Origin of the sequence: Riemerella columbipharyngis (assembly GCF_900101995.1) — a bacterium.
GTDB classification, from domain to species: Bacteria; Bacteroidota; Bacteroidia; order Flavobacteriales; family Weeksellaceae; genus Riemerella; species Riemerella columbipharyngis.
Window position 1 is genome coordinate 57,212 of record NZ_FNAS01000006.1, and the last position, 50,834, is coordinate 108,045.

A 50,834-nucleotide genomic window follows, 5' to 3' on the forward strand; every position below is an offset into this window, starting at 1 on the left:
TTTGATTATACTTTTATTCATATGATATGATTTATACTGACAAATTTAATAATTTTAATTTTTAATACTAAGATTCCTGCCAAATTTTACCAAGCCCCCTATCCTCATCTTTATGCCATTATCATATTATTTCCAAATGTACTTTATTATTTTTAGACATTTTGTCTTATTTTCAACTTTGGCAAAATCTTTGAGAAAAAAGACCATATAAAATATGATATTATGATTGAGAACAATAACAATGATAAGGATTTAGAAAAAGACACACTAAATGAAACCTCTACTCCGGAAGAAACTCAAAGACAAGCCGAAGAGGAAAATTTGGCAGAAGAAAAGCCAAGTTTAGAGGAGCTTTTGGCAGAGGAAAAGGATAGATACATCAGACTTTATGCAGAGTTTGAAAACTACAAAAAAAGAACTGCCAAGGAACGAAACGAATTCTTTCTCTATGCCAACCAAGATATGATGATTTCTATGCTGGGGGTATTAGACGACTTTGAAAGAGCTCTGAAAGAACTCTCTAAAAACGGGAACGAAAACGATCTAAAAGGTGTAGAACTAATCTATCAAAAACTTAAAAATAAACTTACCGAAAAAGGGTTAAAACCTATTGAAGTAAATCCGGGCGACAGCTTTGATGTGGACTTGCACGAAGCTATTACCCAGATCCCTGCACCGTCAGATGACCTAAAAAATAAAATTGTGGACATTATAGAAAAAGGCTATATGCTGCACGATAAAGTCATAAGATTTACCAAAGTAGTTATAGGGCAATAATACAAATTGCAAAAAACAACCATAATTTTACAAAATGTCAAAAAGAGATTATTACGAAGTATTAGGCGTTGAAAAGACCGCAAGTACAGAAGCCATAAAAAAAGCCTACCGAAAAAAAGCGATACAGTATCACCCAGACAAAAACCCTGGAGACAAAGAAGCCGAAGAGAAATTCAAAGAAGCTGCCGAAGCCTATGAGGTACTAAGCGACGAACAGAAAAGAGCGAGATATGACCGCTACGGACATGCAGCTTCAGGTACCGGAAGCGGATTTGGCGGATTTGGTGGCGGAATGAATATGGAGGATATTTTCAGCCAATTTGGAGATATCTTCGGCGGACATTTTGGCGGATTCGGCGGCAGTGGCAGAGCCACCCAAAACAATAAAGGAACAAACCTCCGTGTTCGTATAAAGCTTAATTTAGAAGAGATGGTCAATGGCACACAGAAAACCATCAAAATTAAAAAAATGAAAGTGGCGGAAGGGGCCACTTCCAAAACATGCCCCTCTTGTAATGGACAAGGCTATCGTATTCAATCTATGAATACAATGTTTGGACAAATGCAAACCCAGTCTACCTGCGGACAATGCAATGGTACAGGGAAAATAGCGGCTCATATACCTAATGGAGCCAACTCCCAGGGACTTATAAAAACAGACGAAGAAATCAGCATAAAAATACCGGCTGGTGCCAGAGACGGATTACAACTGAATATCCGCGGAAGAGGTAACGATGCTCCTTTCGGGAATGGCACACCTGGAGATTTATTTGTGGTAATAGAAGAGGAAGCAGATGCTAATATCAAACGAGAAGGCGACAATCTGCACCAAGAACTCTACATTTCCTTTGCAGAAGCGGCTCTCGGATGCTCCAAAGAAATTCCCGTAGTAGGCGGAAAAGTCAAGATAAAAGTAGAAGCCGGCACACAATCCGGAAAAATTCTGAGATTGGCAGGAAAAGGACTTCCGAGCGTAGAGCACTATGGCAAGGGGGATATGTTTATCCATATCAATGTATGGACGCCACAAAAACTAACCAAAGAACAAAAAGAGTTTTTTGAGCAGCAAATAAAAAATGGCGAAATGAAAGCAGAGCCTTCCGGAAAAGAGAAAACATTCTTTGATAAAGTAAGAGATTTATTCTCCTGAATATTCGAGAAATTCAGATTTAATTAACTTACCCCATAAAAAGCGAATACCTTAAATGATATTCGCTTTTTCTATTTGAAACTATATATATCTTTTCTAAATTTGTCTTTAAACTCCTTTATTCGATACCTTTGTATGCTTTTGTCTCCAAAAGACCGAGCAGTAATTTTTTCAGCTCTGCATCATTGCGGATGAAATCGTAAAAAGGAAAACCATATATCAATGTATATCCATCTTTTGCTATTCTATCTGAATCCAAATTATCAAGCCATAAGGATATCATCATACTTTGCTATGGTATCCTTCATTTGGCAGATACTTTATTTGAACTGTTGAAATAATGGGAAAAATCACCAATAATAGTAATGAGAGATTCTAGTTTTTTTCTATTTCTTTATCTAGTATTTTCAAATCATTAGCTACTTGTTGAACATAAACCTCTTTTCTGTAAACACTTACATTTTCCTTTATAATACACAAATCATATAGTTTCATATTTATTCATTGTCTTCTATATATTTTTTCCATTTTTCTTGAAATTCTTTTTCTTCCTTTTCGGTTGCAGGCCTTAAATCATCTTTTGCAATGCCTAAAACACGAGCACCATCATTATCTTTAAACATCCATATTTCAACGAGATAATAGATTCCACAATCCTCTAAAATAATAGCAAATGCACCTATTATATCCTCGTAAAAATCATTTTTTTCTATAACACACAAATCATATAGTTTCATAAAGGCTTACTTATTAGCTAAGGGCGTTGATAATAATAATTCTTGAGGATTTTTGAGTTTTATTATCCAGCCCGCATATATTTTCTTAACCCCCTGAGCAGGTGTTTCTAATATTGTTTCTATTCGATATACTTTATTGCCGAAGGTATCTATTTCTTTAAAAATAACTTTTCCATTTTTTATTGCTTCTATCGCTTGTTTTTTTATATGTTTCTAATAGTGTTTGAGCGTCTTCTAATTTATACCCCCAGCTATCAACAAATAATCCTTTTTTAGAGGGATTAGTTAAAGCATATTCTGAAAATTTCCTAATATCTCCTGTAACGGAATTGATTACATTATCTCCTATTTTTCCAATTTCATCAAGTACTTTTAATGTATTCTTAACCTTAACGCCAGCTAAATATTCTAAGTCTTTTACCGTTTTTTCCGGTATGGCTATATTCTTTTGGTTGGCTCTCTCTGTGGCTTTCTTTGCCAGTGTCTTTATCTGGTAAGAACTATATATATCCGCTGATAGAGAGGCTACATTCAGTGCAAATGAACTTTGTAGTCCTAACAAAAATGTTAGAATCAAAAGAAATATATGTTTAAGAAATTTCATTTTTAACTATACAGGCTTATTTTTAACTTCTAAAATTAAATAGCTCAACCCATACGCAACCTTACCTACAATATCAGTTCTATAATTCAAAACGTATATTTTCCCCTCAAAATCTATTTTTATATATCGTGATGAATTCTTACTTCTGGCTTTTTTGGTTGGGCATCCAAGGAGATTTTCTTGTTAATTTGCTATCGCTTATAATCGCTTTAAAATACTCTATTTCTTCTATTGCATCAAACACTTTTTTCACAAATAAATCATCGGCAACAGTACTTTTGTTTACGCCTTTTAGGTATATTTGCTTCAAGTGTGTATAATCCTTGTAAATCATACTAAAGGGCGATATGTTTTTGATTTTTTGAGCTTACTAAAGCCTCAAAGGCTCTTCCTTTTTTAATAAACAGGATTTTCGTTATTTGTCGCCCTCCTCTGCGTACTTGCTAAACCTTTTTATCCAGCCGTTTTCGATAATGGGTTCTGCTTTTAGCATTTCGCTGATTTTGACTAAATCAACCTGTTTACCGTCCTCTTCGTAAATTAATCTAAACCTTTCATCTTCTTCAAAAATTCTTAAAATATTGAATAAAACTCCCCCAATACTCTCTTCAAGGTATTTTTGAAGTATAACAAAATCTTCACTATCTATTTTTTTAAATAAATTTACATAGTCTTCAAAAATTATTGGAGGATTATCTTTTATCCTTAAGCTTAATAAATTACCAATTGCAGGATCAAAAGAAAATTCAATTAACTTTTTACCATACTCATTTAAAATTTCATCATTAGATTTCATATTACTTTTATTTTAAATTTTAATTTACTCCATTCCAAGGGATATTTGTTATACTTTTCACTCCTTTTTCTTGTAAATCTTCCAAGGCTTTAACTACCCAACCAGTGGCAATATCTTCGGGTATTTTTTTGTAGATGTTTTTTACTTCCTCTATTTGGGATTCGGATAGGTGTACCCCTGACGTCGGAATTAAGTTTAGCTTAATCGCCTTAGGCGAGATATGAACCAAATTAAACGCTCCTGCTACTTGGTATTTTCCCCTTTGCTTAATCACCGCCTGTACTTCTTCTGTGGCATCGCTGTATAAGCCTTTTAGGGTTAATTCATAGTCGTTTCCTACTTTCCTTGATTCGATAGCCCTGCCCTTTGTGGTCTTGAAGATTAAACTATCCACAGATATACTATTATCTGTAAGCTCTACACTGGCAATAAAGGGTTCCGTCTTTTTGTTTTCTACGGCTTTGAATGGAGTTATTTTTCCGTTAAGCTCCTTATAATCTCTGTTTAATGCTTTTGTAGGCTCATCAAATGCGTATTGGGAGTTATTGCTGTTTTTAAAGGTTACTCTAATCCCCTCAGAGGTAATCGATGTGGCATATTGTAAATCTTGAGCAACAACCTCCTGAGCATAACTAAAAGTTATACTGAATATTAAAAATAATATATATAGGAGGTTTTTCAAACTTTATTATTTATTTCAAAATTATCAATCTATTTTATCCTCTTGTCTTAACTCCTCTTCACACCTTGCTAAACCAAATCCCAGTTTAAATATGTGAGACTCATCTGCTGTCGTTTTTATCTTGCAAAATTCTGCTTCTATTTCTTCTGCTATTTCTATAATTTCAAAATTTGTATTATTAAATTCATTATATCTCTCTATCTCTTTTCTTAATAAATCAGAGTCTGTAACCATAACTTCAAAAATTATTTCTTTATTTTTATTTTATTTTGTGCCATTTATAAATATTAGTTTTATATTAGGGAACATTTCGTTAAACTGCTCTACAAGATGCACAATAAGGACTTTTAGTTTCTGACATATATTTAGGATTCCCAATATTTTTTAATAAATTCCAAAATCTTTGATTTTATATCTTGTAGGTCAGTATATCTTTCTGACCAATTATGGTTCTTCATAGATTCATCATTTTTTGAAATATAATCAAAGTATAAATAATTATCTTTATATATTAAAATTATTCCTAAGTTATTTATATCCTCTACTTCTATTTTTAAAACACTTGCATCCGCAAAAGGCATTTCTTCTCTATATATTTCTTCTCTAAAAAAAATTTGAGCTTCTTTCATTTCATTTAATGATTTAAACCATCCTTTTAAATTTAATAATAATTCGTTAAAGTCCATTTCTATCTATTATTTTAATGTTTGGATACTTTTAGTTGTGATACATCTAGTCCTTTTTTATTATAGAATTTCCAACGAGGAGAACCTTTTTCATAAAAAATTCCCCAGCCTTTGCCACTTCCTCGAGTAATAGTTGTATTCTTAGGAATATCAAACTCTACATACATTTTTTCAGCAATATCTCTATAATGTTCTTTTCCTTCTAAAAGAATATGAGTTATCCCTCCACTTCTTTTCTGTAGTTGAGAAGTTTTACCATTTTTTGATATTCTGCTTTACTCATCCAAGAACCAACTCTACTTCTCTTAATAGTTGTTATAATATTTTCTCCTTTTCCCCAAGCTAACCTTGCTGATTTTAATAATGATACCTTCTCAAATATCCTCTTAGCATCGCCTTTTTTTATTTTTTTAACTTGTCGAATTTCCTCAATAGCGCTTTTGGGGAGCTTCTATCCCTTTGTGTTATTCTCCGAACAAATTGAATTTACAATATCCTCTACATTTTTTAATACTTTAATAAATTCCTCATAAATATTATCATTTAAATCGTTTAGCAATCCTGTTTCGTATAATATTCTACTGAAATTATTAATCTTATTAGCTATAGAACAATACTGTTTTTTATTTTTTTGATTTAAAATCTTTATGGAATTATCAATATCTTCATATCTATACTTTGAATTAAATTCATTGTATAATATTTCTTGTAACTTAATTAGCTCTAACTTTAAAAGTTCATCTTTCATAATCAATTATTTAGTTCGCCCTAATCAAATTAGGAAATAAAGTTTTAAACTCCTCCAAAGAATAAGTTTTTTTTGTCTTCAAATCTTTAATGCTTTTTATCCATTTTTCAGGATATTTTCTAGGTAAGAGAACTTGATCTGCTCCCCCAGAGTATTTTCCATATGGTGCAACCTTTCCTAAATTTAATTTAGCACCTTTTTCAATAACTATTTCTGCTTCAAATTGCATCGTATTCCATTTAGTTAATATTGCTAATTCCTCTCTACTCAATAATGCCTCTGTAGAAGTATAATTTCCAAAAAGTTTTGCTTGATTCTTTCCTTGTTCTCCAAATCTCCTAAAGACTTTTATATTTTCTAATGTCTCAGCTGTATAATAATAATTATCCATAAAAGATTCTACAACACTTCTTGGTAAACTTTTATCTTTTCCAATAACTTTAACTTTATCAAAAATTGAAACTCTATATTTTTTCAATACATGGCTTATTCCTTGAACTTTCTCAAAAATCCTCTTAGCATCTCCTCTTTTAGGTTTCTTAATCTTTCTAATTTCAGTAATGGCATTTTTAGGTAATTTCCCTATTTTACCGAATAATTGAGCGATTGTTTTCTCTCCTTTTAGTAAAGATTTTATCTCACCTACACCAACCGCTTTTAATGCTCTTAGGCTAAAACGGTCAATCCTTTTTTGGTAATCAGTACGATGTAATGGAACGCATCTATTACTATTTCATTTTTAGATTTTTAGTAACCGCAAGTTAGGATATATAGAGAGCTCTCCGGCTGCTTTTGTAAAGCTTAAGCACTTTGATGCCGTATAGAATACCTTTAATCTAAAATCTGCCATCTCTATATTATTCGATTAAATTCTAAATTTAGCAATTCAGATTTTCTTTCCAATCCCCCTGCATAACCTGTCAATTTACCATTATGCCCTATCACTCTATGGCACGGTACTATTATAGCCAGCGGATTCCGGCTATTGGCATTTGCCACTGCCCTTACTGCTTTAGGAGAATTTATGGCAAGTGCTTGTTGTTTATAAGAAATCGTTTGCCCATAGGGAATACGCGTCAAAGACTGCCATACTTGTTTTTGAAAATCAGTGCCTGTATAGGAATAAGGTACCGTAAAGGTTTTCTGCTTTCCTTCAAAATAATTATTAAGTTCTACTTCCAAAAGAGAAAATAACGGATGCTCCCCCGCTACCAAATTTCCGCCAATGCATTTCAATAGTTTTTGGATCTGAGATTCTATCCACCTGCTATCTGAAAACAATAAAAAACAAAGCCGATTTTCAGAAACTCCTGCAAGCATTTCACCAAGAGGCGTCGCTATGCACTTTTTTATAATCAATTTAGAAATTTATCTATGGTAATGGTATTCTGCTCTCCTGTCTTTAAATTCTTAATTGTAATAGTTTTATCACAAATCTCTTGCTCTCCTACAAAAACCAAAAATGGAATATTCTTTTTTTCGGCATAGGCAAACTGCTTTTTGAGTTTAGATGCCTCCGGGTAAATTTCTGCGGAAATTCCTTTAGTTCTCAATTTTGAAATTATTTTCAAGGCTTCCAAGGCTTCTCTTTCTCCATAGTTTGCAAAAAGATATTTCACCTGAATTTCGTCTTTATGATTAAAAAGCCCCAATTCCTCCATCACGAGATAAATTCTATCCAATCCAAACGAAATCCCTATCCCCGGGATATTTTTTACTCCAAAAACCTCCGTGAGATTATCATATCTGCCTCCTCCACCTATAGAGCCTATTTGGACATCTTTTGCTTTTACTTCAAAAATAGCTCCGGTATAATAATCCAATCCACGAGCCAAAGTAATATCAAACACCAAATCGGTCTCGGAAATTCCCAATGAGAACGCTTGTTCCAAAACGAACTCCAACTCGGAAATACCTTGCAATCCTATCTCTGTATGTTCAAATTTTTGTTTCAATATTGCCAATTGCTCCAATGCCGGCTTCTGTACATCAAAGAGAAAATCTAATTTCTCCAAAGCTTTAGCAGAGATAGATTTGGATTTCATTTCAGAGAGTACCCCTTCCTTTCCTATCTTATCCAGTTTGTCCAGTGCCACGGTAAAATCTATCAATTGTGCGGATATTCCGGCATATTCTGCTAAGCCTGTCAAAATTTTTCTATTGTTAATGTGTATGCTTACCGGTATTTTCATATCCGAAAAGGATTTATGATAAAGCTGTACCAGTTCCACCTCTTGCCAAAGACTCTCCGAGCCTACCACATCGGCATCACACTGATAAAACTCCCTAAAACGCCCTTTCTGTGGTCTATCTGCTCTCCATACAGGCTGTATCTGATAGCGTTTGAACGGGAAAGTCATCTGCCCATAATTCATTGCAACAAATCTCGCAAAAGGCACTGTAAGATCGTATCTAAGAGCCTTATCAGAAAGCTGGGAAGTAAGCTTTTTATAATCTCTTTTTACCAATTCTTCATCTGAAATTTTATCGGCATAGGCTCCCGAATTTAGAATTTTGAATATCAAACGATCTCCCTCTTCACCGTATTTTCCGGTAAGTGTAGAAAGATTTTCAAAACTTGGAGTTTCCAACGACTGAAAACCAAAAACCTCAAAATTATTTTGAAGAATATTGATAATAAATCTCCTTCTCGCGACCTCTTGTGCCGAAAAATCTCGTGTTCCTTTTGCTAAACTTGGTTTCATCTATATTATGTAATAACTTTTGATTATAAAGAATAACTGCAAATGTAAACAAATTTGTCTTAAAAATTAGAGCCACATTTAAGATAAGTTTAGGCTAAATAAAAAAAACCGTCTGCAAACGAGACGGTTTCTATATTGATAACAAAAAAATTATACATTATTTTTTTACTTGATCCACAACTGCTTTGAACGCTTCAGGGTGATTCATCGCAAGGTCTGCAAGAACTTTTCTGTTGAGCTCAATGTTATGTTTTTTAAGTGCTCCCATAAACTGAGAGTAAGACATTCCATGCTCTCTGCATCCCGCATTGATACGCGTAATCCAAAGACTTCTGAAATTTCTTTTCTTTTCTTTTCTACCGCGGTAAGCATATTGCATTGCTTTTTCTACGGCATTTTTAGCAACAGTCCAAACATTTTTTCTTCTACCGAAAAAACCTTTAGCTTGTTTCATCACTTTTTTTCTGCGCGCACGAGACGCTACAGCGTTTACTGATCTTGGCATAATTTAAATTTTGTTTTTTTGAAAAGGGCGAAGTTTCTATTTCAAAACTTACTTTATTGGCTCCGTTTCAGGGTTAAACTTTTTAATGAATTTTGTTGTTAATTCTTATAAACCGATAATGATTTATAAAAACTACTTGATTGCTAATTGCTTAAGAACGCTCTTTTCGTCCACTCCGGCAACATAAGAAGTTTGCGTAAGATTTCTCTTTTGCTTAGTTTCTTTTTTAGTCAAGATGTGGCTTTTATAAGCATTCTTTCTTTTAATCTTACCAGTTCCGGTAAGAGCAAAACGCTTCTTAGCACCTGATTTCGTTTTTAATTTTGGCATTTTTTTGCTTTTTATATTTTGTTATCAATAGTTCTATTTTATTTCGTTTTTTTAGGGCTCATCATCATAATCATTCTTTTCCCTTCAAGTTTCGGTAGCTGATCCACTTTCCCTACATGCTCTAAATCTTGAGCCAATTTTAGCAAAAGTATCTCTCCTTGATCCTTGAATACGATAGAACGCCCTTTGAAGAACACATAAGTCTTGAGCTTAGAACCTTCTTCTAAAAACTTCTCTGCGTGTTTTTTCTTAAATTCGTAATCGTGCTCATCGGTCTGAGGTCCAAAACGAATTTCCTTTACTACTACTTTTACTTGCTTAGCTTTCAGTTCCTTTTGTTTCTTTTTTTGCTCATATAAAAACTTTTTGTAGTCCAGTATACGAGCGATATAAGGTTCTGCTTTATCCGAAATTACTACCAAATCTAACTCTTGCTCAGCGGCAAGCTCTTTAGCTTTGGCTAAAGGGTAAACGCCCTGCTCTACATTATCCCCTACTAAGCGAAGTTCTTTCGCACGGATTTTATCATTAATCATATGCGCATCCTCTTGCTGACGATGCGGTACAGTCCTGGTATTTTTTTTTCTAATAGCTATGGCTTTATATTTTTATAGTTAATATCTTTTTTAATGTTGAGCTTCTTTTTGAAAAAGGTTGATAAAATCCTCCACACTCATCACACCTAAATCTCCCTCCCCTCTCTTCCTCACAGAAACCGTTCCATTTGTTTTTTCATTTTCGCCTATCACCAGCATAAACGGTATTTTGTTTAATTCTGCATCTCGGATTTTTTTTCCGGTTTTCTCATTCCGCTCATCTATCAGACCGCAAATATCGTGATTTTCTAACAATTGTGAAACTTTTTTTGCATAATCTGTATATTTTTCACTAATCGGAAGGATAATATACTGCTCGGGACTAAGCCAAAGAGGGAAGTTTCCTGCTGTATTCTCTATTAAAATCGCAATAAAACGCTCCATAGAGCCAAATGGTGCACGGTGAATCATTATAGGTCTGTGCTTTTCATTATCTGATCCTACATAAGTTAAATCAAACCGCTCCGGCAAATTGTAATCTACCTGAATAGTCCCCAGCTGCCAACTTCTGCCTAAGGCATCTTTAACCATAAAATCCAATTTAGGTCCGTAGAATGCGGCTTCTCCATACTCCAGTATTGTATTTAGTCCTTTATTTTTGGCTGCCGTAATGATGGCATTTTCTGCTTTCTCCCAATTTTCCTCACTGCCTATATACTTCGCTCTATTTTCTTTATCCCTCAATGAAACCTGTGCTACAAAATCTTCAAAACCTAAAGATTTGAAAACATAAAGAACCAAGTCTATAACTTTTTCAAACTCTGCAAGCAATTGGTCCGGTGTACAAAATAAGTGGGCATCATCTTGAGTAAATCCTCTCACACGGGTAAGCCCATGCAACTCTCCACTCTGTTCGTATCTATAAACCGTTCCAAACTCCGCGTATCTTTTGGGCAAATCTTTATAAGACCATTGATGTGCTTTATACACTTCGCAATGGTGAGGGCAGTTCATCGGTTTAAGTAAAAACTCTTCGCCTTCGTGAGGTGTTTTTATCGGCTGAAAACTATCCGCTCCGTATTTTTCGTAGTGTCCGGAAGTTTTGTATAGCTCTATATTTCCTATATGCGGTGTCATTACAAACTCATAGCCACCTTTCTTTTGTGCATCAGAAAGGAAGTTTTCCAATTTCTTCCTAAGGGTGGTACCCTTAGGCAACCAAAGTGGCAAACCGGCACCTACCTTCTCTGAAAAAGTAAACAATCCTAATTCTTTTCCTAATTTTCTATGGTCTCTTCGTTTTGCTTCTTCCAAACGCTCTAAATATTCAGTCAAATCCTTTTGTTTAGGGAAAGAAATACCATATACTCTGGTAAGCTGTGCGTTGTTTTCATCTCCTCTCCAGTAAGCTCCTGCGGCGTTGAGTATCTTCACTGCTTTCACGATACCCGTAGATGGGATATGCCCTCCTCTACAGAGGTCTGTAAAATCGTCGTGAGTACAGAAAGTAATGGAACCGTCTTCTAAATTTTCTATCAATTCCGTTTTGTACGGGTTGTCCGCATATATTTTCAGTGCTTCCGACTTTGAAACGGAATAGAGACTAAATGTAGAATTTTTCTTAGCATTTTCTAACATTTTTTTCTCTATTTTCTCAAAATCTTTTTCGGAAAGAGACTCATCACCGAAATCTACATCATAATAAAACCCATGCTCTATCGGCGGACCAATAGTCAATTTTGCATGAGGGTAATACGCCAAAATGGCTTGAGCCAACAAGTGTGCCGAAGAATGCCAAAAGGCTTTCTTACCCAAATCATCATTCCATGTAAGCAGCTGCAGCGTGGAATCCGTGACGATAGGGGTAGATACCTCTACCTGTTTATCGTTTACTACGGCAGAAATCGTGTTTCTTGCCAAACCATCGCTGATAGACTTTGCTACCTCTAAAGGAGTTATCCCCCCCTCAAATTCTCGGATACTTCCGTCCGGAAGAGTGATTTTGATCATACAAAAGTTTTAGGTTCGCAAAATTACAAATTATATTCAAATTTGAAAATACAAAAATGCGAAAAAGGCTACTGCTTTTTCGCATTTTTTTTAGACTTTTTAATAACCTATCTTATAACTAAATCCTATATGGAACCACCTCCCCGGCATCGGTACGAGACTGCTCTCTGTATATTTGGTATTTGTAAGGTTATTTACTAAGACATAAATACTTAAGTCTCCTTTAGTGAATGAAAGCCTGTCGTCCAGCAAGTTATAACTTCCCAAATTAACTCTTTCATTATACTTATAAACCAATTCGTTGCTAAAATAGTTCAAAAATTTATTTTCTAATCTTGCTACAAACTGGTGTTTTAGGTTTTCTAAGGCATACTTAGACATTAAGTTTTGAGGATTATGATAAGACTTATCCAAATATGTGTAGCCTAAGGAATAGCTAATCCATTCTGCCGGTTTCTGGGAAACTTCTACTTCTACACCTCTGGATTTAATCTGCCCGATGTTCATTACCCTCCACGGATCTGTGGCATTAGCTTTTACCCAGTCGATAGCATCTTGGGAATCTCTCATAAAACCGCTCAGTTTAGCAGAAAATTTAGACGATTGATAGCGGTATCCCAATTCCGAAGATACGGCACTTTCTGGTTTTAATGCAGAATTTCCCACCTCCGTTTTGCTGATATAGTAGAGATCTGTAAAGGTTGGCACCCTATGTACTTTGGAAATATTACCATAGATTTTATTATGGCTGTCAAAATCAAATCCTACATCCAATCCCGGATAGAAGAAATTACCCTCATCGCCATAGCTTGCCCAAGAAACACCTGGTGAAACTTGCAGCTTATCATTAATCAAAGAAAAATGATGCTCAAAGAACAACTGAGTCACAAACCGTTCACGGCTTCCCATACTGATGGCAGGGTTATTATTATGACTTACAAAAAATTCTTTTCTTAGTTCTAATCCCAATCCTGTAGTTCCCAAAGAGGATTTGTAGCTTACATTAAGCTCGCCGCCTACATTATTACCGATATGCAAGTTTCTATAAGCCTGAGGTTTATTCCTTACAAAAAGATACATATCCTGCCCTCTACGCCAATAAGCATTAGCATTAAGCCCCAAATTCCCAAACTGCTGTTGGTACGCCACACTTACCACCGAAGCCTGAGTTTCCTCATACTGATCTTTGTACAGCGGCGACGCATAGAATCCATTAGCCCCGAATTTCTTTTCCGTAAATCCGGCTTGCATTTTTATGCTGCCATCTTTTATCTTAATATTATTTTGGTAGAATACATTTCTGATTTTGTAATCTGTATTGTAACGATAGCCCTCAGAAGCTGCCGTATTAGCCTGAAATAATTGGGTAAAGTTTTCATTGCCTCCTGTAGCAGAAAGTCCAAGGGCATAAGTGGAAAAATCACCTCCCGATGCAGATACTTTAACGGTTTTGTCAGCAGCAGTTTTTGTAATAATATTGATGACTCCTGCGTAAGCATTCTGCCCGAATCTCCTTGATGCCGGACCTTTGATCACTTCTATTCTATCCACATTAGACAAATCCACAGGGATATTCATATTATTGTGCCCTGTCTGGGAATCATTCATACGGATGCCGTTTATCAATACCAAAACTTGGTCGAACGAGCCGCCTCTTATAGAAACATCACTCTGAACACCATTAGCCCCTCTTCTACGGATATCCATACCGGTAAACTGCTGCAAAACTTCATCTATACTCTTCGCAGGGGCATTTTCAATCTCCTTTTTTGTAATCACTATCACATTCTCATTGACTTTCTTGTAGGGTAAATTGAGAAATTTTCCGTGAAGTGTTACCTCTTCAATACTTTGGCTTCTTTCTTGTGCCAAAAGCCCAAACGACGATGCTCCCAAAAGCATAACGCATAACAACTGTTTCTTCATATAATCATTTTTTATAAAAGCGGTGCAAGTTATGCATTTGCGTAGATTCCACAAAACAAAACATAAAATTATGATGTTAAAAATCCTACAGCGTAATCTTCTGAATACCCTTAGTTTTAGTTTTTATTTTTTTATCATTAATGAATAATTTCCTTATTCCAAACGCTTTAAGGTCATCAAAATTAATTTCTAACGCTTTCACTCTTGAAGTCTGTATTGAAAGGGTATGACGCTCTATTTGCGCTTGAATTTTCGCATAATGTTTCCGCTCATTTCTTTTGAAAACATCGTAATAGAACCCTTTATTGAAAACACCTGAAAGAGTCTGCGTTTTACCGTCACGAAGTACAGTGAGACTGGCAGCATCTCCGGCTTTCTTAGAAGCAGCATAAATATATGGAGTATAAGGAGAAGTAATACTGTCTTTGCCCATCATTACAATGATATCTCCTGGTTTTACACCCATTTTTTTTGCTGTCGCAGAATCATTCTTAAAGCCTTTTACTTTAAGACCGTCATTCCCCTGATAGCTGTAATCGTAGCTAACCCCGAAATCTGCTTTGTCATTAAAGACTTTCAGATGATAAGGTTTTTGCCAGTTTTTAGGCATTTGCAATGTATCTATCTCGTTTATCCTTATTCCTTGTACAAAATCCTGTTGAGGTACGGCAGTCTCCCAACTCCAAGAAAGAGTAGGTGTAAGGCTGTTTTGATTAACAAAGCTGGTAAGCACTGGAATTTCAGCGTCTATATAGCTCATCTCATGGTTGCCTTTCGGCTCTGAATAAACCACATTGCGGTCAATGGATTTTAGATAATCTATCGTAGGTCTAATCTGTGTAATAGGATAAAGCATATCCCCGTCAGTATTGATAATATAAAGAGGTTTATTGTTTATATTCTCAGAGAATACAGCAGACTCTCCGGCTTTATTAGCCACGCTAAGACTTCCATTCATAGCAATAAAACCGGCGAATGGGAAAGGATTGTTCATCGCCATATACATTACCCCTGAACCTCCGTCTGAAAAACCACTTAGAAAAATTTTATCAGTATTGACCTTGAACTGTTTTACAACATTATTCATCTCGCCGAGTACCATCTGAGTTCCCACCTTATCAAACCATGTAGCTCCTTTTTGCCCATAGCTGAACATTAAATAAAATTTACCTTCGTCTGCCCATTTCAATAGAGGCGAACGCTTCATATAATCCAAAGGATTTTTCTTAATAACAGGAGCAGAAATCGAGCCGTGAAGATAAATTACCAATGGATAAGATTTTGCCTTATCTATCCCCTTCGGAGTATAGAGGATATAAGGGCGAGATACATTGTCTGCACAAGAGTAGCTAAGCTCTGTAAATGTTCCTGTCTGTGCTTTAATAAAAACAGATATACATAATAGAATAGAAATAATAGATTTCATATTTTTAAGTATTATAATTATATTTTTAAAGTTTTATATCTAAATCAAAGAGCAAAATCTGGGTAACTTCATCGTTGCTAAAATTATTATCCGAAATCAAAAGCACCGACTGATGTCCGTTCGGAAGCTTAGGTCCGAAGCATATCCCCTCCAAATTGTCTATATGAATTCCCAAATTTGATAAATCTAAAAGCAATTTTTTAGTGGCAGGTCTTTTCAATGGATAATCTTTTAGAGAAGCTATATTGTTTATATTTTCGGCATTAGAGAAATCCGCCAAATAAATTCTTACTGCCAAATCCGAATGCCCCGCGGCATACGAACGTTCCAAAACCAGCATTTTATCGTTGCCCAAGACGTAGTTCTCGGAGATCCCATTCATTGCTTCTGCATTGGCAGGGATAGGCGTCTGAATGACTTTGTCCAGCGGATAAGCGTATTGTGCTAAAATCTTACCCGAAGGATAGCTATACTTGATAATTCTACTCCAATATTTTCCCGGTATCGTCTTTGCCGCTTCACTATCTTGATAAAGAGGCTCCTCGGTGCTTACCCATAGATGTTTGTAATCATTAGAAAAACTCATCCCCTCAAAAACACCGTTCCTACGAGGACCAAAGTTCTTTTTGTCCATCACAAATTGAGAAGGCAACGGCAATTGGCTTATCGTTTTACCACTCATTATTGCGACATAAATTGATGGATTTTCTATGACATCTCCTTTCCGCTCTCCTTCGCTCGACCAAACAATAATATTCTCTTTAGGATTGTACCTAATACTTTCAGGGTCCGGTACTTGATTTTCTTTTCCTTTTATACCGTATGCCGGGAACAGCTGCCCGTTTTCCATTTTAAGGCTGTCAACAGCCACTACACTGAAATTTTTAATTTTATTATCCGAAATATCAAACTTCAGGGTGTAATACCGAGGAACTCCCCTGCTCCCTCTATCATCGGAAATAGAATAATACTGCTGATGCTCTTTGTCATAATCAATCCCCGAAAGCCCGCCGATAAGCGTCCCTTGGAAATGAGCATCATTAGGGATAATATATTCATCTAAAAGTTTAAGAGTGCTTTTGGACGATACCTGTGTATTAAATAATGTTTGGCAAGACTGAAGCCCTATGATAGAAGCTAAGAGCGGCAACCATCTATATAATTTCATTTTTCTCATTTTAGAGCAAATATTTTTAATAAAAATATTTTTTAAGCTGTACCGATGCTCCTTTCATTTCGCCTTTCATAGGTGGGTTGCATTTCGTTATTTTTACGCTGATACTTTCTATGTATTCAAAAGCGTTATGCAGCTTATTGATGATCCGCCCGGCTACCCTCTCCAAAAGTTTTGATGGTATCGCCATTTCCCTATGAATAATGTCATTCACCTCCGCATAAGAAATCGTTTCTTCTATTTCGTCTGTTCTGGTCGCACGCCATATATCCGCTTCTATTTCTACCGTTACCAAATAATAAGTACCCATCTTACGCTCTTCCTCCAAAACACCGTGATAAGCATAAATCTTGACATCTTCCAGAATAATCTTGGCGGTATTCATTTCTTCGTGAATATCATCTATCTCCGGAAACTCATACTTCATTGTGTAATAAATTTCTTTTAGAGGTTTATCTGCATCTTCCAATGGTATCTCTGGGACAAAAACATTTTTATCTTCATATTCATCTTTAATCACCTCTGCCTGAATATTTTCTCCGCAGTATAGAATATTTGGAGATTTTATCTCCGCTACTCTATCTACTAATTCACCATCTACATAGTCGGCCACATTTAGTACTTCCTCCGGCAAAAAGCTCTCTGCCAAAATAGTAAAACCTTTCTCTTTTTTTAATTCTTGGATAAGCTTGGGTAAGTCTTTATAATCCGGCTCCTTAAATTCGTCTATAATTCCAAAGTCCGGTACCGGCAGGTTCTTTTTATTGCTCATTGTTCTAAAAATTTTATTATTAAGGTCTTAATTTCTTTTTGGGCATCGGTAAGCTGGTCATTGACAACGACCTTATCAAAATATTTTTGATATTTAAGTTCTTCCTCCGCTTTTTGTACGCGTACTTTTATCGTGTCCTCGTCATCTGTGGCTCTCCCTTTCAGGCGTTTTTCCAGTTCTTCCACGCTTGGTGGTGCTATAAATACAGACAACGCTTCATCCTGAAAATACTTTTTAAGGTTTACCCCGCCCACTACATCTACATCAAAAATCACCACGCCTCCGCTATCCCAGATACGCTGTACTTCGGATTTCAGAGTGCCGTAGAATTTATCGGGATAGACTTCTTCGTACTCTACAAAATCATCGCTTGCAATGCGTATTCTAAACTCATCAGGGGTAAGAAAATAGTAGTCTTGTCCGTTTTTTTCATTTCCTCTTGGGGCTCTTGTAGTTGCTGACACAGAAAAACTAAGGTTTGGAATTTGTTCCAAGCAATGCTTTACCAGAGTAGTTTTCCCACTTCCGGACGGTGCTGAAAATATGATAACTTTATTATTCAAAATTTATACTTTTTGTTCAACAAATTATTATTTGTCAAATTTAAGTATAAAAATGAAAAAATAAACTATTTAGACAGATTATATTTAACAACAAAGTCATCTAAGCTTTTTAACGGCAACCATTTTCTTACTTGATAAACCATATCTTTCGTATTTTTAATGGCTAAAAGTAAACAACGAGATTATTTCTTATTTTATTATATATTTGCGAATATATAAATATTCACTAAAATAAAAAATAATATACTATGAAACATTTGATAAAAACAGATATTTTACTTATAGAAACACTTTTTCTTACAGGGGGTAATAACCATAGAAAAACCGACTGAGAAAAAAACAGACTAAAATGCAAAGTAAAAAACTATACTCAATTCTGTTATAGGGCGGTGGAGCACTTCGGAAAGATTGAAAAAGGCATTTTTTTCGATAATGATATCTATATCTATGACAACAAGGGGAATAAAATAGATTATACAAGTTACAATGCCGATGGTAGTTTAACAAAAAAAGAAACTTATCAATACTACAACAAAGGTAATTTAGTAGAATATAACATGTATAACACCAACAGTAGTTTATTTAGTAAATATATCTTTAAGTACTACGATAATTGGACTCAAGCACCGCAAGGGAAATTAAATAGAGACAATTTCTTACAATCCCAACAGTAGTTTATATGAAAAAAAACACTTATCAATACGAGTATGACAACCACGGAAACTGGACAAAACAAATTGAGTTTAATAATAATAAGCCATATAATACTATCGCAGAGCATATTTATGAATACTACTAAAGATACTTATATAGCATTGTATTAACCTAATACTATAATTTTTAGCAGTAACCACTCCCTATTATTTCACCATAAAAAACAGCCCTATACTCTAAGGCTGTTTTCATTTAAGTTAATTCAAAGATATTCTTTAATTCAATCCAAATTGGTATGCGAATAAATCCGGATAAACCCCCAACGCAATAAGCAACAATATAACGAATACAGCAACTATTTTGTAAGTTATAGAAGCACTCTCACTTGTTTTGAATGTGGTTTCTTTGTAGAAAAACATTGCTATAATCAGTCTTAGGTAGTACGCTATACTTAGTGCAGAACCAACAATAGCCACAATAACTACAAGCAAAGCACCTCCGCTTATTGCCTGACTGAATATATTAAACTTACCTATAAACCCTGCCGTAAGAGGAATCCCCGCCATAGACAATAACGAAACTGCCGATACCAAAGCAAGAAGCGGCTCCGTTTTTGCCAATCCGCAAAAAGCATCGAAAGAGGTTTCTTTCTTAATCTTTTCTACCCATATCAAATTCATAAACACTCCTATTGTTGCTAATGAATAAGCAAAAAGATAAAATGCCATATAATAGTAAGATGCTACATTGTACCCAAAAAATATCAAAGCGATATATCCCGCGTGAGAAACACTGGAGTATGCCAGCATTCTTTTGGCGTTAGTTTGGGCCAAGCCCATAAGATTCGACAAAATGAGTGTTATTACTACTAAAGCGGCAATTATATCTATCCACCCGGAAAAACTTCCGCCAAAACCCATCGTCATCATTTTGAAAAAAGCCGCAAAACCTGCTATCTTTACCACAGAAGCCATAAAAGAAGTAATAAGAGAAGGCGCCCCCTGATAAACATCTGGACTCCACATATGAAACGGTGCTAACGAAACCTTGAACGCCATAGCCACCAACATCAAAATAACTCCTAATAAGAAAACAGTATCTTTACCGTTGGTAATACTGAAATTGTGTATCGCTCCCAAATCAAAACTGCCTGCCCCCCCATAAACAAGGGCTATCCCAAACAATAAAAACCCTGTGGCAAATGCCCCCATCAGAAAATATTTCATAGAAGCCTCTACGGAACGAATATTGGTTTTGGTACTTCCTGCTATTACATAGAGTGGTATAGAGAGGATTTCTATCCCCAAAAATAAGGTTACCAAATTTTGAAATCCGAATAATATAATTCCTCCGCAAAGAGAGAACAATATCAGTGCATATAATTCGGACTGATGGCTCCTATGGTTGCTAAATGCAAAACTTCCCAAGAAAAATATCAATAGGGTAATGGCTAAAACCATTTTGGTATAAAGTGCCGCTACACCATTGAAATAAAACATTGGTTTATATTTTGCAAAAAAATCACAATCCGAACCATAGCTTACGGCTAATGCTATGCCTAACCCTAAAATCCCTACATATCTCGCAAACTTACCTTGATTGAATACCCCTGTAAACAATACCGATACCGCAGTGAGAAATACAATAATTAAAACACTCATCTTTCTTTTATACAAATATTTTTAACTTATCACCGATAAGTAGATAAACTTCAATGAACTATGCACCAAATCAATTATGATGCTCGGATAAACACCAAGCGTAATCACAAAGAATGCTAAAACAGCCAACACGATAAACTCCGATGTAGAGAGGTCTTTCACACCAGACAAAACAGCTTCATCACCTTCTCCGAACATAGCTTTAGCATAAAGCCTAAGTAGATAAACAGCTGCAAAAATCACGGTAAGACCGGCTATAATCATAGTCAGAGTATTATAATCAAATAACGATTTCAGCAATATAAACTCTCCCACAAAACCATTGGTCAAAGGAACAGCCATAGAACCGAAAAGAATAATCATAAATAATACTGCAAACTTCGGTGCTACTTTCGCTAAACCGCCCATCTCTCTAATGTCACGCGTTTTGAATCTCTTGATTAAAATATCTGAGCAATAGAAAAGCCCTACAACATTGATACCGTGGGCAAATGCCTGAACCAAAGCCCCTTCGGCTCCTTCTATTGTGAAATTACCTCTAAGCGTAACTACTGCCGATGCAAAAATACCTGCTACCATAAGCCCAACGTGAGATAAAGATGAATAGGCTATAATTCTCTTAACATCTGTTTTTACAATAGCTATCAATGCACCATAAAGAATACCGCAAACGGAGAGTACAATTACAATCTCTCCGGAGCAGCCTGCTATAGCATCCGGAGTTATTGGAATTAAATATCTCAAAACACCGAATATTGCCATTTTCAGCATTATCCCCGACAAAAGCATAGAGCCTTGAGATGGTGCATAAGTATAAGTATCTGCCTGCCACGTATGAAATGGAAAAACCGGCAACTTAACTGCAAATGCCATAAATATCATCCAGAATACAAAAACTTGTTGGTTAGGATTTAGGTCGGTATTATACAAATCTATTAACGAAAAAGAATCGGCGTATTGGTATAAATAAATAAGCCCCACCAGCATAAATAAAGAACCAAAGAATGTATATACAAAAAACTTTGTAGTTACTCTCAAACGTTGATCCTCTTGCCCCCATAGTCCGCTGATGAACCATATCGGAATAAGCGTAACTTCCCAAAAAACATAGAACAAAAGTCCGTCTAATGATGAAAATACACCTAAAAGCCCAAACTGCATCAGCAAGATAAGTGCATAGAATGTATTGCGGTAAGATTTTTCCTCATTGAAAGAAGAAAGAATAATGAGCGGCACAAGAATATTCGTAAGCAATACGAAAAGCAACCCCATACCATCTACCCCCAGATCAATACTACTCCGCATAAGCCAAGACCACTGGTAGTGGATGCTATACTGAAGATGACTGTCTACACTATCCGAGTAATTAAAACTACACAACATAAGGGCTGCAACCACCAATTCTGCAACTGCCACACCCAATGCCAAATATTTGCTAATGGAACCTTTCCACGCAAAAACTAATCCCGACCCTAATAAAGGTAATAGTAATAGTGCTAATAACATTTACTATTGTAATATAAAGTTAATAATTAATATAATTCCCACTGCTAAAGACATAATGAAAATATATATCTCTACATTTCCATTTTGTAACTTCTTGAAAGATCTTCCGGATGCTATCGCTCCAATACCAATACCGTTTACCAATCCATCCAAAATCTTTTTATCAAATACAGAATACACTCTGCCCAATACCTCTATGGGTTTTACAAAGAGAATATTGTACACCTCGTCTATATAGAGCCTTTTAGCCGAAAGTTTTTCCCAGCCTTTGTATTCGTCCTCCGGAAGAGCCACTTTATTTTTACCGACATACATCGTTCTCACCCAAATCCAAATACAGAAAAACATAAATATCGTAGCACCTAATAATATCATCTCTGTACCAAAAGGAACTTCGGCGTGTTCTATAGGATAAACAAATATCGGATGCAGCCAATGTGCTAAACTCTGATATTTACCTTCTCCGATAAAATGCGGCAAATTAAAGAAGCCTCCTACTAAGGATAAAAATGCCAATACCATAAGCGGCAAAGTCATATTTAGAGGACTCTCGTGCAGATGATGCTTTTGCTCGTCAGTCCCTCTGAATGTCCCGTGAAATGTAAGGTAATACAAACGGAACATATAGGTAGCCGTCATTCCCGCTATTACAAATAACAAGAACCAGCAAACAGGCGAATGTGCGAAATTAGCCGTCAATATCTCATCTTTGGAAATCATTCCCGAGAATAGAGGCATTCCGGAAATCGCCAATGTTCCTATTAAAAATGTAATGTGTGTAATAGGAATGTATTTTCTCAAACCTCCCATATAACGCATATCCTGCTCGCCGCTCATCGCATGAATTACAGAACCGGAACCAAGAAATAATAAGGCTTTGAAAAAGGCGTGTGTCATCAAATGAAACATTGCAGTAGTATAAGCACCTACCCCCAACGCCGCAAACATATACCCCAACTGAGAAACGGTAGAATACGCCAATACTTTTTTAATATCATTTTGCCTCAATGCCATAAATGCCGCCACTCCTGCCGTAGCGATAGCAATCACTAAAATCACGCCCTGAGTGGTAGGAGCAAGAGAGTAAAGGTAATTAGACCTTACGATGAGATAGATCCCTGCCGTTACCATCGTAGCGGCGTGGATAAGTGCCGATACCGGCGTAGGACCAGCCATCGCATCGGGCAACCATGTAAACAGTGGAATTTGCGCAGATTTTCCCACAGCACCCACAAATAAGCTCAATGTAATGAATATGATAATGGCACCATCTTTCTGAAAATGTGCAGAGTTTTGGGATACGCTAAGATAATCTACAACATTTGTTTGGTAGGCTATCATAAAAATCCCTACCAATAGCCCCAAATCTCCGATACGGTTCATTATAAAGGCTTTCCTTGATGCTTTCCCGTACTCCACATTTTTGTACCAAAAACCTATCAAAAGGTACGAACACACGCCTACGCCTTCCCAGCCTATGAATAAAATGAGATAATTACTTCCCATTACCAACAACAACATCGAAAAGACAAAGAGATTGAGATAAGTAAAGAATTTGTAAAACCCTTCGTCGTGGCTCATATAGCCGATAGAATAGAGGTGAATCAAAGAACCTATTCCGGTAATGATCATCATCATCATCAATGACAATTGATCCACCTGAAATCCAAAATTCACTTGTATTCCATTAACTCTAAACCATTGAAAAGCCTTGACTACAATAGGCTGCCCCTCTGCATTAAAGTTTATAAAAAGGAACAAGGATAATAGGAACGAACAAAAAACCACCGCAGTAGCCAATCCGCCCACCAATAATTTTGGTAATTTCTTTCCTAATAATCCGTTAACTAAAAACCCTAACAAAGGAAAAAGAACAATTGTATATATCATATTTTCCATATTTCTTTAACCTTTTAATTTGCTTAATATACTAATATCCACCGACTTGGTATTTCTATACATCATTGTAATAATGGCAAGCCCTACGGCTACCTCAGCTGCAGCTACCACCATTATGAAAAACACTAATATCTGCCCGTTTCCGTCTCCTTTGTATGTAGAAAATGCTACCAAAAGTAGATTTACAGAATTGAGCATCAGCTCTACGCATCCCAATATGAGAATGGCGTTTTTTCTGAGCAAAACTCCCAAAACTCCCAAACAAAACAAAAATGTAGAGAGAATCACAAAATAATTCAATGGGATATGCTGAATAAATGTATTCGTTTCCATAATTATAAATCTTTTTTACCGATAAGCACCGCCCCTACAATACCCGCCAATATAAGTACTGAAGCTAATTCAAATGGCAGTACATACTCGTTAAACAATAGTTTCCCTAAATTCTTCGTAAGCCCTATTTCCTGATTTACCAATAGATTGGTAGGAATCTGCTGTGTCATATAGCCTTTCAAGGCCCCTAAAAGCCCCACCAAAATTAAGCCTGCAGAAAAAACGCCTGCTATTTTCATTACATTGTGTTTTTTCCCTTCGTCTTTAGCTTTCAGATTAAGCATCATCAATACATAAAGGAACAATACCATAATGGCACCGGCATAGACAATCACTTGTACGATACCTAAAAACTGCGCATTGAGCAAAATATACAGCCCCGCGATAGAGAAAAAAGTAACAATCAATGAAAGAATACTATACAGCGGATTTTTGGAAGCTACAAAGTAAATGGCACTTACCACTGCTAATCCCGAAATAATATAAAAGATAATCTGTTCCATTATTTATAAGATTTCTTTTGGCGTTCACTAACGTCTATTCTATTATCCATATCCTCCACTAATTTGTCCTTACCATAGACAAAAGAAGTTCTATTCTGTTCTGCATCTACGAGTCTATCCGTAAGGTAGATGGCAGACTTAGGACAAGCATCTTCGCACATTCCGCAGAAAATACATCTCAGCATATTGATTTGATAGGTAGAAGCATATTTCTCTTCTCTATAAAGGTGTTTTTGCTCCTTAGTTCTTTCTGCAGCCGTCATCGTGATAGCCTCTGCCGGACACGCCACTGCACAAAGCCCACAGGCCGTACATCTTTCTCTCCCCTCTTCATCTCTTTTCAGTACATGTCTTCCACGCCATACTTTAGCCCTCGGCTTTACTTCCTTGGGATATTGTATTGTACTGTCTTTTTTAAAAAAATGTTTTAGCGTAATTCCCATTCCCTTTGCTATTGCAGGAAGGTAAACCTTTTCTGCTAAGGTCATTTTTTTATTCGAGACTACTTTTGATCTGTTTGTCAGTTTCATTTATTACTAAAATTTATTTTAGTCAGATATCTCTGAATTTCTATTTTAATTAAATGCCAATATTATAGCTCCTGTAATTAATAAATTGATGAGTGCCACCGGAATCAGTGTTTTCCATCCAAGATGCATTAGCTGATCGTAGCGGAAACGTGGCAATGTCCATCTCACCCACATAAATACGAATATTCCAAAGAATACTTTTAGCAAAAATGCTGCAATACTAAGTACCCCCGCTATATTCTCTCCATAATTGTGTGTTACCCAATCTATTCCCGGATAATTGTACCCTCCAAAGAACAATACGGTAATCAAGGCATTAGATATAAACATATTCACATACTCCCCGAACATATAAAGCCCCAATTTCATCGCTGAATATTCTGTCATAAATCCTGCCACAAGCTCTGTCTCACACTCCGGCAAATCAAAAGGATGGCGATTACACTCCGCTAAAGCCGCCACAAAAAAGATGAGAAATGCCAAAGGCTGATAGAATACATTCCAATTCATTCCGGATACAGTAGGGATAAAATGCCATATTTTACCATGAGACTGAGCTTCCGTAATGGCACCAAGATCCAGAGACCCACACATCATTATTATTGACAATAATGCCAATCCCATCGCCAGCTCGTAGGAAATCATCTGCGATGATGCTCTGATGGCACCTATCAAAGAGTATTTATTATTAGACGCCCAGCCACCTATCATAATACCGTAAACGCCTATGGATACCATACCCATAAGGTACAGCACACCCACATCTATATTAGCAACTTGTAAGCTGAATGAATACCCTCCTATATTAAGGCTTCTTCCCCAAGGAATAACAGCACCTGTAATTAAGGAAATAAACATTACCAATGCCGGTCCCAATATAAATAGAAACTTCTCGGCATTCTGTGGAATAAAATCTTCTTTGAAGAAAAACTTCCCCCCATCTGCCAAAGGCTGCAAAAGTCCCAAAGGTCCTGTTCTATTTGGTCCCAATCTATCTTGCATCAATGCCGCTACTTTCCTCTCTGCCCAAGTGGAATAAGCCGCCACCGTAAGCGAAAGAATGAAAAGTGCCACCACCAAAATTATTTTAAAAGTCAATAAATCCATAGTCTATTGTTCTTCAGCGTTTAGTTCATCTTTTAGACTAATTTCTTTAGCCCCCTCGTACTCTATCTTTTCGTAAGCATCAGTAGTTTTTTCGTAATGATTAGCAGAAATCACGGAATGCCTGCTAATGTGTCTCGGTCCTTCAATATTCCAATATTTAAGATCTTTCTTATGGAAACGACAATCATTACATATAAACTCTTCTACTTCTCCATACTTATCCTTTCTTGCTGTTACTCTGATGACCTCATCCCCTTTCATCCAAAGTACAGCCTTACCACTGCATTTATCGCACTTGCAAGTCACATCAAGAGGCTTGGTAAACCACACTCTGCTCGCGAAGCGGGAAGTTCTGTCCGTAAGTGCCCCTACAGGACAAACATCTATCACATTTCCTATAAAATCGTTATCCAAAGCTTTGTTGAGGTAAGTAGAAATCTCTGCGTGGTCTCCACGGAAAAGAATACCGTGCTCCCTTTTCTCCGTCAATTGATTAGCCGCCAAAACACATCTTGCACAGAGGATACAGCGGTTCATATTTAGTTTGATATAAGGACCTATGTCTTCCGGCTCGTAAGTTCTCCTCTCAAACTCTGTACGGGTAATTTCGTTTCCGTGCATATAGCCTAAGTCCTGCAAGTGGCACTCTCCTGCCTGATCACAAATAGGACAATCCAAAGGGTGATTAACCAATAAAAATTCCGTAACAGCTTTTCTTGCCTCCTGCGTTCTCTCGGAAGTCAAATTTTTCACTTCCATACCGTCCATTACTGTCGTCCTACAGCTTGCCACAAGTTTCGGCATTGGACGCGGGTCTTTTTCAGAACCTTTGGATACCTCTACCAGACAAGTACGACAGCGTCCTCCACTTTTTTCTAATTTACTATAAAAGCACATTGCCGGCGGAACAGACCCCCCCCCAATCTGCCTTGCAGCCTCCAAAATGGTAGTCCCCGGTGCTACTTCGGTGGTATGTCCGTCTATGGTGACTTTAAATTTTATTACTTCCTCGCTCATATCTATTTGCAATTAGCATTAAGTAAAATCCCTAAAGCTCTTTGTTAATTATTTTTTTTAGTTCTAAATGTATAGCCTATCCCAAAATTAAGCTCTCCAAAGGCAAAATCTTGCCAAGCCTTATCAGGGTTGTTATTTAGTGTCGTTTTGATATCCCACATATTGACATATCCGTACTTCGCTTCTACTCTTGCCACAAAGTGCTTCCAAAAGACAAAGTTAAGATTAGTTCTTACATCTGCACCAAAACCTGCTACATGAAAGCGGTCACTCCTTTCGTTACCAAAAAGTTTCACATTACTCTTCGGAAACATTACACCGCCTCCGGCACCATAGCCCCACACTAAATCAAAGTTTCTATGATTGACTAAAGTTTTGTATTTCTCAGCACCTATGTTGATATAATTAAGTCCATCGGTATGCTCAAAGGTCAAGAATTGCTCATCCGACAAATCTACTTTTCCGTCTTTAACATAAGCGGCATATTTAGGGTCTGAAATATATCCGTGGAAATTGACTGTTTGATTTTGGTCCATCACATATTTCATATGGTCTAATCCTAAAACGATAGCGACATTATCTTTAATGAAATAAGCTATTCTTGCATTAGTCTGAGGTAATGTCACCTTAGTAGGGCCGAAATAAATCCCTAAATCAAACTTTGTAGGTCTGTCATATGCCGCTACATTATCCAATTGAAATTTGTATCCCTCACCGCTGAAACCTATATCAGAATTACTGAACCAGCCTCTATTCCATCCCCAAAATAATAACACAGAGCCTTTTTCGAAAGGTTTTCTTGTCTGGGCACTCATTCCTATCCCGAAAAAAATAAGCATTATGTAAATTATTCTGTTTCTCATCTCTATATCCTTATTTTAATTATCATTTTCTTCTACTTTCAGTGGAATTGGATCTGCATAATGTGTAATTCCATATGGCTGAGTTTGGGCAAGTTCAGGATTCTTGACATACCATTCAAATTCATCACGGAAGTGGCGTATCGCAGCCGCTACCGGCCATGCTGCAGCATCTCCCAGAGGACAGATGGTATTTCCTTCTATCTTTCTTTGGATATCCCAGAGCAAATCAATATCTTTCATTTCGCCCTTGCCTTCCACTATTTTTTTCAGTATTTTGTACATCCAGCCTGTTCCTTCTCTGCACGGAGTACACTGTCCGCAACTCTCATGGTTGTAAAATCTTGCAAGCGTCATCGTATGTTTTACGATACTTTGGTCTTCATCTAAAACAATAAAGCCTCCGGAACCCATCATCGTACCTGTGGCAAAACCGCCTTCCGAAAGAGACTCATAGTTCATATATCTCGGCTTGCCGTCTATGGTTCTTAATAAAAGATTCGCAGGAACGATAGGCACCGAACTTCCTCCCGGGATACACGCTTTCAGTCTTTTGCCGTTAGGGATACCACCGCAATATTCATCAGAATAAATAAATTCTTCCACCGTGATGGTCATATCTATTTCATAAACACCGGGTTTATTGATATTACCACAAGCGGAAATCAATTTTGTCCCTGTAGAGCGTCCTACGCCTATTTTGGCATATTCTTCTCCTCCCATCTGAATAATAGGAACTACCGCCGCTATGGACTCCACATTATTTACCACTGTTGGGCGTTCCCAAAGCCCTTTCACCGCCGGAAATGGTGGTTTCAATCTTGGGTTTCCTCTTCTACCTTCTAAGGACTCCAATAGTGCGGTTTCTTCTCCACAGATATATGCTCCCCCTCCTCTCTGCACATAGATTTCCAAATCAAAACCGGAACCTTGAATATTTTTCCCCAAAAAGCCGGCTCTTTTAGCCTCTTCTATAGCCTCTTCCAAAATATCGGGAATCCAAGAATATTCTCCACGAATATAAATATAGGAAGTATTAGAACCAAGGCAATAGGATGCAATCAAAATTCCCTCTATAAGAATATGAGGAATAAACTCCATCAAATAACGGTCTTTGAATGTTCCCGGCTCGGACTCGTCTGCATTTACCACAAGGTGTCTTGGTATGCCTTCCGGTTTGGCAAGGAAACTCCATTTCAGTCCGGTAGGGAACCCCGCTCCACCACGACCTCTAAGCCCGGAAGTTTTCACCTCTTCCAAAATTTGCTCAGGTGTCATCTTCAGCGCTTTCTCTGCTGACTGATAGCCTCCTTGTCTGCGGTACACATCAAAATGACGAATACCCTCTATATGTGCGTCTTTAAGTAAAAGTTTTTTACTCATTGGTTTTTAATAAAATTAGTCTAAAGCAATCGCTCCCTGTCTGCAAAGCTCAAGGATTTCATCTACTTTTTCTTTGGTTAAATGTTCGTGATAAAACTTACCCAGCTGCATCATCGGTGCATAGCCACACGCCCCAAGACATTCCGCAGGTTTCAGAGTGAACAATCCGTCTTCCGTAGTTTCTCCATCTTTTATATTGAGAGTCTTGCGGATATGGTCCAAAATATCATCACTCCCATTGAGCATACAAGGTCCCGTTCTACATACTTCCAGCACATATTTCCCTACGGGCTTCATATTGAACATCGTATAGAAAGTAGCTACCTCATAAACTTCTATGGGAGTAATTTCCAAAACCTCTGCTACATAATCCATTACAGGGACACTTAGCCACCCTCCAAATTCTTTTTGCGCTATATGCAAAACTGGTATGAGAGCAGATTTCTGTTTTCCCTCCGGATATCTTGCGATAATTTTTTTAACCTTTTCTAAAATTTCAGGTTTAAAAGCAATCGTTTCGCTCATTATTGTTAATTTTTAATTTTGGGCTAAGCTCTTTTTCAGCCCTAAAACACTTTAACTAAAGTATTTATTTTCACTACCGAAGAAAGAAATTAAGCGTTCTTCGATTTTTTATTTCTAAGCATCTAATTCCCCTGCTATCACATTCATACTACTCATTGTAATGATGGCATCGGATATCATAGAACCCTTAATCATCTCAGGATAAGCCTGATAATAGATAAAACACGGGCGTCTGAAATGCAATCTGTATGGTGTCCGCCCACCATCGCTAATCAAATAAAAACCTAACTCTCCATTTCCGCCTTCTACACAGTGATAAACCTCTCCCTTAGGGATATCTTGTTCTCCCATAATGATTTTGAAGTGATAAATCAGTGCTTCCATTTTGGTATAAACATCCGGTTTAGCAGGAAGATAAAAATCAGGTACATCTGCGTGATAGTCTCCCTCCGGAAGGTTTTCGTAAGCATTTTTTACCAATTTATAGCTCTCCCATATTTCCTGCTGGCGAACCATAAAACGGTCATAGGTATCCCCTGCCGTTCCTATCGGAATAATGAAATCAAAGTCATCATAAGAACAATAAGGCTGTGCCACCCGCACATCATAATCCACCCCCGCAGCACGAAGATTTGGCCCCGTAAAGCTATAATTAAGCGCTCTTTTCGCAGAGATAGGTCCAGCCCCGATGGTTCTGTCCATAAATATACGGTTACGCTCCATCAAATCGCAAAACTCCTGAAATCTTTTGGGGAAGTTATTAATAAAATCTTTTATTAATTCGTGGAACTTAGGACTAAAATCCCTTTCAAAACCTCCTATTCTACCGATATTGGTAGTCATCCTGGCTCCACAAACTTGCTCGTACATTTCATATATTCTCTCCCGGTCTTGGAACACATAAGTAAACCCTGTAAGTGCCCCTGTATCTACCCCGATAACGCCGTTGCAAACCAAATGATCGGCTATCCTTGCAAGCTCCATCATAATGATACGCATATAGTCCACGCGTTTAGGAACTTTGCAGCCTATCAGCTTCTCCACCGTCATATGCCAGCCCAAGTTGTTAATAGGTGCAGAGCAATAATTAAGACGGTCTGTAAGTGTGGTGATCTGAGCATAAGGTCTACGCTCGGAAATTTTCTCAAAAGCACGATGGATATAGCCTACTGTCTGCTCGGAATGAAGAATACGCTCTCCATCCATTGTCAGGATATTTTGGAAAATACCATGGGTAGCAGGGTGTGTAGGTCCCAAATTGAGCGTATAGAGTTGTCCGTCTATTTGCTCATTGCTTTCGCGGTGGTTGAGTATATTTGATAATTCGTTATCTTTCATAATATTTTTGCTTGATGCAAATTATACTGTTCTAAAAACTGTTCAGTATTCTATCTACCGAACATTTTATCGTCTTTATCTTCCCTTGTACCATCTTCCAATCTGTACTCTTTCAGCATAGGATGGTAGCCCAGTTCGGGATCATTCAGTATCGCTCTCAAATCCGGATGCCCTCTAAATTTTATTCCATAGAAATCAAAGGTTTCACGCTCCATCCAATTGGCTCCCGAATAAATCTCCGTCATAGAATCCACCTCTGCATTTTCTTTTGGCATAAAGACTTTAAGGCGTATTCTAAAATTCTCTCTCATATTATGCAGATGGTAGATGACTCCCAATTCCTTTTCTTTGTCTTGAGGATAATGAATTCCACAAATATCTGTAAGAAAATCTATCTGCAAAGAAGACTCTTTGAGGTGGTGAATCACTTTTTTGATATCCTCTTTTTTTATTACTAAAGTCAGCAAACCATAAGGTTCAGAGCTTTCCAAAATACTTCCCGGAAATTCTAAATCAATGGCTTGTAAAACATATTCATTTGTCATTATTCGGCTATTTTTGTTCTAAGCTATTTGATATCATAGCTTTCTAATAGTGCTTTATATTCCGGCAAATCCCTTCTTCTTAGGCTTTCGCTTTGTGCCAATGCCTGAACCTGCATAAAACCTTCCAATATTTGCTCCGGTCTTGGCGGACAGCCCGGCACATAGACATCTACAGGAATTATTCTATCTATCCCCTGCAATACGGAGTAAGTATCGAATATCCCACCGCTACTTGCACAAGCACCCACTGCTATCACCCACTTCGGTTCTGCCATCTGGGTATAAATCTGTTTCAGCACCGGTGCTAATTTTTTAGAAATCGTGCCACATACTAATAGACAGTCTGCCTGTCTTGGAGAAAAAGACATCCGCTCCGCTCCAAATCTTGCCAAGTCAAAGGTAGGCATCATCATCGCCATAAATTCAATACCGCAACAAGAAGTAGCAAACGGCAAAGGCCACAGCGAATAAGAACGAGCCATACCTATAAGGCTGCTCAATTTAGTCGCAAAAAAACCTTCTCCGGAAACGCCCGGTGGCGCTGGTGCATCTGTTTTTATTACTGGTTTCGTATCAGACATAATTTTTCTTAAAATTTATTAAACAACCCTTCTATTTATCCCAATCCAATGCTCCTCGTTTCAGCACATATAAAAACCCGATGAAGAACACCGCCACGAAGGTGACTACTGCTAAAAAGCCTTCTATCCCAAACTCTCTAAAATTGATAGCATAAGGATAAAAGAAGATAATATCAATATCAAACAGCACAAATAATATCGCAGTAAGGAAATACTTTACAGAGAAAGGAGTTCTCGCATCTCCGTCTTTCTCGATACCACACTCAAAAGCATCATTCTTCACGCTCCCGTTAAGCCTCGGACCCAAAAAGTGCGATGCCACCAAAGACACAATCACAAACCCCAAACCTACAAGGGCCTGAATCAATATCGGTATATAATTAGCAGGGATACTCATCATTATCATTCTTTATTTTCTTTGACTTGCAAAAATACAAAATTCGGAGCAAAAGTAGAAAAATAAGAATGTGCTCAGATCATATTTAAGGTGATATTTCTATAATTTAGAAGTATTATAAATAAAATTCTACCTTATTTTTTCAGTTTTCTGAGGATAACATAAGCTATGTAAGCGATATAAAGAAACAGAAAACTCCCAAAAAGAATATTGATAGCTGTACTAATTTTATAATCTTTCACTTGGAAAAATAAGTTGTATGCAAAGAATGCTAAAATCAAAATTGCGTAAACGATGAGCTGCTTTTTCATCACCAATAAATATCATTTATAAATAAACATCCAGCCCGTAAGTCCTTCTCCTTTTATGATTCACGGGGTGATAATCCTGCCAAAGAAGTTGGATATTTTTATTTTCTTCAAGCTCCGGATTCGTCTCTAAGAAACGGACACCTTTCCGCTTAAAAGTTTTATAAATTTCATTGAATATAATGGAAGTAACTCCCCTACGCTGATAGCCCGGATGAATTCCGATAAGATAAAAATTAGCCCTATCATTTTTCTTTCCCGCATTTAAGAAGTGGTACCACCCAAATGGGAAAAGCCTGCCATTAGCTTTTTGCAAAGCCTTGGAATAAGACGGCATCGTGATGGCAAATGCCACAAGATTATGCGAAGCATCTTCTATGCAAACAATATAATCTTTGTCTATAAAACCAAAATACTTTTCTTTATAGGTCTGTACCTGCTGAGAGGTGATAGGAGTATAGGTAGAAAGCGGCTTGTAAGTCTCATCTAAAAGACGAAACATAGGCTCTACCAAAGGTAAAACATCCGATTTTTTTTGAAAATTCAAAACTTTAAGCTGATATTTCTCCGCGATAATCTTACTAAACTTCTCCACTTTATCAGGCAAAGTATCAGGGAATTTTATTTCAAACTCCACCCACTCTTTCTCTTTTTTCAGTCCCAATTTTTCAAGATGCCTCGGATAGTATTCGTAATTATAAATACCTATCATCGTCGCCAAACGGTCAAACCCCATAATGAGCATACCTGCCTTATCCAGATTCGTAAAACCCATTGGCCCTTCTATTTTAGAAACCTTGTGGGCTTTTGCATAATCTATAGCTTGCTGAACAAGAGCTTTGGAGACCTTCTCATCATCAATAAAATCCAACCAACCGAAGCGTACTTTACGTATCCCCAGCTCCTCTTTTTCTTTGTGGTTAATCATCACAGCTATCCGCCCCACTATTCTCTTGCCTTTATAGGCTAAAAATAATTCATAATCAGAATAAGACAATGCCGGATTTTTCCGAGGATCCCAAATATTCTTTTCATCATCAATGAGTGGCGGTACGAAATAAGGATTTTCTCTATATAGCTCAAAAGGAAATTTAATAAACAACATTAAATCTCTCTTCTCCGAAACTTTCTTTACTAATATCTCACTCATTTTATTGCACGGATATAAATTTATTATTTTATTCTTCCAAGAATTAAAAGTTATTGTTTTTTCTTATTTTGTTGTTTTTCGAAAAATTCCTGATCTATCCATCTATCTTTGGTATTAGCATCCACCAAATACAGTAGTTCACCCTGTTTGGCTATAATCAAATTCTTGGACATCGGTATAGGAAGCCGCCTGTTTTCCAATGTTGTAAGTCTCACAGATACAGCATCTTTTTTCCTCACCACATCTCCCATAAATATATTAGAAGAACTTTGCCCATTTTGTTTATCATCAAAAACTTCTACATAAGTAACACTTTTTGTCTTAAAAATAATAAATTGCCGCTCTATATGATCTTCAAAATCTTTTATAAGAACAAACTTCTTGTCAGACAAAGACACACTGTCTAAATGCTGCCTCCCCAGCTGAATTCTTTCTTCTAAGCGTTCGAGCAAATCATATACCTTTCCTATTTGAGCGTTCACCCTTAAGCCGCCCAACAAAATAAACACTACCAAACCTAATTTTTTCATAATTTTATTTTTAATGCAAATGTAAATATCCTTTTTATATCTAATTCTTATTTTTTTGAGCCAGCAATATACAACTTTTTAATTATTTCTCTACATACTAAAAATCAAATATCTATGTTTGCCAAATACAAGCCCCCCCTTCCTATGACTTAGTAAAAACAGTAGCAATTTATAAGCCCCAAGCCTGATCTACAATACATAGAAACCTACTCATCGGAGTAATTTTATCTTTTTTGCAAAAAAACATTTGTGGAATAAAACAGAAATATAATTAAAAAAACCGCCTTTATTTAAGGCGGTTTGTGAGCGCGAAAGGATTCGAACCTTTGACCGTCTGCTTAGAAGGCAGATGCTCTATCCAGCTGAGCTACGCACCCTAAACAATATTAATAAAAAAGTCGGGGCGGCAGGATTCGAACCTGCGACCTCCTGGTCCCAAACCAGGCGCGATGACCGGACTACGCTACGCCCCGAAAAAAATTGCTGCGGAGGGTATGGGATTCGAACCCATGCGACCCTTTCGGGTCGACAGTTTAGCAAACTGCTCCGTTAACCACTCCGGCAACCCTCCTCTGTATTTTCAAGAACTTCTACTTATCAATTGCGAGTGCAAATATATAACAATTTTCTATAACTACCAAATTTAATTGTAAAAAAATATTACCTATCTTTGTTTCCCAACAAAAAAAACACAAACACAATGCATAAAAACCTGCTTATCATAGGATTAAGCATCACACTTACATCTTGTGCTTCACGCCCTACTACTGCCGTAAATACAAAAAAAAGCACTTTGCTGGTTACACAGACAAAAAAAATTACACCTAAAAAAGAAAACAACCTCATCAAAATAGATAATATAGATTTCTATCAAGTAAATATCGCAGATTTATCAAAGAATAATAACACCATCAGCTATGGTTCCATTGTCTCTGCAAATCCTCAGGGCTATTCTATTTCTAAAGAGCACTTCCCTTCCGTGGGGCAAAATTTCAGAGAACGCTTTATTATAATCCATTATACTGCATTGGACTATGAAAAATCTATAAAAGTACTCACTCAAAAAAATGTAAGTGCCCACTATCTAGTAAACGACCGCCCTGACAAAGAAATTTATCAATTGGTAGACGAAAACAAAAGATCTTATCACGCCGGTGTAAGTCACTGGCGAAACTTCGACAATCTAAATGACAATTCCATAGGAATAGAAATCGTAAACTCCGGCTTTGTCCTAAATTCTTCAGGCCAGCGGCAGTTTTTCCCTTATCCGGATTATCAATTCCGCAAAGTTGCAGCCCTCATAAAAGACCTCGCTACTCGGTATATGATTCCGCCTACTAATATTTTAGGACACTCTGACATTGCACCTACGAGGAAACAAGACCCCGGGCCTATGTTTCCTTGGAAAAAACTGTATGATGACTATGGTTTGGGTATGTGGTACGACACCTCTTCCGTGCAAAACTATATAACGATCTCCAACGATGATATTGTTCATCAATACAATTCTCCTGCCTTCATTGCTAAGGTTCAGAAAAAACTAAAAGATTTCGGCTATGCCATAAATATTACTTCAACCTGGGACAAAGACACAAAAAAAGTCATTCAGTCTTTCCAATACCACTTTCACCCTTCTAAAACAGATGGTGTATTAGATGCAGAAACCTGGGCGATATTACAATCGCTATACGACAAGTATAAATAAACAAAATCCCCGTTCTTGTATGAATGGGGATTTTTATATGAGCTATTTTCTATTTTACTTCACCACTTTCATCTCATTGACAAGGTGTTTTGCATTGGCATATTTATCAATAACAAAAAGAATATATTTGGTATCTACCATAATGTTTCGGCAAAGTTTTGGGTCAAAATTAATATCACTCATCGTTCCCTCCCACTGACGGTCAAAATTAAGCCCCATCAGATTACCATAAGCATCTAATACGGGACTTCCCGAGTTCCCTCCGGTGGTATGATTGGTGGCAGTGAAATTCACAGGAACCTCACCCGTTTTGTCTTTATACACTCCATAATCCTTAGAATTGTAAAGATTGATAAGTTTTTGGGGAACATCAAACTCATAGTCACCCGGAATATATTTCTCCATTATCCCACCCAGATGCGTTTGATAGCCGTAGTAAACAGCATCTCTCGGATTAGAACCTTTCACTTGTCCATAGGAAACCCTTAGTGTAGAATTGGCATCCGGGAAGAATTTTTTCTGTTTATCCGTAGCCATTTGCTCTGCCATATATTCTTTTTGGTAATGATCTATTTTCTCTTGCAAATCATTATAAGACTTCATTACATTAGCTCTGTAAGCCGCTCTAAGCTCGGATGCCAATTGATAATAAGGATCTGCTTTTAAGGCTTTCACAAATTCCGGATTTTTAATCAATTTCGATAAATCCGAATAAATCACCTTTCCGTCAAAAGTTTTCTGTCCGCTGATCAAAGACAGCGAAGTCCAACTGTCCAAAGTCTCCATATTCTTTTGAACATCCGAAAACTTAGAAAAGCCTTGAGGTAAGAAATTTGGATTATTCTTTTGTTGATACAAAGCCAAAACTTTCGCCATCACTTTTGCATCCAGCATTGCATCGTAGTTTCTGTACATTTCATCTATGTAATCGATCTGCTCGCCGCTGATGGATTTTCCCTTTTCTTGCTGCGCCACCAAGTTCATCAAATTGGAAGCCAATCTAAGTGTCTGGCAATTCCGAAACATCTCGCCATAATAAGCATCATTAACGGCATATGGCGATTGCTCTTCGTACAGTTTGGTGAGCGTTTCTATCGTTGGTTTTATATTTGGATTAAGGCTAATGAGTTTTGCCTCGTATTGTTGGCGTTTTTGTACAGCTTTAGATTTTTTCAGTCCCTCTACTTCTCCTATCCATTTTTTCCAATAATTGGCAACAGATGCATATTTTGCAGCATATTTTATCCTCGTAGCATCGTCTTTTCTCATTTTTTCGTCTAATGTTTTCAGAGCGACATCTCTCACAGCTATTCTTGCAGGGTCAATTTCATTCACGATTTTATCTATCGCTATTGACGGCAGGTACTCCTGCGTACGCCCCGGAAAGCCAAACACAAAAGTGAATTGATTTTCTTTTTTATCTTTTATGGATATCGGCAAAAAATATTTCGGCTTGTATGGGACATTATCCTTAGAATATTCCGCCGGTTGATTATTTTTATCAGCATAAATTCTGAACATAGAAAAATCTCCCGAGTGTCTCGGCCAAACCCAATTGTCCGTATCGCTGCCGAACTTCCCTATCCCCGATGGAGGTGCCCCTACCAAACGAACATCATTAAAGGTTTCTTTCACAAAAGCATAATATTTATTACCGTAATACATTGGCACTATATCTACGCTCTGATAAGGTTTTAGCTTAAATTCTTCTTTTAACCTATCTATATTTCTCTTTATTTCCGCATCAGAAGCATTTTTATTTGCACCTAAAACTTGAGAGGTAACATCTTTTATATCCGTTATAAAATCCACATAAAGCCCCGGATTAGGCAGCTCTTCCGAAGTGGTTTTTGCCCAAAATCCCTCGGTAAGGTAGTCGTGTTCCAGCGTAGAATGTGCCTGTATCTGCCCGTACCCGCAGTGGTGGTTGGTAAGCAGGAGCCCTCTGGGAGAAATCACTTCGCCCGTACAGCCTCCATTAAAATGCACCACCGCATCATTGATTGCAGGCTTGTTTGGATTGAAAATATCTTTTGCCGAAATCTTCATTCCGAGTTCTTTCATTTCTTGTTCGTTTAGTTCCGTAGGAATCCACATTCCACCGTTTTGCTGAGCAAATGCCGCCACAGCAGGCATCACAATCGCGGATAGCAGTATAATTTTCTTTATCATATTTAATTTATTTTTAGGTTAACGCAATGTTTCATCGTGCCAATTTAAGAATTTTAATCAATATCTCTTGACTTCAATCGTATCAATTTCAAAATTAACAATTATCTTGAAACAATTCATCTATTACATTCTTCGTTTCGGCGATATCGTGTACTCTTAGGATTCTTACGCCTTTCTCCAATAGTGTTTTATGCAGTTTCTGCGTTTCGGTTGCAATCGTATTCGGACTTTTCCCTAATGGTTTATAAATAAAAGATTTCTTAGAAATCCCTGCAAGAACAGGATAATTTCCCAAACCTATATACTCTATTTCCTCTATCATTTGTATTTGATTCTCTATGGTTTTTCCAAAGCCAAACCCAGGGTCTAAAATCACATCATAAACGCCTTGCGCTTTCAGTTCTGCCAATTTATCTGAAAAATATCGATTGATGCTATACACTATGTTTTCGTACGCTATTTTCTCGTGCATCGTTTTGTAGTCGGGGTTACAATGCATCAAAATATAAGGCAGCTGCGTTTCTGCCACCGTACCAAACATATCAGCATCAAACTGCCCTCCGGATATGTCATTCACAATATCAATTCCCTCATCTGCACCAAACCTGACCACCGCCGAATAAAAGGTATCCAAAGAAATATAACAATGTGGAAACTCTTTTTTAAGTTCGGATATGATATTCCTTATACGCTTAATTTCCTCATTTGCCGATAAATATTGTGCATTCGGACGGGTAGACTGTGCACCTATGTCAATAATCTCTGCTCCGTCCTCCAGCATTTTTTCAGCTTGGCAGAGTGCCGCTTTTTCGTTATTAAACCTGCCCCCGTCAGAGAAAGAATCCGGAGTTACATTCAGGATTCCCATAATCTTAGGCTTAGACAAATCCAAAAGCCGCCCCCTGCAATTGATACTAAATCTCTTTTCCATTCTTATCCTACATTATTTCTTCTAAATGTGTCCGTATTCTTGTCATAACCATAGGGACAATGTTTACACCCGCTTTTGCAGCAGTATCCTCTCTTTAAAAGATACTTTGCCGTAAATACGCGGTATCCTAAATCGTTGTAATAATAATCTTCTTTTTCCTTCAAATCTTGCAGAGACATAATAATCTGTTTATATTTGCTTGATGATACTAATCAAAACAAAATGGTTAAAAAACACCAAGGTACAGGGAATCGCCCTATATCCCTTCATTATTCTGCGAAGATACGAAGACAAAACGAATTTTGTGCTTATTAACCACGAAAAGATACACCTGAGACAGCAGCTGGAATTATTGATCATATTCTTTTATATTTGGTATATCTTAGAATTTTTAATCCGATGGACAAAGTACCAAAACTACGACAAAGCCTACCGCAAGATTTCCTTTGAGCAAGAAGCTTATGCTCACGACCAAGAAAGCAACTACCTTGAAAAAAGAAAATTTTGGTCTTTTGTAAAATATCTGAAATAATGGAAATTTCTAAAATCCCTATCATCAAAATCCCCATAAACAAAGGCATTGAAATCTTCATCAAAAGAGAAGATTTAATAGATCCGGACATATCCGGAAATAAATTTTGGAAACTCCTCCACAATATTAAAAACTATCTGGGAACCCACCCAAAAGAGCCTTTTATCATCACCTATGGCGGTGCTTTTTCTAATCACATCGCCGCTACGGCAGTCCTTGGCAAAAAACTAAATATAAAAACTTTAGGCATCATAAGAGGCGAAGAACTAAACCGCAAATGGCATCTGAATCCAACCTTAAAAAAAGCTAATGAAAACAAAATGGATTTCAGATTTGTAGATAGAGAGAGCTACCGAGATAAGCATAAAATGACACTCGCATTACAAGAGGAATTCCCCAACGCACTCATCATCCCCGAAGGCGGTACCAACCATCTCGCCGTAGAAGGAATAAAAGGAATGCTCACCAGCGAAACGAAATATTTTGATTATCTTTGTAGTGCCGTAGGAACAGGGGGGACTCTGGCAGGAATCTCCAAATATGCCGAGCCGGAACAGGCAGTTATAGGGCTAAAAGTAGTGAATGACGAGAGTTTGCACCAAAGGATTTTGAGCCTTAGCCAAAGGACAAACTTTCAGTTAGAAGATGCTCATTATGGCGGATATGGGAAAATAAATGATGAACTTATCCGTTTTATCAATGAATTTAGAGCAAAGTTTGGCATTCCTTTAGACCCTGTTTATACCGGAAAAGCAATGATGAAATTGATGAAATTGATAGACCAAAACTACTTTGAAATAGGAAGTAAAATTCTAATGTTTCATACGGGTGGTCTGCAAGGAATTGAAGGAGCAAACTACCTTCTAAAAAAACAAAATAGAACTTTAATAGATATATGAAAAAAATATTTTTGGCATTAGCGATTGTAAGTTTTAGCAAAACTTACGCCCAGTATTGGGCTAATGAAGACCAGTATATCCAGAACTTTGCACTGTATGCAGTAGAAGAAATGCAGAAGTACAAAATCCCTGCAAGTATCACGATTGCACAGGGCTTGTTAGAGTCTTCCGGAGGACAATCTAAGTTGGCAAGACAAGGAAACAACCACTTTGGGATTAAGTGTAAAGAAGACTGGACAGGACCATCTATGAGGCATACAGACGATGCCCCCAATGAATGTTTCCGCGTGTATTCCAGCGTAAGAGATTCCTACGAAGATCACTCAAAATTCTTGGCTTACAGAAAATACTACCGAAAGCTGTTTACGCTGGATCCCAAAGATTACAAAGCTTGGGCTTTTGGGCTAAAGAAAGCCGGCTATGCAACAAATCCAAAGTATGCCTATATCCTCATTAACAAAATAGAAAAATACAAACTCCACAAATTTGACGACGATACTACGCCTCAGTCTGTCTATGCCACACTTCTAACGCTGTACCCTGACCTATATTCCAACAAAGAGTTTATGGCAAAAGCCAATGCCCAAAATACTGAAAATACCATTGCAGCTAATGACAACAACACCAAAAAAGTATCTCCTACCGTAGTGGTTCCTTACAAGCAGACTTCCTATGCTGAACAAGTACGAAGGAGAGATGCTATAGAGAAAAATGCCAATGACACATGGCAAAATGTTTTAGTAAGAAACCACCCTAACGGAGATAGAAAATACATTATTGTTCCATTAGCCACCAATGTGGATTTCTTGGCCCAAAAATACGATATCAGAGGAAGGAGAATTATGAGATGGAACGAACTGGAATCCGCCAATATCCCTGCAAACTCCATTATATTCTTAGAATCAAAATCCGGAGAAGGCAATGTCTCTACCTATATCGCTCAGCAGGGGGATACGATGTACAGCATCGCCCAAAAATTTGCAATAAAACTGCACCGCTTGTACCAAAGAAACAGAATGGACGAAGGACAAGAACTCCAAATAGGACAAGTTATTTATTTACAAGGAAGAAAACCAAAAAATTAACCTAATATTATGCTATACCAAAGAAGCAGTGCTTTATTCAGTGAAGCCAAAAAATATATCCCAGGGGGCGTAAATTCACCCGTAAGAGCTTTCAAATCCGTAGGTGGTGTTCCCATCTTTATGAAATCCGCAAAGGGAGCCTATCTTACCGATGAAGACAATCGCACCTATATAGACTATATCAACTCTTGGGGACCTGCCATATTAGGACACACGCACCCCGAAGTCGTAAAAGCGGTGCAGAGCCAAGCCGAAAAAGGTTTTTCTTTTGGAACACCTACGGAATTGGAAACCGAAATCGCAAAACTCATTACAGAAAATGTCCCAAATATAGACCAAATAAGAATGGTATCCTCCGGAACAGAAGCCTGTATGAGTGCTATACGATTGGCAAGAGGCTACACCGGAAGAGATAAAATCATTAAATTTGAAGGGTGCTATCATGGGCATTCAGACTCATTTTTGATAGAAGCCGGAAGCGGTGCCGCTACTTTTGGAACACCTAACTCACCCGGAGTTACGCAAGGAACTGCGAAAGATACGCTATTAGCAAGATATAATGATTTGGAGCAAGTAGAAGATTTATTTCATCATAATGAAGGAGAAATAGCCGCCGTAATCATAGAACCGATAGCCGGAAATATGGGCTGCGTACTCCCTGAATTCAATTTTTTAAAAGGGCTGAGAGAATTATGCGATAAATACAACACACTTTTAATTTTTGATGAAGTAATGACCGGTTTCCGATTGGCTTTCGGAGGTGCACAAGAGGTTTTTGGCATCAATGCCGATTTGGTAACTTACGGAAAAGTCATCGGAGGAGGAATGCCGGTAGGTGCCTTTGCAGGAAGAAACGAAATAATGGACTGCCTCGCCCCAAAAGGTAATGTTTACCAAGCAGGAACACTTAGCGGAAACCCCTTAGCTATGCGTGCAGGACTTACCACTTTACAACTTATAAAACAAGATACCGAGTTCTACAACCGGATTAACAAAAGTACAGAAACCTTAGATTTTGAAATATCCAAAATACTTAGTAGCAAAGGCATTGAACATAGAATCAACCGAAAAGGCTCTATGATGTCCGTATTTTTCCATACCAACAAAGTAGCTAATTTCAACGATGCACAGAATGCCAACCACGCTCTATTCAACAACTTCTTCCACTATCTTTTGGAACGAGGTATCTATCTTCCACCGAGCGGGTACGAGACTTGGTTTATTTCCGATGCCATCACTTCCACAGAGATCGACAAAACTTTGGAGGTTATCAACAAATTTGAGTACTAAAACATTATAAATGTTGAAGATATAACACTATGCCTAAACTGAAAACTGTATATTCTTGTCAGAATTGTGGCACTCAATATCCCAAATGGTATGGGCAGTGTAAGAATTGTGGCGAGTGGAATACCCTGATGGAGGAAGTTGCAGAAAAACAAACAACAAAAAACTATGCCGGAGGTTTTGGGAAACAGCATATTATCAACATTATAGAAGTAGAAACTCAGGCGGAAGAACGCATAAAAACGCCAAGCCAAGAGCTGAACCGCGTATTGGGAGGAGGGATAGTATTAGGTTCCGTAACTTTGATTGGCGGAGAGCCCGGCATCGGGAAATCTACACTGTTGTTACAGTTAGCTCTTAAAATGAAAAAGAAAATCCTCTATGTATCCGGAGAGGAGAGTGCTTCCCAAATCAAAATGAGGGCTAATAGACTGACCGAATTACAAAATCCCGAATGCTTCCTCTATACGGAAACCTCCGTGGACAAAATCCTACACGAAGCTAAAAAGCTACAGCCCGATTTTATGATTATAGACTCTATACAGACGCTTCATTCAAGCGTAATGGAAAGTTCCCCTGGCACAGTATCCCAAATACGAGAATGCTCCGCGGAAATCATTAAATATGCTAAAAGCACCAATACACCGGTATTTTTGGTAGGACATATCACCAAAGATGGACAAATAGCAGGACCAAAAGTTTTGGAGCACATGGTAGATGTTGTCTTAAATTTCGATGGAGATAGAAACCATTTGTTTAGGCTACTGAGAGCCAATAAAAACAGATTCGGTTCTACCGCCGAAATTGGAATTTACGAGATGATATCGGCAGGACTTAAAGAGATTAAAAATCCTTCGGAAATTCTAATTTCCAAAAAATCGGGAGAATTTTCCGGCAACGCCGTAGCGGTTACTATGGAAGGAAACCGCCCTATGCTGCTGGAAATACAAGCCCTCGTAAGTTCTGCGGTATATGGAACACCGCAAAGAAGCTGTACGGGCTTTGATGCGAAAAGGCTGAATATGCTCTTGGCAGTATTGGAAAAGAGGGCAGGATTTCAGCTGGGGGCTAAAGATGTATTCCTCAATATTACAGGTGGAATAAAAACTGACGACCCTGCATTAGACTTAGCCGTAGTAGCTTCTATCTTGTCTTCTAACGAGGATATGACGATAGCAGAGCGGTATTGCTTTGCAGGGGAAATAGGGCTGAGTGGCGAGATAAGACCCGTCCCTCAAATCGAAAAAAGAATCTCTGAAGCCGAGAAATTGGGCTACGAAAAGATATTTGTTTCCGTACAAAATAAAATTCCAAAGAAACTTAATATAGAACTCGTAAAAGTCTCTAAAATAGAAGACTTCCACGAGAAGCTGTTTTAAGCCCCTCCGAACATAGATTAGTGCCTCCCTTAAAATCCCTCTCAAGGGAGCAATTCTCTGCGTGGAAAAATTTAGAAGTAGAAAAAAATCGTTAAAGGAACGAGGGACTCATAAGAAAAATCCCATAACTTAAATATCGCCATCTCACTTCTCAAATCCCACCATCTCATACCACTCATAGAATCTCATCGACCACTGCGTGAGGGATAGAACCGGCATCCTTTTTTTTGAGGAGGAACGACGAAAAAAAAGATATAGGCGAAAGCCCGACGGCAAACCTGCGGTTAGCAGACGTGGAGCTGGCTGCCGGCACGCCCAAATAAAAAAACAGTTAATCCTTTATTTATGGTCTTTTCTTCGTGCAAGTTTGCTCCATGTATTAAGAACAAAAACACCTATGATACCAATGATAGACGCCGCAATGGAAAAAACGAATTTAGTATTTTCGTTGTGCATAAAGCCCAATCTCCAGTTTATCCCTGCGAAGCAACATCCTAAGCATATAATGAAGAACACCAAAAATATTTTGTAAATCGTTTGCATAACTCTATTTTTAGAAATGAATATAATGTGAAATCAACTGTGCAAAGTTAGCCGTAAATAATTTAATAGATATCGCCAAAAGAATGATCCCGAAAACCTTCTGGAAGATAAGCAGCGTGGCCTCCCCCAAACGGCGTTCCATCCATTCCGCAGACTTTAAAACAATATATATGAAAACAATATTCATTAAAATACCCACAACGATATTGATGGTGTGATACTCCGCCCTCAGAGAAAGAATCGTAGTGAGTGCACCGGCTCCTGCAATAAGTGGAAACGCCAGCGGAACGATAGATGCTGCCCCCACTTCTGTAGGCTTATTGATTTCAATACCCAAAATCATTTCTACCGCAATGACAAACATTACGAAAGCTCCGGCTATAGCGAAAGAATTGACATCCACGCCTATAAAATTCAAAATTCTATCTCCTATAAACAAAAAAGAAATCATAAGCAATAAAGAGGCTAAAGCCGCTTTTTCCGACTCTATATGCCCAAACTTCTTCCTTAACGATACAATAATCGGAATAGAGCCTATAATGTCTATCACCGCAAATAACACCATAAAGCTGGTAGTAGCTTCTTTTAATGAAAAGTCTTCAATAAAACTCATAGTCTAATTTTCCGCAAAAATAATAAATTTAATCGGTCTTAGAGCCTGTTTAACATTTTAAGTCATAAAATATCAAACAGGCTGTTTTATGGTTAATCCAATTTCAAATCTGATTTTATCAAATCTATTTTATCAAAAAGATTTTTTTGTTTTATTTCAAATTCTTTCTCTGATTTTATCGTGTCTTTTACACTAAAATAGAATTTAATCTTAGGCTCTGTCCCTGATGGACGAATGGCAACTTTGGAACCGTCTTCTGTATAGTAAATCAATACATTGGACTTTGGAATATCTGCCATTTCGGATTTTTCATTGGTCTCAAGATTCCATAGCGTCTGCTCTTGATAATCTTTTATCGTAACCACCTTAGAACCTGCAAGTTTTTCCACCGGATGATTTCTGAAGTCCGTCATCATCTGACGAATAATCTCAGCACCTTCTTTTCCTTTTCTTACGATATTTACCAGTCCCTCTTGGTACATTCCTATCTCTTTATAGATATCTATAAGGTATTGGTAAGGCGTTCTGCCATTGGCTTTGCACCACGCCGCAATCTCGCAAGCGGTAAGAATAGAGCCGCAGCTGTCTTTATCTCTTACAAAATCTCCGGTCATAAAACCAAAACTTTCCTCTCCTCCGCAGATGAATTTTTGTTTGCCTTCGGCTTCGCGTATCATCTTGCCAATCCACTTAAATCCGGTAAGGCTCGCCTTGCATTCTATTCCGAATTTTTTAGCAATATCAAAGAAAATATCCGAAGTAACGATGGTAGAACCTATGAACTCGGTTCCCGTAAGTTTTCCTTCTTTTTTCCATTGTTCAAGGATATAGTATGTGAGCAGGGTATTGGTTTGGTTGCCGTTTAGCAGCTGCATCTCTCCGTCCAAATTTCTTACTGCCATTCCCAGTCTATCGCCATCGGGGTCTGTTCCTATCACGATATCCGCATTGGTAATCCTTGCCAGATTCATTGCCATAGACAAAGCACTTGGCTCCTCCGGATTAGGGCTTTCCACAGTAGGAAAATTTCCGCTTGGCACCATCTGCTCCGTTACCAAATCTACTTTTTTGAAGCCCGCTTTCTTCAAAGCTTTAGGAATTGTAGTATAAGTAGTCCCGTGTATAGAAGTGAATACAATATTGAGATTTCCTCTGCCTATGTCCTGATAGAGGGAATTTTTGATACAAGTATCAATGTAAACATCATCTTGTTCCTCTCCTACCCACTCAATCAAATCATCATTTCCTGTAAATTTAATATCCTCATACTTGGTATTATAAACCTCTCTGATGATACCCTCGTCATTCGGCGGCACTACTTGGGCTCCATCATTCCAATACACTTTGTAGCCGTTGTATTCCGGTGGATTATGAGATGCCGTAAGGACTATCCCTGCATCACACTTCTTATCTCTTACCGTAAAAGAAAGCTCCGGCGTAGGGCGGTGGTATTTGAATAAAAACACTTTGATACCGTTGGCCGTAAGGATATCTGCACACAGCTTTCCAAATTCCTTAGAATTATGCCTTACATCGTAGGCGATAGCTACTTTTATGGTTTCATTGGGAAACTGCTGATGAAGGTAATTTGCAAGTCCTTGAGTAGCTTGTCCCAAAGTATATTTGTTTAGGCGGTTCGTTCCCACTCCCATTATTCCACGCATTCCTCCCGTTCCGAACTCCATATTTTTGTAGAAAGAATCTTCCAAATCTGGCGAGTTGGAATCTATCATTTCTTGCACAGCCTTTCTTGTTTCTTCATCAAAAAAATCACTAAGCCATTCTTTTGCTCTATCTAATGTATTCATTATATTGTTATTTACTAAGTTTAAGGTTTTTCTTTATTTACGACATCTGTTTGTTTCCCTATTTTAAGATTTCTAACGGGGTCACCATAGTAGGTTAATTTAGCAGTATTTTCCACAAAACCGCTAAGCTCATGATTAACACTAAGCTCTGCGTAATTTTCATTTTTAGAATGTAAGACAAGGTTACCCACCTCCCAATATGGAGCAATCACACTTGCGGTATCCGAAATATTGAGTGTCGCATTCTGAGTAACGCCGGAAAAATTAGCCCGAGATTTTTGGAACATATTCACTACGGCTTTAGGGGTACGAATAGCCCCTATAAACTTGCCTTGTTTTTTTAGTTCAATATTAAGGTGAGGCGTATCCAGCTCTCCGGAAACATTCATTTCTACGGAATCCGAAATAGCAATCTTGGTAAGCGGATTTTTGGTATAAACCGTAACGGTATAGAAATCCACGCCACCCGTTTCTCTTTTTTCAGTGATATTGAGCGTGCTATCTTTTACATTAATATCAAGATTATCGATAAAATTAGAGTAAGTCTCCACATCTACAAAGTTCTGTTGGCTCGGCACATAGAACAGTCTATACTTCCCTACCAAATTAAGTTTATTAAATGCCGAAAGCTCAATCTGCTTATCTTGTATTTTCCCTTCCGGTTTCAGCTTTGAACAAGATATTACCGCAAAAACAGCCCATATGTAACAGAAGTATTTCATTACTAAATAATTTGGTCGATATGATAATTTTTGTGTTCTCTATTGGTCCTGATAATCATTTCGCCCAAGAACCCTGCAATGAAAAGCATTGTCCCCATCAGCATCATCGTAAGAGCGATATAAAACCAAGGATTTCTTGCGATAAGATTGCCATACACACCTTTGGACATTTCCATCAATTTAGAAATACCCAACCACAATGCCGAGAAAAATCCAACAATAAACATCAGCGTACCACCTGCTCCGAAAAAGTGCATAGGACGCCCGCCAAAACGGCTCACGAACCAAAGGGTAATTAAGTCTAAAAAACCTCTGATAAAACGCTCAGTCCCAAATTTGGAAGCCCCATAAAGCCTTGCCTGATGCTGCACTTCTTTTTCCGTAATTCTTCTGAAACCTGCATTAGCAGCCAGTACAGGAATGTAGCGGTGCATATCTCCATACACATCTATGGATTTTACCACTTGCTTTTTGTAGGCTTTCAGACCACAATTGAAATCGTGAAGGAATACCCCCGAAACCTTTCTCGCCGCAGCATTGAAAAGCTTAGACGGCATATTTTTGGTCATTACATTATCATAGCGTTTTTTCTTCCATCCGCTTACGATATCGTAATTTTCTTCTGTTACCATTCTGTAAAGCTCCGGAATTTCCTCGGGGAAGTCCTGTAAATCCGCGTCCATCGTGATGACAACTTCGCCCTCTACTCTACTGAAAGCGGCGTGTAGCGCTTGGGATTTACCATAGTTTCGGGAAAACCTTATGCCGTGGATATGTTCGTTCTGAGACCTAAGTACCTGAATAATCTCCCAAGAATTATCCGTACTGCCGTCATCCACAAACCAGACATCATAGGACAAACCCGCCTCTGTACATACTTTTCGGATTCTTGAATACAATTCTTCTAAAGATGCCTCTTCATTAAGCAATGGAACGACAACGGATAAATTCATAATAGAAGTGATTATTTATAAATTAAATTGACACTTTACTTCTAAAAAAGCCCGATAAAATCAAGGATAAAAGTAAGAAAAATAAACAATATCCTGCAAAAACCAAGCTGAAATAATACGCAGAAAACATATCCTCGTGCTGCTTTTCTTTATACTGAATTCTCACCTGTGCTTCTTGATATTTGGTTTCCAGCTCTTTGTAAGCCTCCGTATTGGGTTTCAAAACTTTTTTGGCTTTGGTATATTCCTCTTGCAGAGAATGTTTATAGCTTTCTATATATTGCTGGTTGAGAACTTTTTTAGAAGCTGTATCTATAAAATTAAGGTTACAATATACGCAGGTAATGAACAAAAACCCCGCTACAAACATCGGTACAAAAGATTTACCCAAAGCCTCTAAAAAGGTAATGCTCCCCCTCTCTTTCTTGTATAAATAGACGGAGAAAAACGCACCTATCCCAAAGATAAGCGGCAACACAAACGCATTCATCAGCATCGTAATACGGAAAAACTGTGCATCTCCTCGGAACATAAAATGTACTACAAAGAATAGTAACATTAGCACAAAATATACAACAGCTCCAATATATAGCGATTTCTTCATTACTTAATTTTAATGATTAAATTTCAAGAGGACAAAATTACGGATAATTTTTCACTAAAACCCAATAATAAAAGAAGAACACACAAACTACAAAAATCACTAAAAATCAAATACTTAATAAAAAAAACTACAAAAACCACTGCAAATACTTAGAATTTAATAATAAATTTGTATATTTGCACCGGCAAGTCCTAAACAACCAGCTCCTGAAAATCCTCCAGGGTGGGAACACAGCAAAGGTAATTGGTTGTAGCGGTGTGATTTAGGTAGCTTGCCTTTTTTATTTGCCCTCTATATATTTATAAATTCAATTACCCCAACTACATTTTTATCTCTATTAAAAACATATTATTAAAAAAATCAAAATAGTTTTAATTATCCAACAGAAAATCATAAATATCTACATTTTCAAACTAGTTTATTTATAAATAATATAAATTACAATTATATATATTTTTTGTTTTATAATATAGTTTTTTTTAGATTCAAGATAACTTAAGAAGATTTATAGTTTTGTAAATCACTATTAATCAATGAAAAAAAACAAGTATGTTGCCCATTCAAGAATTTTCGAGGCAAAATTTAGAGAAATTTTAGATCTATTTTGTATTAATATTAAAGCCCTAAATAAGTAATATTTTTGTGAT

59 protein-coding genes, 3 tRNA genes and 1 other RNA gene (1 of these 63 cut by a window edge) are annotated in these 50,834 nt (G+C 37.3%); 10 read left to right on the plus strand and 53 right to left on the minus strand.

Going from position 1 to position 50,834, the window contains the following annotated elements:
- Positions 1–21, minus strand: partial view of a 3-oxoacyl-ACP synthase III family protein gene (locus BLS89_RS04725; RefSeq protein ID WP_092736343.1) — the 5' end (the start) only. It extends 1,002 nt beyond the left edge of the window; only the first 21 of its 1,023 coding nucleotides appear in the window; its start codon is at positions 19–21; the stop codon falls past the left edge of the window.
- Positions 22–222: 201 nt separating this feature from the next.
- Between BLS89_RS04725 and BLS89_RS04730 the strand changes: the two genes are divergently transcribed.
- Together BLS89_RS04730 and dnaJ are read left to right on the plus strand one after the other, a co-directional pair.
- Positions 223–777, plus strand: a complete 555-nt coding sequence (locus BLS89_RS04730) for a nucleotide exchange factor GrpE (RefSeq protein WP_092736344.1) — start codon at positions 223–225, stop codon at positions 775–777.
- A 34-nt stretch (positions 778–811) separates the two neighbouring features.
- A complete protein-coding gene (gene dnaJ / locus BLS89_RS04735; RefSeq protein WP_092736345.1) occupies positions 812–1,927 on the plus strand; it encodes a molecular chaperone DnaJ in 1,116 nt (371 codons plus the stop codon).
- Between the two features lie 118 nt (positions 1,928–2,045).
- Here the strand turns inward: dnaJ and BLS89_RS10610 are convergent, their stop codons facing one another.
- The 22 genes from BLS89_RS10610 to gmk all read right to left on the minus strand — a co-directional run bounded on the left by BLS89_RS10610 (position 2,046) and on the right by gmk (position 18,127).
- A complete protein-coding gene (locus BLS89_RS10610; RefSeq protein ID WP_176763243.1) occupies positions 2,046–2,213 on the minus strand; it encodes a hypothetical protein in 168 nt (55 codons plus the stop codon).
- A 211-nt stretch (positions 2,214–2,424) separates the two neighbouring features.
- Positions 2,425–2,664 (minus strand): hypothetical protein, encoded by a 240-nt coding sequence (locus BLS89_RS04740; RefSeq protein WP_092736346.1) that lies wholly within the window; start codon positions 2,662–2,664, stop codon positions 2,425–2,427.
- Positions 2,665–2,821: 157 nt separating this feature from the next.
- Positions 2,822–3,241 carry a hypothetical protein gene (locus BLS89_RS04745; RefSeq protein ID WP_176763244.1) on the minus strand — a complete coding sequence of 140 codons (420 nt, stop codon included), beginning with the start codon at positions 3,239–3,241 and terminating at the stop codon, positions 2,822–2,824.
- Between the two features lie 166 nt (positions 3,242–3,407).
- The gene (locus tag BLS89_RS04750) at positions 3,408–3,602 is read right to left on the minus strand and encodes a hypothetical protein (protein ID WP_092736348.1); all 195 of its coding nucleotides are present in this window, start codon (positions 3,600–3,602) and stop codon (positions 3,408–3,410) included.
- 81 nt (positions 3,603–3,683) lie between these two features.
- On the minus strand, positions 3,684–4,064 hold the full coding sequence (locus BLS89_RS04755) for a hypothetical protein (protein WP_092736349.1): 381 nt from the start codon (positions 4,062–4,064) through the stop codon (positions 3,684–3,686).
- A 19-nt stretch (positions 4,065–4,083) separates the two neighbouring features.
- A complete protein-coding gene (locus BLS89_RS04760; RefSeq protein ID WP_092736350.1) occupies positions 4,084–4,746 on the minus strand; it encodes a hypothetical protein in 663 nt (220 codons plus the stop codon).
- 24 nt (positions 4,747–4,770) lie between these two features.
- Positions 4,771–4,980, minus strand: a complete 210-nt coding sequence (locus tag BLS89_RS04765) for a hypothetical protein (protein WP_092736351.1) — start codon at positions 4,978–4,980, stop codon at positions 4,771–4,773.
- A gap of 131 nt (positions 4,981–5,111) precedes the next feature.
- Positions 5,112–5,432, minus strand: a complete 321-nt coding sequence (locus BLS89_RS04770) for a hypothetical protein (RefSeq protein ID WP_143017726.1) — start codon at positions 5,430–5,432, stop codon at positions 5,112–5,114.
- Positions 5,433–5,446: 14 nt separating this feature from the next.
- On the minus strand, positions 5,447–5,701 hold the full coding sequence (locus tag BLS89_RS11360) for a TreTu family toxin (protein ID WP_449421138.1): 255 nt from the start codon (positions 5,699–5,701) through the stop codon (positions 5,447–5,449).
- A gap of 182 nt (positions 5,702–5,883) precedes the next feature.
- On the minus strand, positions 5,884–6,180 hold the full coding sequence (locus BLS89_RS04775) for a hypothetical protein (protein WP_092736353.1): 297 nt from the start codon (positions 6,178–6,180) through the stop codon (positions 5,884–5,886).
- 10 nt (positions 6,181–6,190) lie between these two features.
- The gene (locus BLS89_RS04780; RefSeq protein ID WP_092736354.1) at positions 6,191–6,658 is read right to left on the minus strand and encodes a hypothetical protein; all 468 of its coding nucleotides are present in this window, start codon (positions 6,656–6,658) and stop codon (positions 6,191–6,193) included.
- A 374-nt stretch (positions 6,659–7,032) separates the two neighbouring features.
- Positions 7,033–7,539, minus strand: coding sequence for a methylated-DNA--[protein]-cysteine S-methyltransferase (locus BLS89_RS04785; protein WP_092736355.1), 507 nt, complete (start codon positions 7,537–7,539; stop codon positions 7,033–7,035).
- Entirely contained in the window at positions 7,536–8,885 is a 1,350-nt protein-coding gene (hisS, locus tag BLS89_RS04790; RefSeq protein WP_092736356.1) for a histidine--tRNA ligase, read from the minus strand. Before hisS ends, BLS89_RS04785 begins: the two co-directional genes overlap by 4 nt.
- Positions 8,886–9,042: 157 nt before the next feature.
- On the minus strand, positions 9,043–9,390 hold the full coding sequence (rplT, locus tag BLS89_RS04795) for a 50S ribosomal protein L20 (protein WP_092736357.1): 348 nt from the start codon (positions 9,388–9,390) through the stop codon (positions 9,043–9,045).
- Positions 9,391–9,522: 132 nt separating this feature from the next.
- Complete coding sequence (rpmI, locus tag BLS89_RS04800) at positions 9,523–9,720, minus strand: 50S ribosomal protein L35 (protein WP_092736358.1); 198 nt, start codon at positions 9,718–9,720, stop codon at positions 9,523–9,525.
- A 38-nt stretch (positions 9,721–9,758) separates the two neighbouring features.
- On the minus strand, positions 9,759–10,256 hold the full coding sequence (gene infC, locus BLS89_RS04805) for a translation initiation factor IF-3 (RefSeq protein WP_092736359.1): 498 nt from the start codon (positions 10,254–10,256) through the stop codon (positions 9,759–9,761).
- Between the two features lie 90 nt (positions 10,257–10,346).
- A complete protein-coding gene (thrS, locus tag BLS89_RS04810) occupies positions 10,347–12,266 on the minus strand; it encodes a threonine--tRNA ligase (RefSeq protein WP_092736360.1) in 1,920 nt (639 codons plus the stop codon).
- A 99-nt stretch (positions 12,267–12,365) separates the two neighbouring features.
- Positions 12,366–14,192, minus strand: a complete 1,827-nt coding sequence (locus tag BLS89_RS04815; protein ID WP_092736361.1) for a TonB-dependent receptor — start codon at positions 14,190–14,192, stop codon at positions 12,366–12,368.
- Between the two features lie 85 nt (positions 14,193–14,277).
- Positions 14,278–15,618, minus strand: coding sequence for a carboxylesterase family protein (locus BLS89_RS04820; RefSeq protein ID WP_092736362.1), 1,341 nt, complete (start codon positions 15,616–15,618; stop codon positions 14,278–14,280).
- Between the two features lie 25 nt (positions 15,619–15,643).
- Complete coding sequence (locus BLS89_RS04825; RefSeq protein ID WP_176763246.1) at positions 15,644–16,786, minus strand: esterase-like activity of phytase family protein; 1,143 nt, start codon at positions 16,784–16,786, stop codon at positions 15,644–15,646.
- A gap of 25 nt (positions 16,787–16,811) precedes the next feature.
- Positions 16,812–17,564, minus strand: a complete 753-nt coding sequence (folB, locus tag BLS89_RS11290; protein WP_317039415.1) for a dihydroneopterin aldolase — start codon at positions 17,562–17,564, stop codon at positions 16,812–16,814.
- A complete protein-coding gene (gene gmk, locus BLS89_RS04835) occupies positions 17,561–18,127 on the minus strand; it encodes a guanylate kinase (protein ID WP_092736364.1) in 567 nt (188 codons plus the stop codon). Before gmk ends, folB begins: the two co-directional genes overlap by 4 nt.
- 389 nt (positions 18,128–18,516) lie before the next feature.
- Here gmk and BLS89_RS04840 point away from each other — a divergent pair, with 389 nt between their 5' ends.
- On the plus strand, positions 18,517–18,801 hold the full coding sequence (locus BLS89_RS04840) for a hypothetical protein (RefSeq protein WP_092736365.1): 285 nt from the start codon (positions 18,517–18,519) through the stop codon (positions 18,799–18,801).
- 255 nt (positions 18,802–19,056) lie between these two features.
- On the opposite strand, the gene BLS89_RS04845 is transcribed toward BLS89_RS04840, so the two are convergent.
- From BLS89_RS04845 to BLS89_RS04940, 21 genes are all read right to left on the minus strand, one after another.
- Complete coding sequence (locus tag BLS89_RS04845) at positions 19,057–20,442, minus strand: NADH-quinone oxidoreductase subunit N (protein ID WP_092736366.1); 1,386 nt, start codon at positions 20,440–20,442, stop codon at positions 19,057–19,059.
- Between the two features lie 21 nt (positions 20,443–20,463).
- On the minus strand, positions 20,464–21,948 hold the full coding sequence (locus BLS89_RS04850) for a complex I subunit 4 family protein (RefSeq protein ID WP_092736367.1): 1,485 nt from the start codon (positions 21,946–21,948) through the stop codon (positions 20,464–20,466).
- Between the two features lie 3 nt (positions 21,949–21,951).
- Positions 21,952–23,847 carry an NADH-quinone oxidoreductase subunit L gene (gene nuoL, locus BLS89_RS04855; RefSeq protein WP_092736368.1) on the minus strand — a complete coding sequence of 632 codons (1,896 nt, stop codon included), beginning with the start codon at positions 23,845–23,847 and terminating at the stop codon, positions 21,952–21,954.
- Positions 23,848–23,853: 6 nt separating this feature from the next.
- Complete coding sequence (gene nuoK / locus BLS89_RS04860; protein WP_092736369.1) at positions 23,854–24,180, minus strand: NADH-quinone oxidoreductase subunit NuoK; 327 nt, start codon at positions 24,178–24,180, stop codon at positions 23,854–23,856.
- Between the two features lie 2 nt (positions 24,181–24,182).
- On the minus strand, positions 24,183–24,683 hold the full coding sequence (locus BLS89_RS04865) for an NADH-quinone oxidoreductase subunit J family protein (protein WP_092736370.1): 501 nt from the start codon (positions 24,681–24,683) through the stop codon (positions 24,183–24,185).
- Positions 24,683–25,171 carry a NuoI/complex I 23 kDa subunit family protein gene (locus BLS89_RS04870; RefSeq protein ID WP_394330512.1) on the minus strand — a complete coding sequence of 163 codons (489 nt, stop codon included), beginning with the start codon at positions 25,169–25,171 and terminating at the stop codon, positions 24,683–24,685. Before BLS89_RS04870 ends, BLS89_RS04865 begins: the two co-directional genes overlap by 1 nt.
- A gap of 87 nt (positions 25,172–25,258) precedes the next feature.
- A complete protein-coding gene (gene nuoH, locus BLS89_RS04875; protein ID WP_092736372.1) occupies positions 25,259–26,320 on the minus strand; it encodes an NADH-quinone oxidoreductase subunit NuoH in 1,062 nt (353 codons plus the stop codon).
- Between the two features lie 3 nt (positions 26,321–26,323).
- Complete coding sequence (locus tag BLS89_RS04880) at positions 26,324–27,337, minus strand: NADH-quinone oxidoreductase subunit G (RefSeq protein WP_092736373.1); 1,014 nt, start codon at positions 27,335–27,337, stop codon at positions 26,324–26,326.
- Between the two features lie 44 nt (positions 27,338–27,381).
- The gene (locus BLS89_RS04885) at positions 27,382–28,176 is read right to left on the minus strand and encodes a hypothetical protein (protein WP_245688870.1); all 795 of its coding nucleotides are present in this window, start codon (positions 28,174–28,176) and stop codon (positions 27,382–27,384) included.
- A gap of 39 nt (positions 28,177–28,215) precedes the next feature.
- Positions 28,216–29,580, minus strand: a complete 1,365-nt coding sequence (nuoF, locus tag BLS89_RS04890) for an NADH-quinone oxidoreductase subunit NuoF (protein ID WP_092736375.1) — start codon at positions 29,578–29,580, stop codon at positions 28,216–28,218.
- Positions 29,581–29,595: 15 nt separating this feature from the next.
- Positions 29,596–30,105: an NADH-quinone oxidoreductase subunit NuoE family protein gene (locus tag BLS89_RS04895; RefSeq protein ID WP_092736376.1), complete on the minus strand. Its 510-nt coding sequence runs from the start codon at positions 30,103–30,105 to the stop codon at positions 29,596–29,598.
- A gap of 114 nt (positions 30,106–30,219) precedes the next feature.
- Entirely contained in the window at positions 30,220–31,443 is a 1,224-nt protein-coding gene (locus BLS89_RS04900; protein ID WP_092736377.1) for an NADH-quinone oxidoreductase subunit D, read from the minus strand.
- 50 nt (positions 31,444–31,493) lie between these two features.
- Positions 31,494–31,988: an NADH-quinone oxidoreductase subunit C gene (locus BLS89_RS04905; RefSeq protein WP_092736378.1), complete on the minus strand. Its 495-nt coding sequence runs from the start codon at positions 31,986–31,988 to the stop codon at positions 31,494–31,496.
- 23 nt (positions 31,989–32,011) lie between these two features.
- On the minus strand, positions 32,012–32,569 hold the full coding sequence (locus BLS89_RS04910) for an NADH-quinone oxidoreductase subunit B (protein ID WP_092736379.1): 558 nt from the start codon (positions 32,567–32,569) through the stop codon (positions 32,012–32,014).
- Between the two features lie 31 nt (positions 32,570–32,600).
- A complete protein-coding gene (locus BLS89_RS04915; protein ID WP_092736397.1) occupies positions 32,601–32,966 on the minus strand; it encodes an NADH-quinone oxidoreductase subunit A in 366 nt (121 codons plus the stop codon).
- A 134-nt stretch (positions 32,967–33,100) separates the two neighbouring features.
- Positions 33,101–33,277, minus strand: coding sequence for a hypothetical protein (locus tag BLS89_RS10620; protein ID WP_176763247.1), 177 nt, complete (start codon positions 33,275–33,277; stop codon positions 33,101–33,103).
- A 16-nt stretch (positions 33,278–33,293) separates the two neighbouring features.
- Positions 33,294–34,424 carry a GNAT family N-acetyltransferase gene (locus tag BLS89_RS04920; RefSeq protein ID WP_092736380.1) on the minus strand — a complete coding sequence of 377 codons (1,131 nt, stop codon included), beginning with the start codon at positions 34,422–34,424 and terminating at the stop codon, positions 33,294–33,296.
- Positions 34,425–34,474: 50 nt separating this feature from the next.
- Complete coding sequence (locus BLS89_RS04925; RefSeq protein WP_092736381.1) at positions 34,475–34,954, minus strand: hypothetical protein; 480 nt, start codon at positions 34,952–34,954, stop codon at positions 34,475–34,477.
- A 303-nt stretch (positions 34,955–35,257) separates the two neighbouring features.
- A tRNA-Arg gene (locus BLS89_RS04930) sits at positions 35,258–35,331 on the minus strand.
- Positions 35,332–35,352: 21 nt separating this feature from the next.
- A tRNA-Pro gene (locus BLS89_RS04935) sits at positions 35,353–35,427 on the minus strand.
- A 13-nt stretch (positions 35,428–35,440) separates the two neighbouring features.
- A tRNA-Ser gene (locus BLS89_RS04940) sits at positions 35,441–35,525 on the minus strand.
- Positions 35,526–35,654: 129 nt separating this feature from the next.
- Between BLS89_RS04940 and BLS89_RS04945 the strand changes: the two genes are divergently transcribed.
- Complete coding sequence (locus tag BLS89_RS04945) at positions 35,655–36,659, plus strand: N-acetylmuramoyl-L-alanine amidase (protein ID WP_092736382.1); 1,005 nt, start codon at positions 35,655–35,657, stop codon at positions 36,657–36,659.
- Positions 36,660–36,713: 54 nt separating this feature from the next.
- On the opposite strand, the gene BLS89_RS04950 is transcribed toward BLS89_RS04945, so the two are convergent.
- The 3 genes from BLS89_RS04950 to BLS89_RS10625 all read right to left on the minus strand — a co-directional run bounded on the left by BLS89_RS04950 (position 36,714) and on the right by BLS89_RS10625 (position 39,941).
- Positions 36,714–38,831 (minus strand): S46 family peptidase, encoded by a 2,118-nt coding sequence (locus BLS89_RS04950; protein WP_092736383.1) that lies wholly within the window; start codon positions 38,829–38,831, stop codon positions 36,714–36,716.
- 94 nt (positions 38,832–38,925) lie between these two features.
- A complete protein-coding gene (folP, locus tag BLS89_RS04955; RefSeq protein ID WP_245688872.1) occupies positions 38,926–39,762 on the minus strand; it encodes a dihydropteroate synthase in 837 nt (278 codons plus the stop codon).
- A gap of 2 nt (positions 39,763–39,764) precedes the next feature.
- On the minus strand, positions 39,765–39,941 hold the full coding sequence (locus BLS89_RS10625) for a C1orf53 family protein (protein ID WP_176763248.1): 177 nt from the start codon (positions 39,939–39,941) through the stop codon (positions 39,765–39,767).
- Between the two features lie 23 nt (positions 39,942–39,964).
- Between BLS89_RS10625 and BLS89_RS04960 the strand changes: the two genes are divergently transcribed.
- The 5 genes from BLS89_RS04960 to radA are packed head-to-tail and all read left to right on the plus strand — an operon-like array spanning position 39,965 to position 44,944.
- Positions 39,965–40,294 carry a hypothetical protein gene (locus BLS89_RS04960; protein WP_092736384.1) on the plus strand — a complete coding sequence of 110 codons (330 nt, stop codon included), beginning with the start codon at positions 39,965–39,967 and terminating at the stop codon, positions 40,292–40,294.
- Entirely contained in the window at positions 40,294–41,193 is a 900-nt protein-coding gene (locus BLS89_RS04965; RefSeq protein ID WP_092736385.1) for a 1-aminocyclopropane-1-carboxylate deaminase/D-cysteine desulfhydrase, read from the plus strand. Before BLS89_RS04960 ends, BLS89_RS04965 begins: the two co-directional genes overlap by 1 nt.
- Entirely contained in the window at positions 41,190–42,278 is a 1,089-nt protein-coding gene (locus BLS89_RS04970; RefSeq protein WP_092736386.1) for a glucosaminidase domain-containing protein, read from the plus strand. The genes BLS89_RS04965 and BLS89_RS04970 overlap by 4 nt, the downstream gene beginning before the upstream one ends.
- A 9-nt stretch (positions 42,279–42,287) precedes the next feature.
- Entirely contained in the window at positions 42,288–43,568 is a 1,281-nt protein-coding gene (hemL, locus tag BLS89_RS04975; protein ID WP_092736387.1) for a glutamate-1-semialdehyde 2,1-aminomutase, read from the plus strand.
- A 29-nt stretch (positions 43,569–43,597) separates the two neighbouring features.
- Positions 43,598–44,944 (plus strand): DNA repair protein RadA, encoded by a 1,347-nt coding sequence (radA, locus tag BLS89_RS04980; RefSeq protein ID WP_092736388.1) that lies wholly within the window; start codon positions 43,598–43,600, stop codon positions 44,942–44,944.
- 339 nt (positions 44,945–45,283) lie between these two features.
- Here radA and BLS89_RS04985 read toward each other — a convergent pair whose 3' ends face one another.
- From BLS89_RS04985 to BLS89_RS05010, 6 genes are all read right to left on the minus strand, one after another.
- A complete protein-coding gene (locus BLS89_RS04985; protein ID WP_092736389.1) occupies positions 45,284–45,487 on the minus strand; it encodes a hypothetical protein in 204 nt (67 codons plus the stop codon).
- Positions 45,488–45,497: 10 nt separating this feature from the next.
- Positions 45,498–46,100: a MarC family protein gene (locus tag BLS89_RS04990; RefSeq protein WP_092736390.1), complete on the minus strand. Its 603-nt coding sequence runs from the start codon at positions 46,098–46,100 to the stop codon at positions 45,498–45,500.
- A 92-nt stretch (positions 46,101–46,192) separates the two neighbouring features.
- The gene (locus BLS89_RS04995; protein WP_092736391.1) at positions 46,193–47,908 is read right to left on the minus strand and encodes a phospho-sugar mutase; all 1,716 of its coding nucleotides are present in this window, start codon (positions 47,906–47,908) and stop codon (positions 46,193–46,195) included.
- 20 nt (positions 47,909–47,928) lie between these two features.
- Complete coding sequence (locus tag BLS89_RS05000; RefSeq protein ID WP_092736392.1) at positions 47,929–48,630, minus strand: GIN domain-containing protein; 702 nt, start codon at positions 48,628–48,630, stop codon at positions 47,929–47,931.
- A gap of 2 nt (positions 48,631–48,632) precedes the next feature.
- Entirely contained in the window at positions 48,633–49,583 is a 951-nt protein-coding gene (locus BLS89_RS05005; RefSeq protein WP_092736393.1) for a glycosyltransferase family 2 protein, read from the minus strand.
- A gap of 22 nt (positions 49,584–49,605) precedes the next feature.
- Positions 49,606–50,187, minus strand: a complete 582-nt coding sequence (locus tag BLS89_RS05010) for a DUF4199 domain-containing protein (RefSeq protein WP_092736394.1) — start codon at positions 50,185–50,187, stop codon at positions 49,606–49,608.
- A gap of 182 nt (positions 50,188–50,369) precedes the next feature.
- On the opposite strand from BLS89_RS05010, the gene ffs reads away from it, so the two are divergent.
- An RNA gene (gene ffs / locus BLS89_RS05015) (signal recognition particle sRNA small type) lies at positions 50,370–50,467 on the plus strand.
- Positions 50,468–50,834 lie beyond the last annotated feature (367 nt).

Excerpts from the sequence above, each read along its gene's own strand:
- BLS89_RS05010 (WP_092736394.1), bottom strand. The coding sequence starts at position 50,187 with ATGAAGAAATCGCTATATATTGGAGCTGTTGTATATTTTGTGCTAATG.
- BLS89_RS04995 (WP_092736391.1), bottom strand. The coding sequence starts at position 47,908 with ATGAATACATTAGATAGAGCAAAAGAATGGCTTAGTGATTTTTTTGAT.
- BLS89_RS04895 (WP_092736376.1), bottom strand. The coding sequence starts at position 30,105 with ATGAGCGAAACGATTGCTTTTAAACCTGAAATTTTAGAAAAGGTTAAA.
- BLS89_RS04945 (WP_092736382.1), top strand. The coding sequence starts at position 35,655 with ATGCATAAAAACCTGCTTATCATAGGATTAAGCATCACACTTACATCT.
- BLS89_RS04925 (WP_092736381.1), bottom strand. The coding sequence starts at position 34,954 with ATGAAAAAATTAGGTTTGGTAGTGTTTATTTTGTTGGGCGGCTTAAGG.
- BLS89_RS04770 (WP_143017726.1), bottom strand. The coding sequence starts at position 5,432 with ATGGACTTTAACGAATTATTATTAAATTTAAAAGGATGGTTTAAATCA.
- BLS89_RS04910 (WP_092736379.1), bottom strand. The coding sequence starts at position 32,569 with ATGTCTGATACGAAACCAGTAATAAAAACAGATGCACCAGCGCCACCG.
- BLS89_RS04960 (WP_092736384.1), top strand. The coding sequence starts at position 39,965 with ATGATACTAATCAAAACAAAATGGTTAAAAAACACCAAGGTACAGGGA.
- dnaJ (WP_092736345.1), top strand. The coding sequence starts at position 812 with ATGTCAAAAAGAGATTATTACGAAGTATTAGGCGTTGAAAAGACCGCA.
- nuoL (WP_092736368.1), bottom strand. The coding sequence starts at position 23,847 with ATGGAAAATATGATATATACAATTGTTCTTTTTCCTTTGTTAGGGTTT.
- BLS89_RS10610 (WP_176763243.1), bottom strand. The coding sequence starts at position 2,213 with ATGATGATATCCTTATGGCTTGATAATTTGGATTCAGATAGAATAGCA.
- BLS89_RS04915 (WP_092736397.1), bottom strand. The coding sequence starts at position 32,966 with ATGAGTATCCCTGCTAATTATATACCGATATTGATTCAGGCCCTTGTA.
- BLS89_RS04825 (WP_176763246.1), bottom strand. The coding sequence starts at position 16,786 with ATGAAATTATATAGATGGTTGCCGCTCTTAGCTTCTATCATAGGGCTT.
- radA (WP_092736388.1), top strand. The coding sequence starts at position 43,598 with ATGCCTAAACTGAAAACTGTATATTCTTGTCAGAATTGTGGCACTCAA.
- BLS89_RS04905 (WP_092736378.1), bottom strand. The coding sequence starts at position 31,988 with ATGACAAATGAATATGTTTTACAAGCCATTGATTTAGAATTTCCGGGA.
- BLS89_RS10625 (WP_176763248.1), bottom strand. The coding sequence starts at position 39,941 with ATGTCTCTGCAAGATTTGAAGGAAAAAGAAGATTATTATTACAACGAT.
- folP (WP_245688872.1), bottom strand. The coding sequence starts at position 39,762 with ATGGAAAAGAGATTTAGTATCAATTGCAGGGGGCGGCTTTTGGATTTG.
- BLS89_RS04740 (WP_092736346.1), bottom strand. The coding sequence starts at position 2,664 with ATGAAACTATATGATTTGTGTGTTATAGAAAAAAATGATTTTTACGAG.
- BLS89_RS04755 (WP_092736349.1), bottom strand. The coding sequence starts at position 4,064 with ATGAAATCTAATGATGAAATTTTAAATGAGTATGGTAAAAAGTTAATT.
- BLS89_RS04965 (WP_092736385.1), top strand. The coding sequence starts at position 40,294 with ATGGAAATTTCTAAAATCCCTATCATCAAAATCCCCATAAACAAAGGC.
- BLS89_RS04970 (WP_092736386.1), top strand. The coding sequence starts at position 41,190 with ATGAAAAAAATATTTTTGGCATTAGCGATTGTAAGTTTTAGCAAAACT.
- BLS89_RS04865 (WP_092736370.1), bottom strand. The coding sequence starts at position 24,683 with ATGGAACAGATTATCTTTTATATTATTTCGGGATTAGCAGTGGTAAGT.
- BLS89_RS04815 (WP_092736361.1), bottom strand. The coding sequence starts at position 14,192 with ATGAAGAAACAGTTGTTATGCGTTATGCTTTTGGGAGCATCGTCGTTT.
- BLS89_RS04900 (WP_092736377.1), bottom strand. The coding sequence starts at position 31,443 with ATGAAAGATAACGAATTATCAAATATACTCAACCACCGCGAAAGCAAT.
- hisS (WP_092736356.1), bottom strand. The coding sequence starts at position 8,885 with ATGAAACCAAGTTTAGCAAAAGGAACACGAGATTTTTCGGCACAAGAG.
- BLS89_RS10620 (WP_176763247.1), bottom strand. The coding sequence starts at position 33,277 with ATGAAAAAGCAGCTCATCGTTTACGCAATTTTGATTTTAGCATTCTTT.
- thrS (WP_092736360.1), bottom strand. The coding sequence starts at position 12,266 with ATGATCAAAATCACTCTTCCGGACGGAAGTATCCGAGAATTTGAGGGG.
- BLS89_RS04845 (WP_092736366.1), bottom strand. The coding sequence starts at position 20,442 with ATGAGTGTTTTAATTATTGTATTTCTCACTGCGGTATCGGTATTGTTT.
- folB (WP_317039415.1), bottom strand. The coding sequence starts at position 17,564 with ATGAGCAATAAAAAGAACCTGCCGGTACCGGACTTTGGAATTATAGAC.
- BLS89_RS04885 (WP_245688870.1), bottom strand. The coding sequence starts at position 28,176 with ATGCTTATTTTTTTCGGGATAGGAATGAGTGCCCAGACAAGAAAACCT.
- BLS89_RS04750 (WP_092736348.1), bottom strand. The coding sequence starts at position 3,602 with ATGATTTACAAGGATTATACACACTTGAAGCAAATATACCTAAAAGGC.
- BLS89_RS04730 (WP_092736344.1), top strand. The coding sequence starts at position 223 with ATGATTGAGAACAATAACAATGATAAGGATTTAGAAAAAGACACACTA.
- BLS89_RS04985 (WP_092736389.1), bottom strand. The coding sequence starts at position 45,487 with ATGCAAACGATTTACAAAATATTTTTGGTGTTCTTCATTATATGCTTA.
- BLS89_RS04765 (WP_092736351.1), bottom strand. The coding sequence starts at position 4,980 with ATGGTTACAGACTCTGATTTATTAAGAAAAGAGATAGAGAGATATAAT.
- nuoH (WP_092736372.1), bottom strand. The coding sequence starts at position 26,320 with ATGGATTTATTGACTTTTAAAATAATTTTGGTGGTGGCACTTTTCATT.
- hemL (WP_092736387.1), top strand. The coding sequence starts at position 42,288 with ATGCTATACCAAAGAAGCAGTGCTTTATTCAGTGAAGCCAAAAAATAT.
- rplT (WP_092736357.1), bottom strand. The coding sequence starts at position 9,390 with ATGCCAAGATCAGTAAACGCTGTAGCGTCTCGTGCGCGCAGAAAAAAA.
- BLS89_RS04950 (WP_092736383.1), bottom strand. The coding sequence starts at position 38,831 with ATGATAAAGAAAATTATACTGCTATCCGCGATTGTGATGCCTGCTGTG.
- infC (WP_092736359.1), bottom strand. The coding sequence starts at position 10,256 with ATGATTAATGATAAAATCCGTGCGAAAGAACTTCGCTTAGTAGGGGAT.
- BLS89_RS04820 (WP_092736362.1), bottom strand. The coding sequence starts at position 15,618 with ATGAAATCTATTATTTCTATTCTATTATGTATATCTGTTTTTATTAAA.
- BLS89_RS04920 (WP_092736380.1), bottom strand. The coding sequence starts at position 34,424 with ATGAGTGAGATATTAGTAAAGAAAGTTTCGGAGAAGAGAGATTTAATG.
- BLS89_RS04775 (WP_092736353.1), bottom strand. The coding sequence starts at position 6,180 with ATGAAAGATGAACTTTTAAAGTTAGAGCTAATTAAGTTACAAGAAATA.
- rpmI (WP_092736358.1), bottom strand. The coding sequence starts at position 9,720 with ATGCCAAAATTAAAAACGAAATCAGGTGCTAAGAAGCGTTTTGCTCTT.
- nuoF (WP_092736375.1), bottom strand. The coding sequence starts at position 29,580 with ATGAGTAAAAAACTTTTACTTAAAGACGCACATATAGAGGGTATTCGT.
- nuoK (WP_092736369.1), bottom strand. The coding sequence starts at position 24,180 with ATGGAAACGAATACATTTATTCAGCATATCCCATTGAATTATTTTGTG.
- BLS89_RS05005 (WP_092736393.1), bottom strand. The coding sequence starts at position 49,583 with ATGAATTTATCCGTTGTCGTTCCATTGCTTAATGAAGAGGCATCTTTA.
- BLS89_RS04990 (WP_092736390.1), bottom strand. The coding sequence starts at position 46,100 with ATGAGTTTTATTGAAGACTTTTCATTAAAAGAAGCTACTACCAGCTTT.
- BLS89_RS04850 (WP_092736367.1), bottom strand. The coding sequence starts at position 21,948 with ATGTTATTAGCACTATTACTATTACCTTTATTAGGGTCGGGATTAGTT.
- BLS89_RS05000 (WP_092736392.1), bottom strand. The coding sequence starts at position 48,630 with ATGAAATACTTCTGTTACATATGGGCTGTTTTTGCGGTAATATCTTGT.
- BLS89_RS04870 (WP_394330512.1), bottom strand. The coding sequence starts at position 25,171 with ATGACCTTAGCAGAAAAGGTTTACCTTCCTGCAATAGCAAAGGGAATG.
- BLS89_RS04880 (WP_092736373.1), bottom strand. The coding sequence starts at position 27,337 with ATGAGCGAGGAAGTAATAAAATTTAAAGTCACCATAGACGGACATACC.